At 65.6% G+C, this 57,671-nt stretch carries 50 protein-coding genes (1 of these 50 running past the window's edge); 21 read left to right on the forward strand and 29 right to left on the reverse strand.

All coding sequences use genetic code 11. From position 1 onward, the window contains the following. Window positions 1-472 precede the first annotated feature (472 nt). Window positions 473-934 carry a hypothetical protein gene (locus tag VFA08_05390; GenBank protein HYZ13023.1) on the forward strand — a complete coding sequence of 154 codons (462 nt, stop codon included), beginning with the start codon at window positions 473-475 and terminating at the stop codon, window positions 932-934. Between the two features lie 148 nt (window positions 935-1,082). After that, window positions 1,083-3,554 carry a GDSL-type esterase/lipase family protein gene (locus tag VFA08_05395; GenBank protein ID HYZ13024.1) on the forward strand — a complete coding sequence of 824 codons (2,472 nt, stop codon included), beginning with the start codon at window positions 1,083-1,085 and terminating at the stop codon, window positions 3,552-3,554. 82 nt (window positions 3,555-3,636) lie between these two features. Here the strand turns inward: VFA08_05395 and VFA08_05400 are convergent, their stop codons facing one another. From VFA08_05400 to VFA08_05435, 8 genes are all read right to left on the reverse strand, one after another. After that, window positions 3,637-5,520, reverse strand: a complete 1,884-nt coding sequence (locus VFA08_05400) for a hypothetical protein (protein HYZ13025.1) — start codon at window positions 5,518-5,520, stop codon at window positions 3,637-3,639. Between the two features lie 248 nt (window positions 5,521-5,768). Next, complete coding sequence (locus VFA08_05405; protein HYZ13026.1) at window positions 5,769-8,066, reverse strand: EAL domain-containing protein; 2,298 nt, start codon at window positions 8,064-8,066, stop codon at window positions 5,769-5,771. A gap of 49 nt (window positions 8,067-8,115) precedes the next feature. Continuing rightward, complete coding sequence (locus tag VFA08_05410) at window positions 8,116-8,556, reverse strand: cupredoxin domain-containing protein (GenBank protein HYZ13027.1); 441 nt, start codon at window positions 8,554-8,556, stop codon at window positions 8,116-8,118. Between the two features lie 225 nt (window positions 8,557-8,781). After that, window positions 8,782-9,081 carry an STAS domain-containing protein gene (locus VFA08_05415; GenBank protein HYZ13028.1) on the reverse strand — a complete coding sequence of 100 codons (300 nt, stop codon included), beginning with the start codon at window positions 9,079-9,081 and terminating at the stop codon, window positions 8,782-8,784. Between the two features lie 439 nt (window positions 9,082-9,520). Then, window positions 9,521-10,561 (reverse strand): DMT family transporter, encoded by a 1,041-nt coding sequence (locus tag VFA08_05420; GenBank protein HYZ13029.1) that lies wholly within the window; start codon window positions 10,559-10,561, stop codon window positions 9,521-9,523. Between the two features lie 51 nt (window positions 10,562-10,612). Further along, on the reverse strand, window positions 10,613-11,083 hold the full coding sequence (locus VFA08_05425) for a DinB family protein (GenBank protein HYZ13030.1): 471 nt from the start codon (window positions 11,081-11,083) through the stop codon (window positions 10,613-10,615). A gap of 16 nt (window positions 11,084-11,099) precedes the next feature. Further along, window positions 11,100-11,705 carry a hypothetical protein gene (locus VFA08_05430; GenBank protein ID HYZ13031.1) on the reverse strand — a complete coding sequence of 202 codons (606 nt, stop codon included), beginning with the start codon at window positions 11,703-11,705 and terminating at the stop codon, window positions 11,100-11,102. A gap of 38 nt (window positions 11,706-11,743) precedes the next feature. Continuing rightward, window positions 11,744-12,283: a hypothetical protein gene (locus VFA08_05435; GenBank protein ID HYZ13032.1), complete on the reverse strand. Its 540-nt coding sequence runs from the start codon at window positions 12,281-12,283 to the stop codon at window positions 11,744-11,746. A gap of 426 nt (window positions 12,284-12,709) precedes the next feature. Here VFA08_05435 and VFA08_05440 point away from each other — a divergent pair, with 426 nt between their 5' ends. Beyond that, window positions 12,710-13,399: a DUF4386 domain-containing protein gene (locus VFA08_05440; GenBank protein ID HYZ13033.1), complete on the forward strand. Its 690-nt coding sequence runs from the start codon at window positions 12,710-12,712 to the stop codon at window positions 13,397-13,399. Window positions 13,400-13,554: 155 nt separating this feature from the next. Beyond that, entirely contained in the window at window positions 13,555-13,734 is a 180-nt protein-coding gene (locus tag VFA08_05445; protein ID HYZ13034.1) for a hypothetical protein, read from the forward strand. Between the two features lie 106 nt (window positions 13,735-13,840). Here VFA08_05445 and VFA08_05450 read toward each other — a convergent pair whose 3' ends face one another. Continuing rightward, the gene (locus tag VFA08_05450; GenBank protein HYZ13035.1) at window positions 13,841-14,287 is read right to left on the reverse strand and encodes a hypothetical protein; all 447 of its coding nucleotides are present in this window, start codon (window positions 14,285-14,287) and stop codon (window positions 13,841-13,843) included. Window positions 14,288-14,530: 243 nt separating this feature from the next. On the opposite strand from VFA08_05450, the gene VFA08_05455 reads away from it, so the two are divergent. After that, window positions 14,531-16,453 (forward strand): ATP-dependent DNA helicase UvrD2, encoded by a 1,923-nt coding sequence (locus VFA08_05455; protein ID HYZ13036.1) that lies wholly within the window; start codon window positions 14,531-14,533, stop codon window positions 16,451-16,453. 57 nt (window positions 16,454-16,510) lie between these two features. Here VFA08_05455 and VFA08_05460 read toward each other — a convergent pair whose 3' ends face one another. Next, window positions 16,511-17,728 carry a DUF222 domain-containing protein gene (locus VFA08_05460; GenBank protein ID HYZ13037.1) on the reverse strand — a complete coding sequence of 406 codons (1,218 nt, stop codon included), beginning with the start codon at window positions 17,726-17,728 and terminating at the stop codon, window positions 16,511-16,513. Window positions 17,729-17,922: 194 nt separating this feature from the next. On the opposite strand from VFA08_05460, the gene VFA08_05465 reads away from it, so the two are divergent. The 5 genes from VFA08_05465 to VFA08_05485 all read left to right on the forward strand — a co-directional run bounded on the left by VFA08_05465 (window position 17,923) and on the right by VFA08_05485 (window position 23,080). Further along, window positions 17,923-18,591 carry a polymer-forming cytoskeletal protein gene (locus VFA08_05465; GenBank protein ID HYZ13038.1) on the forward strand — a complete coding sequence of 223 codons (669 nt, stop codon included), beginning with the start codon at window positions 17,923-17,925 and terminating at the stop codon, window positions 18,589-18,591. Between the two features lie 126 nt (window positions 18,592-18,717). Beyond that, complete coding sequence (locus VFA08_05470; protein HYZ13039.1) at window positions 18,718-19,275, forward strand: helix-turn-helix domain-containing protein; 558 nt, start codon at window positions 18,718-18,720, stop codon at window positions 19,273-19,275. Between the two features lie 85 nt (window positions 19,276-19,360). Then, window positions 19,361-20,998: a DHA2 family efflux MFS transporter permease subunit gene (locus VFA08_05475; GenBank protein ID HYZ13040.1), complete on the forward strand. Its 1,638-nt coding sequence runs from the start codon at window positions 19,361-19,363 to the stop codon at window positions 20,996-20,998. A gap of 638 nt (window positions 20,999-21,636) precedes the next feature. Further along, a complete protein-coding gene (locus tag VFA08_05480; GenBank protein HYZ13041.1) occupies window positions 21,637-22,200 on the forward strand; it encodes an SLATT domain-containing protein in 564 nt (187 codons plus the stop codon). Between the two features lie 4 nt (window positions 22,201-22,204). Further along, window positions 22,205-23,080: a hypothetical protein gene (locus tag VFA08_05485; protein ID HYZ13042.1), complete on the forward strand. Its 876-nt coding sequence runs from the start codon at window positions 22,205-22,207 to the stop codon at window positions 23,078-23,080. 194 nt (window positions 23,081-23,274) lie between these two features. Here the strand turns inward: VFA08_05485 and VFA08_05490 are convergent, their stop codons facing one another. Continuing rightward, the gene (locus VFA08_05490; protein ID HYZ13043.1) at window positions 23,275-23,724 is read right to left on the reverse strand and encodes a hypothetical protein; all 450 of its coding nucleotides are present in this window, start codon (window positions 23,722-23,724) and stop codon (window positions 23,275-23,277) included. Between the two features lie 299 nt (window positions 23,725-24,023). Between VFA08_05490 and VFA08_05495 the strand changes: the two genes are divergently transcribed. Continuing rightward, the gene (locus VFA08_05495) at window positions 24,024-25,232 is read left to right on the forward strand and encodes an ABC-three component system protein (protein ID HYZ13044.1); all 1,209 of its coding nucleotides are present in this window, start codon (window positions 24,024-24,026) and stop codon (window positions 25,230-25,232) included. A 475-nt stretch (window positions 25,233-25,707) separates the two neighbouring features. Next, the gene (locus VFA08_05500; protein HYZ13045.1) at window positions 25,708-27,651 is read left to right on the forward strand and encodes a DUF3732 domain-containing protein; all 1,944 of its coding nucleotides are present in this window, start codon (window positions 25,708-25,710) and stop codon (window positions 27,649-27,651) included. Window positions 27,652-27,715: 64 nt separating this feature from the next. On the opposite strand, the gene VFA08_05505 is transcribed toward VFA08_05500, so the two are convergent. The 3 genes from VFA08_05505 to VFA08_05515 all read right to left on the reverse strand — a co-directional run bounded on the left by VFA08_05505 (window position 27,716) and on the right by VFA08_05515 (window position 30,129). Then, window positions 27,716-28,042: a hypothetical protein gene (locus VFA08_05505; GenBank protein ID HYZ13046.1), complete on the reverse strand. Its 327-nt coding sequence runs from the start codon at window positions 28,040-28,042 to the stop codon at window positions 27,716-27,718. A gap of 221 nt (window positions 28,043-28,263) precedes the next feature. Next, window positions 28,264-28,761, reverse strand: coding sequence for a hypothetical protein (locus tag VFA08_05510; GenBank protein HYZ13047.1), 498 nt, complete (start codon window positions 28,759-28,761; stop codon window positions 28,264-28,266). A 759-nt stretch (window positions 28,762-29,520) separates the two neighbouring features. Then, window positions 29,521-30,129, reverse strand: a complete 609-nt coding sequence (locus VFA08_05515; GenBank protein ID HYZ13048.1) for a hypothetical protein — start codon at window positions 30,127-30,129, stop codon at window positions 29,521-29,523. Between the two features lie 348 nt (window positions 30,130-30,477). Here VFA08_05515 and VFA08_05520 point away from each other — a divergent pair, with 348 nt between their 5' ends. Both VFA08_05520 and VFA08_05525 read left to right on the forward strand, forming a co-directional pair. Beyond that, window positions 30,478-30,648 (forward strand): hypothetical protein, encoded by a 171-nt coding sequence (locus VFA08_05520; protein ID HYZ13049.1) that lies wholly within the window; start codon window positions 30,478-30,480, stop codon window positions 30,646-30,648. A gap of 275 nt (window positions 30,649-30,923) precedes the next feature. Then, window positions 30,924-31,211, forward strand: a complete 288-nt coding sequence (locus VFA08_05525) for a hypothetical protein (protein HYZ13050.1) — start codon at window positions 30,924-30,926, stop codon at window positions 31,209-31,211. Window positions 31,212-31,781: 570 nt separating this feature from the next. Here VFA08_05525 and VFA08_05530 read toward each other — a convergent pair. From VFA08_05530 to VFA08_05540, 3 genes are read right to left on the reverse strand one after another with little or no spacing between them, the layout of a single operon-like run. Next, window positions 31,782-34,361, reverse strand: coding sequence for a DEAD/DEAH box helicase family protein (locus VFA08_05530; GenBank protein HYZ13051.1), 2,580 nt, complete (start codon window positions 34,359-34,361; stop codon window positions 31,782-31,784). Continuing rightward, the gene (locus tag VFA08_05535; GenBank protein ID HYZ13052.1) at window positions 34,358-36,016 is read right to left on the reverse strand and encodes an Eco57I restriction-modification methylase domain-containing protein; all 1,659 of its coding nucleotides are present in this window, start codon (window positions 36,014-36,016) and stop codon (window positions 34,358-34,360) included. The genes VFA08_05530 and VFA08_05535 overlap by 4 nt, the downstream gene beginning before the upstream one ends. Continuing rightward, complete coding sequence (locus tag VFA08_05540) at window positions 36,013-36,627, reverse strand: N-6 DNA methylase (protein ID HYZ13053.1); 615 nt, start codon at window positions 36,625-36,627, stop codon at window positions 36,013-36,015. Before VFA08_05540 ends, VFA08_05535 begins: the two co-directional genes overlap by 4 nt. 178 nt (window positions 36,628-36,805) lie before the next feature. Here VFA08_05540 and VFA08_05545 point away from each other — a divergent pair, with 178 nt between their 5' ends. Both VFA08_05545 and VFA08_05550 read left to right on the forward strand, forming a co-directional pair. Next, complete coding sequence (locus tag VFA08_05545; GenBank protein HYZ13054.1) at window positions 36,806-37,954, forward strand: DUF262 domain-containing protein; 1,149 nt, start codon at window positions 36,806-36,808, stop codon at window positions 37,952-37,954. Between the two features lie 93 nt (window positions 37,955-38,047). Continuing rightward, the gene (locus VFA08_05550; GenBank protein HYZ13055.1) at window positions 38,048-38,521 is read left to right on the forward strand and encodes a hypothetical protein; all 474 of its coding nucleotides are present in this window, start codon (window positions 38,048-38,050) and stop codon (window positions 38,519-38,521) included. A 181-nt stretch (window positions 38,522-38,702) separates the two neighbouring features. Here the strand turns inward: VFA08_05550 and VFA08_05555 are convergent, their stop codons facing one another. The 7 genes from VFA08_05555 to VFA08_05585 are packed head-to-tail and all read right to left on the reverse strand — an operon-like array spanning window position 38,703 to window position 46,689. After that, entirely contained in the window at window positions 38,703-39,677 is a 975-nt protein-coding gene (locus tag VFA08_05555) for an oligopeptide/dipeptide ABC transporter ATP-binding protein (GenBank protein HYZ13056.1), read from the reverse strand. Then, window positions 39,674-40,465, reverse strand: coding sequence for an ABC transporter ATP-binding protein (locus VFA08_05560; GenBank protein ID HYZ13057.1), 792 nt, complete (start codon window positions 40,463-40,465; stop codon window positions 39,674-39,676). The genes VFA08_05555 and VFA08_05560 overlap by 4 nt, the downstream gene beginning before the upstream one ends. Beyond that, window positions 40,462-41,373: an ABC transporter permease gene (locus tag VFA08_05565; protein HYZ13058.1), complete on the reverse strand. Its 912-nt coding sequence runs from the start codon at window positions 41,371-41,373 to the stop codon at window positions 40,462-40,464. The genes VFA08_05560 and VFA08_05565 overlap by 4 nt, the downstream gene beginning before the upstream one ends. After that, the gene (locus VFA08_05570; GenBank protein ID HYZ13059.1) at window positions 41,374-42,390 is read right to left on the reverse strand and encodes an ABC transporter permease; all 1,017 of its coding nucleotides are present in this window, start codon (window positions 42,388-42,390) and stop codon (window positions 41,374-41,376) included. It abuts the gene before it with no gap. Next, on the reverse strand, window positions 42,387-43,991 hold the full coding sequence (locus VFA08_05575) for an ABC transporter substrate-binding protein (GenBank protein ID HYZ13060.1): 1,605 nt from the start codon (window positions 43,989-43,991) through the stop codon (window positions 42,387-42,389). The genes VFA08_05570 and VFA08_05575 overlap by 4 nt, the downstream gene beginning before the upstream one ends. Window positions 43,992-44,020: 29 nt before the next feature. Further along, window positions 44,021-45,565 (reverse strand): hydantoinase/oxoprolinase family protein, encoded by a 1,545-nt coding sequence (locus VFA08_05580; GenBank protein ID HYZ13061.1) that lies wholly within the window; start codon window positions 45,563-45,565, stop codon window positions 44,021-44,023. A gap of 20 nt (window positions 45,566-45,585) precedes the next feature. Continuing rightward, window positions 45,586-46,689, reverse strand: a complete 1,104-nt coding sequence (locus VFA08_05585) for a DUF917 domain-containing protein (GenBank protein HYZ13062.1) — start codon at window positions 46,687-46,689, stop codon at window positions 45,586-45,588. A 151-nt stretch (window positions 46,690-46,840) separates the two neighbouring features. On the opposite strand from VFA08_05585, the gene VFA08_05590 reads away from it, so the two are divergent. The 5 genes from VFA08_05590 (at window position 46,841) to VFA08_05610 (ending at window position 51,836) form a co-directional block, all read left to right on the forward strand. Beyond that, window positions 46,841-47,710, forward strand: a complete 870-nt coding sequence (locus tag VFA08_05590) for a methyltransferase domain-containing protein (protein HYZ13063.1) — start codon at window positions 46,841-46,843, stop codon at window positions 47,708-47,710. Between the two features lie 132 nt (window positions 47,711-47,842). Beyond that, window positions 47,843-48,766: an NADP-dependent oxidoreductase gene (locus tag VFA08_05595; GenBank protein HYZ13064.1), complete on the forward strand. Its 924-nt coding sequence runs from the start codon at window positions 47,843-47,845 to the stop codon at window positions 48,764-48,766. An 872-nt stretch (window positions 48,767-49,638) separates the two neighbouring features. After that, window positions 49,639-50,661 (forward strand): zinc-dependent alcohol dehydrogenase family protein, encoded by a 1,023-nt coding sequence (locus VFA08_05600; GenBank protein HYZ13065.1) that lies wholly within the window; start codon window positions 49,639-49,641, stop codon window positions 50,659-50,661. Window positions 50,662-50,920: 259 nt separating this feature from the next. Further along, window positions 50,921-51,580, forward strand: a complete 660-nt coding sequence (locus tag VFA08_05605) for a class I SAM-dependent methyltransferase (protein HYZ13066.1) — start codon at window positions 50,921-50,923, stop codon at window positions 51,578-51,580. A gap of 55 nt (window positions 51,581-51,635) precedes the next feature. Further along, a complete protein-coding gene (locus tag VFA08_05610; GenBank protein HYZ13067.1) occupies window positions 51,636-51,836 on the forward strand; it encodes a hypothetical protein in 201 nt (66 codons plus the stop codon). Window positions 51,837-52,046: 210 nt separating this feature from the next. Here VFA08_05610 and VFA08_05615 read toward each other — a convergent pair whose 3' ends face one another. From VFA08_05615 to VFA08_05635, 5 genes are all read right to left on the reverse strand, one after another. Further along, a complete protein-coding gene (locus VFA08_05615; GenBank protein ID HYZ13068.1) occupies window positions 52,047-52,613 on the reverse strand; it encodes a dihydrofolate reductase family protein in 567 nt (188 codons plus the stop codon). Window positions 52,614-52,681: 68 nt separating this feature from the next. Then, complete coding sequence (locus VFA08_05620) at window positions 52,682-53,161, reverse strand: VOC family protein (protein ID HYZ13069.1); 480 nt, start codon at window positions 53,159-53,161, stop codon at window positions 52,682-52,684. Window positions 53,162-53,641: 480 nt separating this feature from the next. After that, on the reverse strand, window positions 53,642-54,421 hold the full coding sequence (locus tag VFA08_05625; protein HYZ13070.1) for a class I SAM-dependent methyltransferase: 780 nt from the start codon (window positions 54,419-54,421) through the stop codon (window positions 53,642-53,644). Window positions 54,422-55,402: 981 nt separating this feature from the next. Further along, window positions 55,403-57,118, reverse strand: a complete 1,716-nt coding sequence (locus tag VFA08_05630) for a hydantoinase B/oxoprolinase family protein (protein HYZ13071.1) — start codon at window positions 57,116-57,118, stop codon at window positions 55,403-55,405. Further along, window positions 57,115-57,671: the 3' portion of a hydantoinase/oxoprolinase family protein gene (locus VFA08_05635; protein ID HYZ13072.1), read on the reverse strand. 1,483 nt of this gene lie beyond the right edge of the window; 557 of the gene's 2,040 nt are visible here — the last part of the coding sequence; the start codon falls outside the window, past its right edge; its stop codon occupies window positions 57,115-57,117. Before VFA08_05635 ends, VFA08_05630 begins: the two co-directional genes overlap by 4 nt.

Genomic DNA, 57,671 nt, shown 5'->3' on the forward strand with positions numbered 1-57,671 from the left:
GCCGTGACGAGCCACCATCCACGACGCCACCGACAGATGACCGTCGCGCCCGACTACCTCTCGGCGTTCGAGCTCGGCGAGCGCCCGAGCTCGCTCGGCATCCACGAACCGGTCCGTGTGCTCCAGATCGTCGAGGTACGAGGCCAACTCGTCGTCTGAGACAGCACCAAGGTCGCGGATCCGAAGTTCATCGCACATCGAACGCAACGTGCTCATCAAGAACTGACGATAGGCAACGCGCGTTCGCAGCGCTGTGAACTCCGTCACACCGCCAACGAATTGGGCCCGTCAACCCATGACCCGCGACAAAGGGGGATGGATATCGCAACGCGCGGGGGAGCGCACGACAATGCCGTCAGTCCGCGCTCGATGTCGGGCGATCTCATCGGCGAGCTCGCCGCTCACGTGAACGAGCCCATTCTTCGGGATCGCGGCCAATCAGTGGAGTTAGGATGCAGAACGTGATGGCCTCGTGACGTTCTGGAAGTTCCTTCACATCGCCTCGATGTTCGCGGCCGTGTCGATCTTCGTCGGCCAGGGGATGCTTTCCGGATTGGTCGCGCGCTCGGGTGACGTTCGCGCGCTGCGCCGCGTGTTGGCGATCGAGGACCGCTTCGCGCCGGTCGGCGGCGGGATCTTCCTGCTGGGCATCGTGTTCGGGTTCATCACCGCGATCAGCGGCGATCTCGACCTCACCGCGACCTGGTTGGTGATCGGGTATGTGCTAGCAGCGATCATCTTGCTGACCGCGTTCACGTACCACGCCCCCCAAGCAACGAAGCTGAAGGCGGCGGCGGAGGCGAGCCCCGACGACCAGGCATCCAGTGAGCTCCGAGCCCTGGTTGAGGCGCCGAGCGGTCGGTGGGTGAATGCGTTCGACGGCGTGGTGTGGCTTGCGCTCATCTACGTGATGGTCGCAAAGCCATTCAGCTAGTTCGCCATCCGCTGGCCTCGCTTCGTAGCACGATGGGCCGATTGACCCGCTAGGGAACGACGTCCCACGATCGAACGCAAAACCGCACCGCAGATGCGGATGCTAGGTGCGTGCTTGCCGAACGCACGAAGGATACGGTCTGACGCGAATGTCACACAGACGGCACGGGGCAGCGGTCGACACGAAGGTCGACGCGAGGATCGACACAAAGGCCGACGCGACGGTCGACGCAACGGTCGACGTGACAGCCGGCGACGGCATCGCCGAGCCATCGGCGGACACGATCGCCATCGACTCTCTCGCTCCTCGTGGGCTGCCGTTCAGTCGATACCTGGCCGCGCTGATCGCAATTCCGATCGGCGCGGCCCTGATGTGGTTTGCAACGATCGACGCTTCGTATCAGCTATGGCTCGCCGGTGTGGCCATCTGCGCCGTCGGGCTCGCGCTCGCCGGCATCGCCCTGGATGGTTGGTGCATCAACACGAAGCGCCGATGGCTCACGCTTGTCGTGGGGATCGCGCTCGTTTCGAGCGGTTCATTCTTGGCCGCTTGGGCATACGACCGTCAAGCTCTCATCTTGGGAGTAGCGGGCGTTACGACCGCAACGATCGGGTTGCTCAACTTCGGAGTCGCTTTGCTGTCGTGGGCGAAGCGCCACCCGGAGCGATGGGTCTTCTCCGGCCTCACGCTTGTCGCTCTCGGCGCGGTTACGACCGCGTGGGCCGTTCCCCGTCCAATCGGTGTCGATTGGGCGTTGCCCGCGGTGTTCGTAGGTGTGGGCATCGGTCTGTTTCACATAGGGATCGGTCCGTTCGGTGCGAAGGACACGGACACCGCGACGCGGTGCGTGATCTGGGGTCTCATAGCGACCGGTGTCGGCGTTGCCGCTCTCCTCGCCGGCGCGGCGACCTCGACGCTCGCTCCCGTGGTCGTGGGAGTACTTCTCATCGTGCTGGGTCTCGCGCCCCTGAGCGTTGGCGTCCTGCGCCTTCGTCCTCGGTGGCTGCAAGGCCCCGTCCTCGTACCGGCCGGCGTGCTCGTTTTGAGCATGGGACTGCTCGCCTGGCCGGTGCACGAGCCCTCCTATCTCCGATGGATCGCGGCGGGACTCCTCGCAATCATCGCCGGCCTCGTTCCGTGGCGCGGTGGCGTGTTCGTTCTCGCCGTGGTCGGCGCGTTCATCCTCGTCTGGTCCCTGACCGATCGGGTCGACCTTGCGCACCAAGATCCAAATCCTGAGGCGCCCAGCCGAATTCTCGCGCTCGGCGACTCCTACATGTCCGGAGAGGGATCAACCGCGTTCTTTCCCGGCACCAGTGTCAAGGGCGTGAATCAGTGCCGCCGAGCGTCCACCGCGTATCCGTACCTCCTTGCGGAGCGGCTGGGCATGGGCCTCGACTTCTTCGCTTGTTCTGGCGCGAAGACCAGTGAGATCCATGCGAAACCGCAGATGCCCATTTCACCCCCCGACGTGGCCGGTGGGAAGCCACAGCTGGACAACCTGACCTACTACCCGGCCACCGATCTGGTGCTCGTCAGCATCGGGGGAAACGACGCGCTCTTCGGCGAAATCGGCATCGCGTGCGTATCCCCGGGATCGTGCACCGATTTCCGTGATCACTGGCTCACGGAGGCGGCGCACATCGGTCGTGACGTGCGAAAGACCTTCGAGAAGATACGGGCCAGGGTCGGTGAATCGACCCCGATCGTCGCGGTTCCATACCCGCTCGTCCTCACGGAATCCAGCTGTGACTGGTCCGCTCTCGGCCCTAGGGAGCACGCGTTCCTGGTCGAGCTGATCACGGTCCTTGATGACAGGATCCGATGGGCTGCTGAGGCGGCGGGTGTCAACTTCTTCGAGCGAGGGGTCTTCGCATTCAGAGAGCGGGAGATCTGCCGCGGCTCACCAGACGACACGGCGATGAACTTCTTCAACTTCCAGCCGATCCAGGGAAGCTTCGTCGATCGCATCAACCCAGCGAACTGGGTTCACGGCACGTTCCATCCGAATGTAGGTGGGCACGTCGCACTGGCGAACGCGCTCCAACCGTGGCTCGAGTCTCTTCTGGCGAGGGTCGCCTCCGGTGGACGGGCTAACCCAGAACCGGACCCGGACGCCGAGTTCGCTCTGCGCCAAGTCAGGACCGTGGGTACCGTTCTCGACGACACCGCGGATCTCCCGCAGACCCTCGACTGTCCAGTGAACGAGCTGTCGGTGTTCGCGACGATCATTCCGTTGCAGAGCGACGCCACATCGTTCGCGCTGAACACATCGGCGGATGACTTGATCTGCTATACGGACCGCGATGGCGTTTGGCGCACCTGGCCGCATGACGTGGGCGACGATGACGTGGTCAGAGTTACGGACGATGGAATCAGGATCCACCCCGAAGCTCCGATCAACGGATGGACTCAGGAGTTCATCTACGGGCATCCCGGAGGCTCGTGGCAACGACGGATCGTCGAGTTCTGCGACAAGAACCCCACGTGTCCGAAAGATCCCGACTCGTGGATCCGGGACCGGTTGATCGAGGCGGGCAGATCGGCGGCGGTGCCGGCCTTGCTCCTGTTCTTCGGGGGCCTGCTGATCGGCCTCGGCACCCGACGACTTGTAGTTTGAGGAGGGGCTCGTCGCGACGAATCGCCCGTGACGACGAGGGCGGCGGTTTGGCCGCCCTCGGTTCGTCCCCGTTGTCTCCGCGTCAAGCAGCGGCAGGTCCGGTCGGCTCGACGATCCACAGTCCGGTACGCATGTCGCTCGCGTAGACGATCCCGGTGTCCGAGTCGATCGCCACACCCCACACCTCGGCAGGACCGTGGCCCAGCGATCCGGCGAACCGATCGTTCGTCGGCGGCACGAACTGTCCGACCAGGGTGGGTGCCGCCGGGTTGGTCAGGTCCAGCGCCACGATCCCATTGCTGTACCACGACGAGTAGGCGTGATCCCCGTTGACCTCTGTGTTGTGGACCGACCAGGACCCCGGCGGCGTGAAAAGCTCGCCGCTCGTGTGATCGACGTCGTCGAAGGAGCCGACCTGCGCGTACTCGGGGACCCCGTCCCCGTTGAGGTCGCTCGACGATGCTTCGCTGAACACGCGGATGAAGCCCCATGTCGGCGGGCTCGGATCGAGCGTCACCGTGACCGGACCGGTCACCGTCCGGATGGCAGCAGCCATGCCGTCGATGTCCGACACCTGGACGATGGCCATCCCTCCGGCCGCCTGCTGTACGGCTTTCGCGCTCCCCTCGAAGTACGGGTACGCGTCGTCGGGGCTGATCAGGTTGAACAGCACTCCGTCGGCGCCGGCCTCGGCCGCGCGCAGGACCTGGCTGCCGATCGTGCACGGGCGCGTCCATCCCGGGATGATGTCGACGTAGAAGGGATCGACCGTGTTCACCAGCGCGATGTCGCCTGTTGCGCCGGTGAAGTCCGAAGACTCGCACCCGTCGTTCGCGTCGTGGATCGTCCCGCTCACTGCCCCGATCTCGGAGAGCAGCGTCGGAGCCCAGGGCTCCTCGATCCCCGAGTACTCCGTGGCTCCCGTCGCGCTGCTCGTGGCCACCATCGGCGACAAGGAGTCGAAGTCCTCGTCGTTCTGGAGGATGTACCGCGTGCCGCCGACGTCATACGGGGTCATGGAGTGCGCGTCCCCGTCGTCCCTCACGCCGTACTGCGTCCGCGCGAGTAACTCCGGGGTTGTCGGATCGGAGATATCGAACTTCAGGACGCCGCTGTCCCAGTACGACACGTAGGCCGTCATCCCGCCATCGGCGGCCCGGACGCTGTGGGCATAGTGAGCGGCGAAATACCCGAGACCCTGGAACGAGCTCGTGACCTCCTGCCCGCCGCCGAAGTTCCTCAGCGTGCTGTCCGCGATCGCGCCCCAATCGGCGAGCTCGACCGGCGCCGACGGGTTGGTGATGTCGGCAATGCGGAACTCACCCCCCGAGTCCGCGCCGAAGTACGTGTTGTCGAACTCGGTGAACGGTACGGCCAGGAGCGCGAGCGACGTCCCGTCGGTGCGTGTGACCATGTCGAGCTCGTGCACGCCTCCGCCGGGGACCGGGAGGAAGCTGAGGGCCTGTGGATTCGTAGGGTCGGTGACGTCGAACAACTGGAGGCCGCCGCTGCCACCCTGGGGTTTGCAGAGCTGGACGCCGATCCCGAGGACGGCCATGCTCCCGATCCGCCTCACCACCACGTCCTCGTTGGAGATGCCGGTCCGCCCGCCGGCGCGGGCGACCACCTTGGGCCGGGTGGGGTCGTTCACGTCGATGATCTTGATTCCGCCGCCTGGGCACGGAGAGCTCCACGTGCCCACGTAGGCGAACTTCCCGACGTCGCCGCCGTGGTCGAAGAAGAAGACGTCGCCGTTGGGTGATCCACCCCCGAGGTTCACGTGTCCAAGGACGTCGAAGTTGTCGGCCACGAGCTGCGACGGAGGACCGGCGGCGAACTGCTTCGACTCGTGCGCCCTGAAGCCCTTCGGTTCGTCCGGGCCGCCGCCCGCAGCCGGGGCGGCGACGCTCGCGACCACGATGAGGGCGAAGACGGCCGCCGGAAGGGAGGACCGGACAACGCGCATACCACCACCTCCTGGGTCAGGCGGGTACGAGTTCGGTTGTCTCTCCTCGACCATATGCTCCCGGCAGCGGCCGCCACAAATCCGTCGCGTGTCCACAGGACCCCGACTCGTGGATCCGGGACCGGTTGATCGAGGCGGGCAGATCGGCGACGGTGCCGGCGTTGCTCCTGTTCTTCGGCGGCCTGCTGATCGGCCTCGGCACCCGACGACTTGTAGTTTGAGGAGGGCTCGGGCCGCTCGGCGCTACCTCACCGGAGCGATCGAATCGCTTGATCGCTACGTCTGATCGCCTCGTCACGCAGCATCGCCTCGAGCTTGTCGGGTGGGATCGGCCGCCCGAACAGGTAGCCCTGGGCCCGTTCGCAGTTCGCCCGTCGAAGCGCCGTGACCTGCTCTGGTGCCTCGACGCCCTCGGCCACCGTGCCCAGGCGCAGCGTCCGCGCGAGCTCGACGATTGCCCGAACGAGCGCGGCCGCGTCGCTGTCCTCCGTCGCAACGCCGTCGACGAACGACTTGTCGATCTTCAGCACGTCGATCGGAAACTGACGAAGATGCGCAAGCGAGGACGATCCGGTGCCGAAGTCGTCCAGGGCGATCTCGATTCCGAGTTGCTTCAGCGCTCGTAGCTTCTCCGCGGTCGATCCGGGATCCTGCATCAACGCCCCCTCCGTCATCTCCAGGGTGAGGGCTGCCGTGTCGAGCCCCGATTCGCGCAGGACCTCGGCGACACGAACGACGAGATCGGCCTCGAGCAGCTGGCGCGTCGAGAGGTTGACGTTCACCGTGAGCCCCGAGGCCCCGGGGACGGATTCGCGCCACGCCGCCGCCTGGCGACACGCCTCGCCCAGAACCCACACGCCGAGCTGCCCGATGATCCCGGTCTCCTCGGCGACGGAGATGAACGTTCCGGGCATGACGAGCCCCCGCTTCGGGTGGTCCCACCGGACGAGCGCCTCGACGCCGCAGATCTGTTCGGTTTGGAGGTCCACGATCGGCTGGTAGTCAAGTGCGAACTCCCTTCGATCGATCGCTCGCTTCAGGTCCGCCTGAATCTCGAAGAACTCCACGGTGCGCTCGTGCATCTCCGGCTGGAACACCGCGTAGCGGCCCTTGCCCGCGGTCTTCGCCGCGTACATCGCGGTGTCCGCGTTCCGGACGAGATCCTCGGGACCGACGGAGGCGTCGTCTACGAGCGCGACCCCGATGCTCGCCCCGACGAAGACCTCCCTGCTCCGGATGTCGAACGCAGCGGCGAGGCGCTCCTGAAGCCGCCCCGCGAGCTGGACCGCCGAGACCTCGGAGACCGCGTCCTCGAGAAGGATGGCGAACTCATCGCCGCCCAGTCGGGAGACGGTGTCACTCACGCGGCAGGTTGCCGAGATCCGGCGCCCCACCGCGACGAGGAGCTCGTCGCCCGCGTCGTGCCCCATGCTGTCGTTCACGACCTTGAACCCGTCCAGGTCGAGCAGCAGGACGGCGATCTGGCTTCTGTCGCGTCCCGCGCGCGCCAACGCGTGCTCGAGGCGGTCGCGGAACACTGCGCGGTTCGGCATGCCGGTCAGGGAGTCGTAGAACGCCCGCTGCTCGAGCTCCTTCTCCAGCCGGTACCGGTCGGTGACGTCGCGCGTGTTGAAGACCAGACCGGCGACCGCCGGATCGGTGGTGAGATTGCTGATGATCGCGTCCACATGCCTTATCGAGCCGTCGGCATGACGAAGCCGGAACTGACCTTCCACGACCGCGTCCGGTTGGGCGGTCGCGTTCGCCACGAGGCTGTCGAAGAACGCGCGGTCGTCTCGATGCACGAGGTCTCGAAACGTCGACCCCAGAAGCGCCTCACCGCCGGTGCCGACGATCGGCTTGGACGACGGACTCTGGTACGCGATCGCTCCGCGCTCGTCGACGAGCGTGATCATGTCGGAGGCGTTGTGAACGAGCGACTGGAACGTGGATGCATGCCGGATCCCCGCTCGGCGCATCGATAGGCCCATCCACACCGCGGAGATGGCGCCGAGGGCCCCGAGCGCGAGCGCGACCAAGACCAGACGCCGGAACCTCGCCTCGGTGTCGCCGGTCATCCTTCCGACCGCGTCGTTGGAGACCGTCGTTACGAGCGCGCCGGCCACTCGGAGCTCGAGCAGGGTCTCGTCGAACGCGGGGTCGCCGGGGTCGTGCGCCATCAGGTCCTCGCCGACGGTGATCAGCCGCTCGATCAGGCGCCTGTCTTGCTTGAGCTTGGCCACAACGCTCGGATTGCTCACGGGCCTGATGCTGATCTCCGCGTTGGCGCCGTGGACGGAGATGCCGGTGCCGCCCGTCAGGAGCAGCGTCGCGTTCTCGCGAAGCTCCTCGGCGGCCTCGGCCGGATCGGCTTTCATGCCACTCGTCACCAACAGCACGTCGCTGACGTAGCGGTTGGCGAGCGCGCGCTGACGCGCGGCGATGTTCACGACGAGCGCCGAGCCTTGCTCGTTCGCGATCGAGATCGTCGTGTACGTGACGATCGCCGTGACGATGGCGAGGTATGCGGCCAGGGTCCTGCGCACCCGCCGATCGGTCCGCAGGTCGCCCGGCATCCTTGTTTTAGGGCGGGCGTCAGGCATCGCCGACCGCCCGTACCGCGGCGTGCATCCCCGCGAGGTAGTGCCCCTCGAAGTTGCAGAAGAAGACGTAGCGTCCGGGATCTAGCCGAATCGTGACCTGCTCCGTTGAGCCGTCCTCGACGACCTCGATCTCGTCGACATCGTCGAGTCGGTCCTCGTCGACGCTCAGCCCGTCCGCACCGATGGGCAGCTCGCCGTCCGGGAGGCCGGTTCGGACCACGACGAACTCGTGCGTGGTGGGACCGATGTTCGAGACGCTCAGCGTCACCGTCCCGGCCGGCGCCGTCGGTCTCGAGGGCCGGACCTTGAAGTCCTTGATGGTGACGTCGAAGACCGAACCAGACGCTCCAGGCTCAGTCGGGCCGCACGCGGCGAGCGAGAGCGCCAGACCCGCGCACAGGCACGCGTTCCTGGCGATCGTGTTCCAGCGCACGCGAGCCCCTCCGGCCTCTGATCCGTTCGTAGGGAAATCGGTGGGTCTTGTCGTCCGCTTGAGAACCGGGGCGTGGGAGCTCAGGAACCCCTACCTCATTTGGGGGTTGGTCTCTCCTCGGCGACCCAGGACGATCACCTTTTTTGGATCGCCCGATGGGGGAGCGCGACCAATGAGAGCTCGGGGAACGCTGGGTGTGACCGTCCTACCGTGGGTCTGAACGGTCTAGTCGTCCACCCGCACGCCCGCCGAGTCCTCCAGGCGCGTGAGATCGATCACCTTCCGAACAGCGCGCCGCGGAGATCGAAGGACGAGACCGCGAGGCGACGCCTCCTTCGCAATCGTCACGAACGCCCGGATTCCCGTGCTGTCGATGAACTGCAGCTCCGACAGATCGAGGATCACATCCGACGCGCCGTTGGACGCGCTCCGGAAGGCGGTAAGGAGACTCGCGTCGGTGGCGAGATCGAGCTCGCCGGAGAGGCGAAGGACTCCGTCTTGCCAGGTAGCGGTGAAGCCCTCCATGTCCCCTCCCTTTCCTACGATGTCGATCGTGCGGCCGGTGGGCTCTGTTGACAAGGGCCGAACGAACTAATCGCGTTCGGGTTTCGTGCCTCCGACGACGGGAAGGGTCTGCGTGTCGGCCGCCGAAAGGTACGTGTCTGCATCGTGTCTGAGCACCGATTGCCGCACGACAGAGACTCGGTGCCACTGGCGCGGTCCATCGCAAGCGACGCTGTCACGGACAGCCTACAGCCGATCGAGCGCGACAACTTCGTCTTGATGGTCTCCGAGCTGGTCTCGAACTCGATCAGACACGCGCCGCCTGAGCCGAACGGTGGGATCGTGCTCCAACTCGATGTGGGCGATGCCAAGGCGAGAGCTGTCGTGATCGACGGCGGCCGGCGCTTCGACTTCGAGCGGGCGACCTTCGACCCTAAGACTCCCCACTTCGGACTCATGCTCATCGATCAACTCGCGAACAGATGGGGGCTCTCGCTGGACGGCGAGAAGGCCGTCTGGTTCGAGATCGGAACGGAGATCGATGAGGCACCGTGAACAGCAATCCCCGCGTTATCAATAGCTGCCCGTAACGCCCGCCTCCGGGGGCATACTGTCCCTGACCTGCCCGCGTGGCTCGCCAAACGATCATGCCCAGGCTCCCGAGCGCGATGGCACCCCCCACGACCATCAACCACGTCACCGGCTCACCGAGGAAGACGAACGCGGACGCGGCGGTGATCGGCGTCTCGCCCAACAGGATCAGCGAGGACACGGTCGCGTCCACCTGTCGGTGGGCCCACGCGACCAACAGGTGGCTGCCCTGCGCGGCGGCCAGGAACAACACCAGCCACAGCCAATCCTGAACTCGGAGACCGCCCAGCTCAGTTCCGGACACGAACACCGCCGGAGTCACGACGATCGCGCCGACCACCGTGACCGTCGTCATGTACTCCACGGCCTGGATCCGCTCCCGAACCCGCTTCGACAGAAGGAAGTAGCCGGTGAACACCACGAGTGCGCCGACCGCAAGGAGATCTCCCTCCAAGCTCCACGACGGTGTCTCGCTAGACCCGAGAACGAACATGACGATGCCGACGATCGAACCGGCGAAGAAGAGAAGTTCATCGCGCGCGACGCGCTCGCCGAACAAGCGTCCGGCCACGAGCACGACGAGGGCGGGCTGGAGCGCTCCGATGACCAGCACGTCGGCCACGTTCGTCCGCTTCAACGCGGCGAAGAACAGCACGATGGTGATGCCGAAAAGGACGCCGGCCGGGGCGGAGGACCGGATCGCCGACCACGGCAAGCGACGACGGGCCAGGGCGGAGATCGCGAGCATCACGACCGACCCCATCCACAATCGCCAGAACGCGAGCTCCAGCGCGGGTACCTGCGCGATCTTGACGATGACGTTCGACAGGGCCCAGGCCACGACGGCGACGCCGACCGCGCCGACCCCGAGGCGCGTCGCGCGGAGGCCTCGTGGCTTGGTGGTGTCGATCGCTCGACTACCTCAGCCGCGCGGTTGTCGGGTACGTGCCGTCAACGAAGGTCAACCGACCCCCCGGGCTCGGCGGATCTGATCCGCGTGGTCGTGGGCATGGTCGGCATAGATCTCCAGCCACGTCTCCACGCCATACGCGCCGCTCTCCGTGTGCGTCCCACGCCGCGCCCACTGGTCTTCGTCGAGTCTGTCGAGGATGTCGGCCGTCGTCTGCCGCGCCGCGGCGACCGCCTCGACCGACGCATCGATCGGGCGCTCACTGTAGAAGAGGCGTTGCGCGTACTCCTCTTGTTCGTAGCCCTGAATCGTCGGCGCGTCTTCGGCGATCAGGCGACGCAGCCGGATCGCCGCCGTCATCTCGCTGTCCGCCATGTGATGGACTACCTCCCGAGCCGACCACTCATCGGGCCCCGGGCGCGTGTCGAGCTCTCTGTCGGTGATCCCCTCAATCGCCTCCGAAAAGACGCGAGTCCCTTCCTTGTAGCGCTCGACCAACTTGACGCGCATGCCCTGTTCCATCGCGATCCTCCCCCCACTATCCGGCCGCCGCTGATGGTGTGGTCTGACGATTCTCCAGTCGGCTGCGAACGACGAACCAGAACGGCACCAGGATCGCCGAGGTCACCACGGCGTTGTACGCGAAGTGCAGCACGGTGTCCGTTACGCCGAGAGCGGCGTCGCCGATCCCGGGGCAGGGACACCCGTCGTTGATCAACACTCTGGAGATGATCACGACATGCTCGATCTCGTGCCATGTCTCCAGGCCAACCGCCCCAACGACGTATACGAGGTACGCCCATCTCGGGACGATGGATGGGCTCGCCGCTCGGATCGGTCCCAGCAGGATCCACAGTGAGATGAGGAGGGCGACGTTGAAGAACAGGTGCAGCCACTCCTCGGTGCCCTGGAGCTGGAAGACATAGCCGAGGAGGCCGAGGGCCTCGTCGTCGGGGACGTTCCAAACCGTGACCTGAATCAGTTGCAGGACGTGCTCGAACATGTGAACGCTCTGGACCGTCACCACGCCGACGAAGAACCAGAACGGCCAACCTTCCAGGATCCGATTCGGTTGCGACGCGCTCCGATCGGCGGGCCTCGCCGAACGGCGTGCGGCTATCGGAAGCTCAGCCCTCGGTTCCACCTCCCTCGTCGGCGCGGCCTCCTCCGCTCACATCGTGGTTACAGGGGATCGCAGTGAGGGGCTCCATCGGGGAAGCTGAGCGGATCACCGAACGAATGAACCGGTACGGCCACAAAGGTAGGGATGAGTTGGATATTGGCGACGAATCCGTTGTTCAGTTTCGCGGGGCCGCTCCCGGAGTTCGAGAAGTGGTCGGTCATCATCCCAGTGAAGACGCCGGGATTGGCAATCGTGTTCGAGACTCGGAACGAGTTGCTGTAGTTGAACACATAGACGTTCCCAGCTTGGTCCGTGGAAGTGCCGTGTATGTGCGTCGCGTTCATGATCGTCACGACGCCGCTCGGGCTGATTCTCTCGGCCGTAACCGATATTGCCGTGCCCTCCCCGACGAGAGTCGTCCCGCTCGCCAGATTCGAGCACGTCGCCGACGAGAGCGTGAAGCTGACGGGGAACGTTTCGATCAGCGGGCTCGCCTGCGCGGGTATCGCGACAACGAAAGTGCCGACGAGGATCGCCGAAACCACGGCTAGCCGTCTCATTGAGAAACCTCCTCTCCCTTCCTGGGGCGAGTCATACACCCCCGTCCTGGGCGTTTGTCAAACGCGGTTGGGCTCGCGCACATCTGCGTGTCAAGGGCCGTAGTCTGGCGGGGACAGCTAGCTTCAGGAGGCGCCGCATGCCAGCCAAGAAGACCCCTTCGAACAAGGCGACGGCGAAGAACGCCAAAGTCCCGAAGGCGCCGGGGAAGGCGTCGGCAAGGGTATCTGGGCATTCCGCGACGCCGTCCAGGGACCCAGCGTCAAGGGCGACGCGAGCGCGGCCGGGCGACCTCATCGTCATCGACTCGCCTCACGTGGGCTCCCCGGCCCGCGAGGGCGAAATCCTGAACGTCACGGTGGGCGAGTTCAGCGTCAGGTACCAGGTGAGGTGGGGAGACGGGAGTGAAACCATCATCTCGCCCGGTCCAGGCGCGGCCCGCATCGTCCACACATAACGGCAAGTAGGTGAACGTAGAGCGCGCGGCGGGCGTCGTGCTCATCGTCGCGCCGCTCTGGTTCAACGCCACCTTCGCCCTGCTCGGCAGGCGGTTCGACTACCCGGACATCCTGCGCCGACCGACGGCCGAGATCCTCGAACGGTTCCGGGCCGGCGGCTCGTCGCTGATCCTTCTTTGGTGGTTGTTCATGCTGTCGGGATTGCTGCTGATCACCGGGGCCGTGCTGCTCGGGCAGGTCCTCGGATTCGGGTGGATCGTTCCGGTGGCAACGGTCGCCGGCGTCCTCGCCGGTCTCGTCCAGATGCTCGGGCTGTTGCGGTGGGTCTACGTCGTCCCCGCCCTCGCCCGCGCCTACACAGACCCGACCCTCAGTGCCCAAGAGCGCGAAATGCAGGCGGCGGTCTTCCGTGCCCTGCACCGGTACCTCGGGGTCGGGGTCGGAGAACATCTCGGCTACCTCTTCACGGGCCTCTGGTCTGTGTTGATAGGCGTCGCCGTCATCGGCGATGGAACGGCGCTGCCAAGCTGGCTAGCGTGGCCCGGGATCGTTATCGGCGCCGGACTGTTGGTCGGCTCGGCAGAGTTCCTCGGCCCCAACGAGGAGCGGGGATGGGGTCTGGCGGGAGCCGCGATCCCGATCCTCTACATCGCGTGGTCCGTCTGGCTGCTCGCGATGGGTATCGCCTTGGTGGCCTGATCCTCGGAGAGTCATCACGTGAGCCTCACCGTTACCGAGATCGGTGCAGCCTTCTCCCACCATGAGTTCCAAGACATCTATGAGTACATGCTCGATGACATCGAGGGATGTTGTTTGGCGAGAGACACATTCGCGGAAAGGTCTAGGCTTGAGGCATGACCGCGCTGCGAACGTTCCGATCCTTCGTTGCCATCGGCATGGTCGTGGCGTTCAACCTCCTGATGATCGCTCTCGCGGCGATGGCTGGAGGTTCGATCGACGCGTCGCTCCTGGCGGTGTGGATCGGTGGCGATTTCGCCCTATCCCTCCTGGCGCTCGGGCTAACTGAACGCTGATAAACCTGGGCCAGACCTTCGCCATCCGGCTCAGCTCTCCGTATGGCCGCACCTGTCGATCCGCGGACGACGTTCCGTATCCTTGTGCCGGACGCGAGGACAGGATCTACTTCCCGTCTGTTGGACAGGGGTCGGCCCCCAGAGAGATCCAGCCCGATGCCGACGACGTCCTGTTTTCGACGTCGAGCCTCACGCAGCCAGGCTTGGTTGCGATGAAGCCGCCGTTGTATTGAGGCTCCCCTCCAGGACACGTCTTGAAGGTCGCTCGCGGATCCCCGGCCGAGAACAGGAACCCGTTCCGTGTCGCCCGTGCGGTCGGGTCGTAGAGGAGGGAGACCCAATCACGCTGTCCCGCGGGCACGGTCACCGAGACGTCGCTGGAACCCGTCACCACGGCAAGCACCTTGATCGCTGAGTAGCGACCTTCGTGTGGCTTGAACGCACGCGAAGGCAGTTTGGCCGCCTGAGGAATCCCCACGAGCATCAGCGGGCCTATCAAGACGGCGTTCTCGATGTTGGGCTCGCCGAAGACGGCCGAGGCGCAGTTCCGCACGAACGGGGCAACCTCCGTGGCATCTGTTGGTCCCTCTGGTCGTGGATCAGACGCAGAGGTACACGTAGCCAGCAGGGCGGCTGAAATGAGCGCGATAATCCCTCTCATCACTCCAACGACCACCTCGACGCCCTAGAGGTTCCTCGCTCGCGTTCCGGAGGCCTCGGGCTAAGCGAGGTCAGGCGTGAGAAATCGAGCCGATATCTATCTGGCCCGTCCGTGGACAGTGTTAGCGTCGGCCCGGTGCCCGATCTCGAGTTCGTCCTCGCCGGACTGAACGAGGCGCAGCGCGAGGCGTGTCTGGAACTCCGCGGGCCGGTGGCGATCCTGGCCGGTGCCGGGACCGGAAAGACCACCACGATCACGCATCGCATCGCGTGCCAGGTTCGCGGCGGCGCGTTCGAGCCGTCGCAGATCCTCGCGGTGACGTTCACGGACAAGGCGGCGGGCGAGCTTCGGTCGCGCCTCGCAGCTCTCGGCGTCGAGGGAGTCGAGGCACGCACGTTCCACTCGGCCGCGCTCTCGCAGCTTTCGCGGCTGTGGTCTTCGCACACCGGCGATCCGCTGCCCGAGGTGCTCGATCACAAGGCCCCGCTCATCGCCTCGCTGGCGAACGCGCTCCCGCCGCCGCACAGGTTTCTGCCGCGGCGCGAGCTCGCCGGCGAGATGGAGTGGGCGAAGAACCGGATGATCCCGCCGGCGCGATACCTCGATGAGCTCGGCGAGCACGAGCCGCCGATCCCTGCGGACCTCATGCACCGCGTCTACGACGGGTACGAGCGGCGCAAGCGAGCGATGGGCCGGCTGGACTTCGAGGACATGCTCGCGCTCGCGTTGCGTCTGTTCGACGAGCACCCCGAGGCCATCGAGCAGGTCCGCTCGCGCTTCGCGGCGTTCACCGTCGACGAGTTCCAGGACGTGAACCCGCTGCAGGCCGGGCTGCTCGAGCGCTGGCTCGGCGATCGCGACGACCTCTGCGTTGTCGGCGACGACTACCAGACGATCTACGCGTTCACCGGCGCGTCGCCGTCGCACCTCCTCGGGTTCACGACCCGGTTCCCGCACGCCAAGGTCGTCCGGCTCGAGGAGAACTACCGCTCCACGCCGGAGGTGCTCGACCTGGCGAACCGGCTCGCCACCCGCCTCGGCGGGTTCCGCAAGACGCTCCGGCCGAATCGGCCCTCCGGACCCCCGCCGATCGCGCGCGCCGCGCCCGATGACGACGCCGAGGTCGGCGCCATCGTCGAGGCCGTACGGGGACTCCATAAAGAGGAGTCGGTGCCGCTCGAGGAGATCGCGGTGCTGTACCGAATCAACGCTCGCTCGGAGCCCTTCGAGGAGGCGTTCGCCGCAGCGGGGATCCCGTACCAGGTGCGCGACGGCGCGTTCCTGCGACGGCCCGGACCGCGTTCGGTGCTGCAGCGGCTGAAACGCGCAAGCGCGGGCTCGGTGGCCGAGTGGGTCGAGGCGATCACGGACGCACTCGGCTACGACCCGTCAGGGTCACCCGATTCGGACGAGGAGGTGACGCGCCAGTCCGACCTCGGCCGGATGCGCTCGCTTGCCCTCGAGTTCGAGCGCGCACATCCCGACGGCGACGTCGCGGCGTTCGGCGCCGAGCTCGCGCGGCGGTTCTCCACCGAGCACACCGGGCGAGGCGTGAACCTGCTCACGTACCACCGCGCGAAGGGCCTCGAGTTCGACGCCGTGTTCCTCCCGCGTCTGGTCGACGGCGAGCTCCCGTTCCGCTCCGGGCGGGCGAAGGCCGATCCGGAGGAGGAGCGACGGCTGCTCTACGTCGGCATCACTCGCGCACGCCGGTACCTGTTCCTCACCTGGCCGAGCGACGGCCGGACCCGCCCGAGCCCGTTCCTCGACGAGATGGAGCTCGCGCCGTCGGGCACGCCGAGGACTCGCGCCGCGCCCGGACCGGCTGTCACGGTCCGTTCGGGCGGCGCGGTGTTCGACCGGCTGAAGGAGTGGCGTCGCAAGCGTGCGAATGCCGACGGCGTTCCAGCCTATGTGGTGTTCCACGACCGCACGCTGGCCGAGATCGCCGAGCGCGAATGCAAGGACTGGGCCGACCTCGCGGCGATCTCGGGCGTCGGACCGGCGAAGCTCGAGCGCTACGCGGACGAGGTCCTCGCTATCGTCGCGGCCGGATAGCGCACGCCGGAGAGCGGCCCGTTGAGACTCGTCGCCGGCCTGACGTCTTGCTCTTCGTCAGCCTCCGCGGTCGAGGCCCGTCCCATCGGCTCGGAAGAACCGTGGTCGCTGGCTCGTCATCTCGACGGTGAACCGTCGGTGGTGCACGAGCCGGTGGTGCCGCCGGCAGAGAAGGACGAGGTTGTCAAGGCTCGTCGGACCGCCGTCCGCCCAATGATGAACGTGATGTGCGTCGCACCAGCTCGAAGGTCGATCACAGCTCGGGAAGGCGCACCCGCCGTCACGAACCGCGACCGCCCGTCGAAGCGCGGGCGGCACCACCTTGGACTTCCTTCCCACGTCCAGCGGCTGCGAGCTGCCGACGGTGATCACCCGGCTCACGGTGGCGTCACACGCGAGCTGCCTCGCGGCCTCGCCGTCGATCCGTCCGACGTCTTCCAGGTCGACCCGATGGCCGGCACGCCGTTCGAGCGAGGCGAGGTCCATCGTCACCACTACGTGTGGGCGCTCACCGGAAACCACAGGACGCTCAGGGAGGTCGAGCCACTGCCGGCAGATCTCACCGAGCGCGTCGGCTCGGCGCTGGCCGGGCGTGCGCGGATCGAGCTCGGCACTCCGATCGCGCTGTTCGCCGGATCGGTGTCCCTCTCGTGACCGCACGTTCGCATCCTCTACCGCACGAAGCGCGGTGATCACGGTCTGGCCTGTGAGGGGATCGAGCTCGCCGTCCAAGCGCACCATGCCGTCCAGCGTCGCCGAGACATGGAGGCGCCGTCGCTCGAACCGGCGCTCCTCGTCCTCCGCGGCCCGTTCGGAGTCGGCGTTCTCGCGCCACCGGGCCACCGTGCTCCGAAGCTGCGTCACGGGAAGCGTTCGCGCCGCGTCCACGAGCGCGTCTTCGGCCCGCGCGAAGTGCTCCGGCGCCGCCTCCTGCGCCGACGCCAACAACGAGACCGCAGCCGAGGAGACTTCGCCGCCTGCGAGCGCGTCAGCCGTTACCGGCATCTGCTCGAGCGCTCGGGCCATCCGAACGTGACCGGCCGCGGTCGACGGCGCCACACCGTGACGTGCCACCATCCACGACCCCAACGACAGATGACCGTCGCGCCCAACGACTTCTCGGCGCTCGAGCTCGGCGAGTGCCCGAGCTCGCTCGGCATCCACGAATCGGTCCGTGTGCTCGAGATCGTCGAGGTACGAAGCCAGCTCGTCGTCGGAGACTGTGCGAAGGTCTCGGATCCGAAGTTCGTCGCAAACGGAACGCAACGTGCTCATGGCAATCCCGACGATAGGCAACGCGCGTTCGCGACGCTGTGAACTCAGCCACACCGCCAACGAATTGGGCCGTCGAACCGCACTCGCGCCGTCCAGGGGATGAAGGCCGCAGCGCTCGGGGGAGCGCACGACCTCACGCCGTCCACACCGATAGGGTGCTGATCGACAAGCGACGCGATCATCACGAGGTGTCCATGGGTCGCTGGCGCCACCCGCGAAACCGTCGCGGTCAAGAGGAGCCCGAGCAAGACGAGCGCTTCGAGCGCGCTCACGCTGCGCCGGAGGATCTCGGCGCTCCCGAGGTCAACTCAGGCGTCGCCGAAGCACCCGGAACGCGAACGGTCGAAGATAGGCCGGCTGTCGTCGAGGAGGTTCGTATGAACGAGGGACGAGATCGCGCGGATGTCTCCGTCGTCGGTTCGGGGACGAGGATCGAGGGGACGGTCGTCGCGACCGGCTCGCTCAGGGTGGATGGCGAGGTCAAGGGGAAGATCACCGCTGAGAAGGAAGTATCCCTCTCTCCACGCGGGCGGGTCGAAGCCGACATCCAGGCGGACAGCATCACGCTCGCCGGCCAGGTCAAGGGCGATCTCAATGCCAAGGCCGATGTCTCCCTCCCCGCCGAGAGCCGGCTGCTGGGAGACATCCGAGCTCACAACGTCGAAGTCGGCGGAGCCGTCAAGGGCATGATCATGGCGAGAGGAACGGTGAGACTCGGCCCCCGCGCCCGCGTGGAGGGCGATATCACCTCATCGACTCTGGCGATCGCCGAGGGCGCCGTCTTCGTGGGGACTTCGTTCATGGGCCAAGAGGGCACACATCAAGACCAACAGAAGCGCGAGATGGAGGCCAGGCCCGCCTAGCGCGCACGGATCGTTCCGGCCGTCGCCCGGCGTCGTGACGAATCGGGACAACGAGGCCTAGACGCGAAAAGCGATCGACCGACAACGGCTTGACAGTGAAGTAAGTGACTGCTAACTTCCTACGTCATGACGACGAGCGCCTCGAGGACGCGGCTCACCGCCGAGGAGCGACGGGAAGAGATCCTGCGCGCGGCGACGGTGGAGTTCGCGCGCGGCGGGATGGACGGCACGCCCACCGAGGCCATCGCCCGGCGCGTGGGGATCTCCCAGCCCTACCTGTTCCGCCTGTTCAGCACCAAGAAGGAACTGTTCCTGGCGGTCGTCGACCGCTGCTTCGACACCACCCTCGACGCGTTCCGGCGGGCGGCTGATGGCCGCTCTGGCACCGACGCCCTGCACGCGATGGGGAAGGCCTACGCGGTGCTCCTCAAGGACCGAACGGCCCTCCTCCTGCAGCTCCAGGCCTACGTCGCGTGCGACGACCCCGACGTTCGCACGCTCGTTCGCGACGGCTTCAAGCGGCTGGCGACTTTCGTAGCCGATGCCTCGGGCCTGCCGGCCGAGGACATCCGTCGCTTCTTCGAAACGGGGATGTTGATGAACGTCGTCGCGGCGATGGAGCTCGACCGCGTCCGCCAGCCGTGGGCGCGCGATCTGATGGTTCCGATGGAGGAGAAGCGATGAGCCGCACCACGCTACAAAGCGCTCTCTCTTTTTCAATCAGGAAGGTAGTGACCGTTCACTAGGCCCCAAGGAGGGAGGAACGACGATGGCAACAACAGAAGCGGCCTCGATCCGACCGATGGAAACCGCACCCCAGACCGCCGGCCTGAATCCGCGCCGCTGGCAGATCCTGGCCGTGCTGTGCATCTCGCTGTTCGTGATCGTCACGGACAACACGATCGTGAACGTGGCTCTGCCCACGCTCGCGCGCGAGCTGAACGCCGGGACCAGCAGCCTGCAGTGGATCGTCGACGCGTACACGCTCGTCTTCGCCGGCCTGCTGCTCGCCGCCGGCGGCCTCGGCGACCGGTTCGGCCGCAGGGGAGGGCTGCTCGTGGGCCTGCTCGTGTTCGGCGCCTTCTCAGCGGCAGGCGCCTTCGCGTCGAGCACCGGACAACTGATCACCGCGCGCGCGCTCATGGGCGTCGGGGCCGCGTTCATCTTCCCCTCGACGCTGGCGCTCATCGTCAACGTGTTCACGGACGCGCGCGAGCGCGCGGCCGCCATCGGGATCTGGACCGCCATCGCCGGTGTCGGCGTGGCGCTCGGCCCGATCTCGGGTGGGTGGCTGCTCGAGCACTTCTCGTGGGGCTCGGTGTTCCTGGTGAACGTGCCGATCGTCCTCGTCGGGATCGTCGGCACGCTCTTCCTGGTTCCGACGTCGCGCGATCCGCGCGCGGCGAGACTCGACCTCACTGGCCTCGGCCTGTCGATCGCCGGCGTGACGCTGCTGGTGTGGTCGCTCATCGAGGCGCCCCAGAACGGGTGGGTCTCGACCGAGACGATCGTGGGGCTCGTCGCTGCGGCCGCGCTTCTCGCATCGTTCGTGTGGTGGGAGCGCCGTGTCCCGGCTCCTCTGCTCGACGTCCGCCTGTTCCGCAACATGCGGTTCACCGCGGCGAGCCTCGCCATCACGCTGGGGTTCTTCGCTCTGTTCGGATTCATCTTCCTGGTGACGCAGTACCTGCAGCTGGTGAAGGGGTACTCGGCCCTACAGGCGGGGGTGCGGACGTTGCCGTTCGCGTTCGCCATGGTGGCCGCGGCCGTCACGTCGCCGAAGGTCGTGCAGCGCGTCGGGACCAAGCTCGTTGTCGCCACGGGGCTCGTCCTCATGGCGGGCGGGTTCGCCATCGCCGCGACCAACGACGCTGCGACGTCGTACTCCGTGATCGCGACGGCGATGGTCCTGATGGGGTTCGGCCTCGGCTCCGCCGCCGCGCCGGCCACCGAGTCGATCCTCGATTCCCTGCCGAAGGAGAAGGCGGGCGTGGGATCGGCGGTGAACGACACAACGCGCGAGGTCGGTGGAACGCTCGGCGTCGCGGTGCTCGGAAGCATCATGGCCTCGGTCTACGGCGGCCGGATCGTCGACGCGCTGTCGAGGACGCCGGTTCCCGCCGGCCTCCGCGCCGAGGCGGGCGACTCGCTGGCCGCGGCCCTCCAGATCGCAGGACGGGTCGGCGGTGCGGCGGGGCAGGGGATCGTGCTCACGGCCCAAGACGCGTTCGTCCACGCGTTCCAGATCGGATCCGTGGTGACCGGCGCGGTCGCGCTCGCCGGCGCCTTGCTCGCCCTGCTGTTCCTCCCTGCGCGCTCACGCGACGAGGAACGGGTCTCGATCACGCTCGAGCGCGACCCCGTCGTGGCCGAGTTGGAACCGGTCCTCGAACGAAGCGAGCGCTGAGCGCGATGAGGCTCGTCGACCGCAGTGTGCTGATCACGGGAGGAGGCTCGGGCATCGGTCTCCCCTTGCCCGAGCCCTCGCCCGTGAGAACCGGGTGGTGATCGCGGGCAGAGACGAAGGGAAGCTTGAGGAGGGGCTGGCCGGGGTCGGCGCCTCGAGTCGGTGAACCTCCTAAATATCCCTTCTCGTCTCCGGTCTGCTCCCTACCGAGTCGGGAGGGGTGTTAGGGCTGGTCGTACGGTCGGACTATCCTCGGAAAATGCTGACCGCCACCCCCTCCGTCAGCGTCTTGGTGAACGGACCTCGATAACACCCTGTGGGACTGGTTTGACATCTGGTAAGCGGGGGTTCTCGGCGTTCATCGATGCCCTGGAAGCCGACAGCGGAATAGACCGCGAGACGCTCGAACGCGAGATTCGGCCTATCCATCAAGCGAACGTACGAGCGAGTATTCACCCGACCTTCTCATCCCCCAGTTGCCATCCGTCGCGAGGCACCTGGACCGGGTAGGCGACCGCCCGCGAGCCGCGCACCGCCAAGAAGTAGCCCAGCTCGATCGAGGCCCCGCAGATCCCGGCGGGTCCTCGGGTGTGAGTCGTGTTCCGGTGGCGTCGGTACTGGGCAATACCCTCAGCAGCATGGTCGAGACGCCCGAGCCCCTGCAGGGTGGTGACGAACTTCGTCGCGCGCTCTGGCACGAGGCCAACCGCGTCATCATCGACTCCACCTATTCGGGTCGGGAGCATCAGGCCGTAGGGAACCGCTGGGAGGTCATCAACCGGTGGCTCGGTGTCCCCGCTGCCGTCGCAGGTGCGTTGGTGGCCGGAGGGGCGGCCGTTTCCGCGCTCGCGGGGGGAGACAAGGGACTCACGGCCACGCTCGCACTCATCGCGGCGGGTCTGAGTGCGGCGCGCACCTTCCTTCGGCCGGATGAAATCGCAGAGGGACACGGCCTAAACGGGGATCGGTTCATCTCTCTGGCGAACGATGCCCGGACATTCCAGCAGCTTGACCTTCGATCCCCCCTTAGCGACGACGCTCTCCGGGACCGTTGTACCCACCTCAGCAAGCGCCGCAACGAGCTGCGGGAGTCGCCCCCTCGTCACCTTCCGGCGTGGGCGTACAAGAAGGCGAAGGACGGGATCGCCGCCGGGGAGTCTGACTACGAGAACGACCCCCTCTGGCTGGAGTATCCGAGCTGAGCTCATGGCCACTACCCTCGTGGGGGCGTTTGACGAGTTTCGCTCCAGGCTCGCTCTCACCAACAAACAGAAGGCGACGGCCTTGGCTCACATCAAGAGCATCGAGTCGTTCTTCGAGACGAACTTCGTGTTGGACTCCTCGACAGGTGTGTTCTACACGGGGTCCTTCCGGCGAGGGACGATGGTGAGATGGACTAGGGACGTCGACATCATGGCGTCGCTGTCGGTCAACAAGTACGACCCTGTCTACGGCAACGACTCGTCCAAGTTCTTGTACATGGTGCGGGACGCGCTCAACGAGCGGTTCACTTCAACCAAGGTGAGCACGAAGCGCATGGCGATCAGGCTCGACTTCGCGGACATCACCGCCGATGTAGTGCCTTGCTTCCGTCGAAAGGGGGGAGGCTTCCTCATGCCCGATGGCAGTGGGAACTGGCGAGCCACCTATCCCGGCTTCCACTCGACGTTGATGCGCAAGGCGGACGAGGCCAAGGCGAACCAGCTCAAACCCTTGGTGAAGCTCCTCAAGGCTTGGAACATCGCGAACGGCCACCATCTCAGCTCGATCCACGTCGAGTTGATGGTCGAGCGTATGTGGCGGGATGACTCGGTCATCTCCTCGCCCTACCCCGCCGCCGTCGCGGAGACCCTCCGAGTGATGCCCGGGTGGGCGGCGAATCCCTTCCCCGACCCTTGGCCCGACGGTCGCCGCATCGACGCCGATCTCTCGGCCGCGGATCGAAATACGGCGGTGAACATGCTTCGACAAGATGCCAAGAACTCTGCCGAAGCGGAACAGTACCGAGCCAGCGGGCAGACTCAGAAGGCGTTCGAGAAGTGGGACGCGGTGTTCAGGCACCAGTTCCCCGCTTACGGCTAAGCGCGGGGCCGTCAGGTAACACGCCAGATGGGTAACACGCCAGCCAGTCGGGCTCTTTGAGACGTCGCTAGATCGCGCATTGCCCGATCGGCGGACAACGTTCCTTGTCCGTAGACTGGGAGGACTGGGTCAGGGACCTACTTGGGCGTCGCGCGCCGGGACGCGGGGCCATGTCCCCCGATAGGCCCGGCCGCCTAATCGCCGTTTCGCCAGGAGCTCGCCTTGGTCTGCCAATTCGGTGGAAGGGCAGACTCATCGAACGGCTTGCCTTCGATACGGAGAGCGTGGAGCGCACCGATCATCGCGTCCCACTGGTCCTCTGTGAGGTCCGCCTTCATGCGATTAACGAGAGCGGCGACCAACACAACGCTCGACTCGTCCCTGGGGACGACATGCTCCCACTCGGCGTTGCGCGCACCGCCGGTGTGGGTCAAGGCGATGGACGTGTACTTGCAGATGAACGCCTGCAGGTCCTCGTTCCACTGATCGTGTAGCGCCTCCCGCCGAGCGCGCATATTCGGCTTTTGCCCCTTTCGTTTGCGCGTGAGCAGGCCCTCGCAGATCGGGCAGTAGCGCTTGAGACCAGACGGCCGCAGACACACGAAACACTCTCGACCGCCTAACAGTTCAGCGTCGGCGCTCATGGCATCGCAGGATACGACGCCGCTCGGACCGCAGAGATCCCGGAACAGGAGAGGGACGCTGCCCTCCACGTTGGGTGTGTGAGCCTCCGTCACGGACAAGTTGGACAGCCGCGGAGCGCAATCCCAGCGACGTCCCCTCATGCCTACTCTTCCACCCCTCCCCGTCCGCGGACACCTAGTGCGTACACCGGGCCTCCCAAGTAGCGGGGGCTCGGGCACCGCCGCTGGCGCTCAGTTGCTCTCTCTTCTTCTTCCCCTCCCGTGGGAACGAGGTCTCGCCTGGGCGCTACGCTCGCCCTATGGAGCGACGAGGTACGGAACACAGTGCGGCTGAATCCGCCATCGGCTACCTCTATCAGTGCTATCTGCCCCTTCTCCTACTTGCCGAACGGGCCAGCCGTGAGCCCGAGCTGACCTTGACCCTCGAGCTCCTTGACGACGTGCAGTTTGACGAGCATGGATCGGCGAAGGAACTGATCCAGACCAAGCATCGCCTGCAATCCCGTGGCGACCTCAGCGATACAAGCGTGGATCTCTGGCGAACCATCAACGTATGGATCTCTGTTCTTGAGGAACTTGGCGCCGAAGAGACGCCAGCCCTCACCCTCATCACAACGGGGGTCGCCCCTGAGGCAAGTGCAGCCTCATACTTGCGAGAGGACGAGGGCCGAGACCCAGAGCGTGCTCAGCGGGCCCTGCTTAGAGCTTCCACATCATCCACTAACCGGACTACTGCACCTTGGCGGACACGCTTCTCTAGGTTGTCCTCGAACCGGCGGCGGCAACTCGTGGATGCGATCAAGGTAGCCGACGGATCCTTGACTATTGGCGAGATCGATGAACGGCTAAAGATGGCTCTCTATTGGGCTCTGCCAAGCACAGAGCGCGCGGACGCATTCATGGAGCACGTAAAGGGTTGGTGGTTCGGCATCGCAGTTCGACTTCTGCGACGCGAGTTTCGTGCGCTTGCGGCCACCGACATGTTGCATGCTATCCAGGACGTCCGCGACCAGTTCGGTCCCGAGAATTTGCCACGGGACCCGGACCTGCCTGATCCGGACGAGTTTGCTGTTGCCGGCTTCCAGAGCCGTGTGTTCGTGCGCCAGCTTGAACTGATTGCAGCGACCCAGGAGCAACTTGCCCTTGCCATCCGCGACTACTACCGCGCGTTCACGCAGCGATCACGGTGGCTCCGCCGAGACCTCCTCGGGGTCGACGAGATCGACCGCTTCGAGGCCAGACTCGTCGATGAGTGGCGGTTCGTCTTCACCAACCTGACCGCTGAACTAGCAGGCGATGCCGAGGAACCAGAGAAACAACGCCATGGGCGAGAGATCTTTGCACGGGCGGCCGAAACAGCGAGGGCGAGGATTCGGGAGCGTTACGACGAGTCGTTTATGACTCGGGGAAGCTTCCACGGCTTGGCCGATGACCGTCGAGTCGGCTGGCACCCGGACTTCGAGGCCCGCCTTGAGGCACTCCTTAGCCCAGTCGTGGAGAGCACATGACGAAGTGGATTGACCGTCCGGTAGAGGAGGCGCGCCTTCTGAACCCCGCCTTTCTCGCCGCCCTATTGACGGCCGCAGTTGCAGACTTCGAGCGGACCGCTGGCGAGCCCATGCCCTGGACGTTGAGCTTCCTCGTACCCGTCTTCTCTCTCCACGAGAGAACGCGCGAAGCTTTACCGGCAAGCATCCAGGCCCACTTCTCAAACTGGCTTCAGGGACAGGCGGAGGTGCGCGTCGGGTTCGGCCGTCGCGCACGACCGCTTGTACCACTGGTCCGAGAAGCGCTTCGGCTCGCCTTGCGCAGCGGTGCGTTGGAGGTTGACGGCGGAAGGCTGCGGGCAACGACCCAGCTTCGCACTCCACGCGATCAAACCGAAGAGGTGGCTGAGTGCTTCCGAGCCGCCCGATTCGTCGGTCGATGGTTCGCTCGAAGGCAGGACGCCGCAACGATCTTCGGGCTGCTTGGAGTGCGGCCATGATTCAGCTCAAGGCCGTAGCCATTTGGAACCGAGAAGGGCAGAGACGAACGATCGAATTGCGCCCCGGTGAGCTCAATATCATCACCGGCGAAGCCAAGACCGGCAAATCTGCTCTCCTTGAGATTGTTGAGTTCTGTCTCGGCCGGAGCACGGTCAGTCTGCCCGAGGGGGCCGTAACGCGCTCAGTGGAGTGGTACGGCCTCATCGTCGGCGTCTCTGATCATTCTGTCTTCGTCGGACGGCCCGGTCCTCGCGCAGGACAGGCCACAGTATCGGGAGCCCAATTGGTCCTTGGCGGGCCTGATCTGACATTTCCCGAGCACAGCGAACTCGAGGTCAACTCAAATGCCGACGCCGTTACCGAGTACCTGACCAGAGTTAGCGGGATCGGAGAGTACGAAAACGTCCCGCCCTCCGGTGCAACTCGGCCTCCGCTGCGCCCGATGGTGCGCCACGCCTCTCTCTTCTGCTTCCAGCGACAGAACGAAATCGCCAATCCCAGACAGCTCTTTCATCGCCAGGAAGAAGACTTCATGCCGCAGGCGATCAAAGACACTCTTCCGTACTTCCTCGGCGCTGTGAACCGCGAGGCACCCACGCTGAGGAGTCGCCTCTATCACTTGCGCCGCGAGCTTCGTCAAGCCGAGAGGCGACTCGAGGACACTCGACGGGCACAGCTCCGAGCCCCCTCACGAGGCATCGCTCTTCTTGCTGAAGCAGTGGACTCAGGGCTGGTTCCGAGTCAAGTGGACGAAGTTGCTGATCCAATTTCACTTCTACGCGAGGCGCTCGACGCGCCGACAGAGCCAGCCCTCGCTGAACCCGCCTCTGAATCAGAGTACCCACGCCTCGCCCAGCAGAGCCAGGACCTCACTGCGGAACTCAGGGCGATCGCGGAGCGAACCCAGGTCTTGCGCACAGCGAGCTCCGACCAAGCCGACTACCAGGGAGAGTTGAGCGAACAGGCGGCGCGTCTTGAGAGCCTCAATGTCCTTCCGGCGGGAGACGGCCAGTCTGATCATTGCCCCATATGTGGCTCCTTGATCGAGGAGGCGGACGCGACAGTCAGTCAACTCATTGAGGCGGCGGCCGAGACGCGCGCAGAACTCGACGGGGCGGCAGCGGCGGAACCAGCACGGAGCGACGCGCTTTCTGATCTCGAGACTCGGGCCGGTGAGCTACGACAGCGCCTTCGCGATGTGCACGAGTCGCTGGCCGCTCTATCCAGGGATCGGGAGCGCATCCGATCCTTCCGCGAAGAAGCTATGGCACGAGCATACGTCAAGGGCCGAATCGTGCAACACTTGGAACAACTGGAGCAGGCTGAGGAGGTCTCTCTAAGCGACCTTGAAGCCACCGTCGATAACTTGCGTCGACAGGTCGAGGACCTTGAGGACGAGCTCGACCCCGAGAACGAACGGCAACAGGTTGTTTCCCGGCTGAATGTCATTGGTGATGACATGACCGAGTGGGCGGAACGCTTGCGTCTGGAGCACATCGGCGGAAGAGCACGAATTGACCCTGCCCAGCTGACCGTGGTCGTTGACACAACGGACGGTCCGATCCCGCTGGAGAGGATGGGGAGTGCAAGCAACTGGGTCGGGTACCATCTCGTCGCACATCTCGCTCTTCACAAGTGGTTTGCTCAGCACGATCGGCCCGTGCCGCGATTTCTGATGCTCGACCAGCCTACCCAGGCTTTCTACCCGCCCGATGTGACTGATGTAGCCACAGAAGACTTAAGCGATGATGACCGCAGGTCTGTAGAGGCGATGTTCGCTCTGATGAACGACCTGGTTGGCGAACTATCCCCTGCACTACAGATTGTCGTGACGGATCACGCCAACCTACCGGCCGCCTGGTTCCAGGATTCGCTCGTTGAGGTCTGGCGGGGGGGAAGCAAGCTCGTGCCTACTCAATGGCTCGACGCCAATCCCTGAAACTCCTCCTTGGGGCGGTGGCCAAACGTCCGCTTGGACGTAGCCGGTCCCTCCCGAGCCGATCTCAGGCGGCGAGATCCGAGCCGTAGCACGTCAAGACGACGATGTCGGTGTCGCGGGCGGGCGCGCCGTGGTCGACGAGGCGACGGAAGATCCCACTGGGCTTGAACCTGCCCACGAACAGGCACGCCGTCCCTTTGATGTCGACTCCCGGTGGCAGCGTCCCGCGCCGGACTTCCCGGTTCTCGGCAAGAGTCAGCTTCCGACCCAGCCGCTCCTCCTCGAGGGGGTGGCGCCCGGGCGAACGCACGTAGGCTGCATTCCCCGAAAGGTTCACTTCGACGATGTCGCCTCTGCGCCGCTGGCCGAGATCCAAATAGTTGAACCGCAACCCAGGCTCCTTCTTCTCGCGCTATCTTACACGCTTGTCATTTCGCGCTCTGCGATTCAACCCGAGGTCGACGGAACGCGGCCAGGCGAACACCGCTGACACCTATCGACACAACCACGGAGGCTGAAGCTCGTCCTCTCGAAGTGGGCTTCCAGGTCGCTTCATTCTCGGGACGACTCAGATTCGCTGGTAGCCACCGGCCGATGTTGGGACCCCAATCCTCACCTACTCGCAGTCTGAAGAGCGCGTGCGAGTGATTCCTGAAACCGCCTCTGCTGTCCGCTTCCCGGGAAGGGGATCCGCTCGTCGACAACCGGCAGGCCAGCCCGCTTCATGGGCGAGTACACGGCGTCGTAGACCGTTGCCTTGACGAGGACGATAGCCCGGGGCGCGAGGGCGCGGCACCGCTCGATCAGCCCGGGCACGCTGTCTGCGAGCGGAGTTCCATCCACCGGCTCCGGCTTGAGGTCAACCAAGAAGACTCCCCGTTCTTTGAGCTGCGCCAGCAGCTCGGCCTTGTTCGCACGTGTCGGCTCGGCTCCGAGGACGCCGCGCGCGACATAGCGAAACAGCGAGTCCTGCTGCGTAACATCCTCGAAGTAGAAGTAGCGGTCCAAGGCGCCCGGGGGAGCCTCCGCCACAATCAGCAGGTCAACCGGCTCGGGCTTATACCGCTCCGCCGCCTCATGCCGGGCCTGCCTCGCCTCAGTCGTATGCACGCGCGCGACTCTAGCTGAGTACTCCGACATCAAGACGGCTCGGGTCAAGTCGGCCGATCGGAACATGAGGCAGCAGCGTAGGTACAACGTGGTCTCGGGGGATACCGCCAGCTGGGACGCGGTCGGGCTCCACATGACTTGGCAATGACGGACAACCGGCTGAATCCTGCAATCGCTGCCCTGTGAGAGGTCAGCTTCCTTTGTTGGGGGCGGACGTTGAGCGGCAGTTCTTGCTCCTGAGATCACCTTCAGGACACAGCTGTGGCCACTTCTCCTGAAGCCACCGATCGGTCGCCCACTTCTCAGCGCTCGGCACGAGTGGGCCGGAGTTGTGACGAAGTCCTCGAGCCTGTTCGCACAACGCTAGAACGGTCGTGACGCCACCTTCATTGATGGCCTCGCGCAATTGCGACATTACTCCGGCGATATGCGCCCACGGATGTCCTCCGTAGCCGGGCTGCCATGTCGAGAGTACGAACAGCTCAGGAAGCTCTTCGGGGGCGAGGCCTGACACGGACATGTACGGAGCGAGAACCTCAACCGTGGACTTCGCCCTTTCGGTGCTCCTCCACAGATCCAGGCTCTTGAGTCTCTTGCGGTTGCGAGAGCACAAAGCTGCCGCCTCCGAGAATCCACCCGTCACATGGCACTTGGCGTCGAAGTCACCCGGGGGCCCAATATGTCGCGCCTCCCGGTAGCTGGCCTGGACAAGGCAGCGGAAGTAGCACCAGGACGTCCCGTCGACCGGATGCATGCCGCCTACACAGCCCTCATGCCCGTCGCCGGATGCTGCACGCCGATACGCCAGGCGAAGAACATCCACGGTCCCCCCGATGCCCGCCAGATGAGCTCGACTGAGATCGGGATCCACGGGCCGGAGTACGACAGAAACCCGACTGCGGTGGTGGGCAGCTTCTCGACCTCCATGGTCCCGACAAGACACGGCTCGCCACCGGTCGAACTCGGCAACTGGCCCTTGTTGGCCAAGTGAGTGGCGCCCGCCCTGTCCGTCACCAATACGACCAATCGATCTGCCGCGTCGGCTGACGCGAGCTTTTGGCAGTCGGCCAGGAGCGCACCGTATTGCTGCGTCAATGGTCGGCTGTGCCCACTGCGGATCGGACGATGGAACTTAACCTCGATTGCCTGGCGCGATGGAGCAACCCAAAGGTCGATGCGAGAGGCGCCAAAGGGGTGCTCGTAGTGTATGGAGTCAGTTGGCTGTCCCAAGGCCGAACGCAAGGCGACGGCCAGATCCTCGCGGACGCCTTCTTCGGAGGGGTGCCAGTCTGGGTCTGCGGCGCGGGTCTCAAAGGCACGCTTGAAGCGGGCAAGCGTCTCGATCAGGTCGGCGTCACCTTGCACCACGCCGCAAGCCTTGCGCTTGCGCCTTGTGATGTCTAGGGCGATCGAGTGGAACCCGGCGCTAGGTCTTCGTGGGCCTGCAGGTCAGTGCCCTACTCCCGTCGTTGTTATGTCTCTCGTCCACACCGCCAAGGCCAGATACCGCGAGCCACGCGAGTGTTGCATACGCAGTGGGCGTACGAGGTTTGCAGCGCCGGCCATGCCTCTCGGCGGCTAACGCCAGTTGACCTCAACTCGCGCCGGATCAATCGGCCCGTGGCTCCGCGCTCGCTCGATGGGCACGCCCTTGAGCACCGCTTGGATAGTTCGACGGCGACCTTCGATAGACAGCTCCGGCCATCGTTCCGATAGATGCAATGCAGGCTCCCGCGGAAGATCGATGTCTTCGTGGGCCTCGGCTGCGCGCGCCGCCTCAAGCCGACGGAGGATGCCCTCACGCCGGCGAAGGTACGAATCGCGTGCCATCCCGCCGAGTTCATAGAAGTCGCGCTCGAGGAGCTCGAGCCGTGCCTCGAGCTCTGACGCGGTGCGGGTCTGCGCTGGTCGGCGCTTGCGCGCGAGGCGTCGCGCGAGCTTCCGCGTGTCGATCGCTGCGAGCACCTGCTCTGAGACGAAGGCGTCGAGCCAGGGCGCAGAGATGCTGACGTGTCCACGCTCGCGGCACGAGTAGGCGGCCCAGTCTTACGTCCGTTGCCGCCGCTCCTCGTTCCAACAATCGTCATGGCTCCCTCGCACTCACCGCATCGCGCGATCCCACCAAGTAGCGATCGGACGGCCCGACTACCCGTGCGCCCGCGATGAGCGAGCTCTTGCACGAGGCGTGCGCCGAGCTCCGGCGGCAAGGCCTCAACTACACGATCGGAGCGCAGCATCCGCGCCAGGTTCGGATGGTGGATACCGATATCGAGCGCGATCCGACGGAGGCTCTCGCCGGCGACGTGCCGGCTCGCCGCCTCCTCGATCTCACCAAACTGCTCCGGGTCTGGCTCGATTGTCTTGCCGGAGCGGCGGACCCCTCGCGGCACCTGCCCGACCCAATCTCCTCGCTCGTGCTTGTACGCGTGCATCTGGCGCGCCCGCTCTGAGGTGGTTCCCGCCTCGAGCTCGGCGAAGACCGCCGTCATCTGAACCATCGCGCGGCCGGCTGCGGAGCTCATATCTACCTGCCCGTCGGTCGTAGCGAGCTTGACGCCGGCCTCCTCGAGTCGATCGATGAGCTTCGAGAAGCCCGAGACGGAGCGCGCCAGTCGATCCAGCCGCCACGAGACGACCCACTTCACGTCGCCGAGGCGACCAAGCATCCGCTCGAGGCCGGGCCGGCGCCGGCCGTTGAACGCCGATAGGTCGAAGTCCTCGAACGTCTCTACGAGCTCAATCCCGCGCTCGGCACACCAACGCTCGATTGTCCGCCGCTGCCGCTGTGGCGAGGTCGTGCCCTCGTCCATCTTCGAGATGCGAACGTAGCCGAAGGCTCTGACGCGACGAAAACTAGCAGGTCTTCGGAATGGAGCGCAAGAAGCCCTCCCGCTCCACGAACACGTCGTCGGGTCCGTTCACCATCACCTTCGGTGACATTCGCTAAGGATCCTTCTCGCTACGAGCGAGTCGTTCATGGTCTCGGCGCGGGCGGCGTTGTGCGAGCCGCACGGCCGCGACTACACGTCCGAGCCAACGGTGTCACGAGCGACCACAGTGTCGTAAAGGCCATAGTGCGTGAGGCCAGGGTGCGAGTCGATGCCGGTGTAGGCGAGGCTGGAGTCCTCATAGCGCCGAAACGCGAACACCGCCTGGTTCATCTGCTCGGTGTTGAAGACCTTGAGGCGGACAAGTAGGTGGAAGTCCTCGACGGCGAGACCGGCGACGGCGTTGAACAGATCCGGCTCCAGCTTGGTAATCACGTCCTGGAGTGTGTTCTCGCGGAAGTCGGTGAGATACATGAACGCCGGAATGCGGGTCGCGAACTTGATCAGCTTCTCCTGGACGAGCTTTCGCTTCGACTTGTATTTCTTCTCCTCGTCCGTGAGCTCCTTCCTCTCAGTCGCCGTGAGGTCGCCGTCCTTGGCCTTGTTCTTGAGCTCCTTGAGCTTCTCGCTCTTGTTGATGATGGTCTCGATGATGTGGTCGCCCAGCGAACGCCAACCTTCGATCCGTTCGACGGCCGCCATGGCGTCTGGGTTGTTGAGGATGCGACGCAATGTGTCGTTGTCCACGTTCACGAGCAGTGCGCTCTCCCACTTGCGAGCGAGCAACGTCGCGGAGGTCCCAGCCATCGCGATGTCCAGGATTCCGCCTGCGTCGATCTGCATCATGTGCGACCCGTCGTAGGCGAGCACGGGCAGGAACGAGACGAGGTCCTCGACGGCCTTCTCGGGGCTGGGTTCATTCGGCGACAGTCCGATGCCGTACTCGGAGAGCTGGCGTAACGCGCGAGTCGGTGCGAAGTCGAACACGAAACAGACCGGCTTCAAGATCTCTTCCTCGTTCGGGTTGTCTCCGTTCGGGTTCTTGATCGACCACGGCGACTGAACGCGGAACGCAGCCTGGAAGTAGGTCTCGGGCGACTTTAGGTTGCGGAGCATCAGGATCGAGGACCACTGCGGGACGGTAACCCCCGTCGCGAGCTTCCCGCACGACAACGTGATCGTCTTCGTCTCGAACCCGCTCCCTATCGCCTTGCGGACCGGCGGCAGTGCATCGAGCCCAATCCCCGCAGATGGCCCGGCGACGGTGAGCACCGTGTAGGCGTGCCAGAAGGTGTTGTGCTTCTCCGCCAACAGATTCGCCATCGCGTGGCACGAAGCGACCTTCGGCAGGAACCAGAACGAATGTTGCAGATAGGGCAGCAGTCGATCGTCGGAGTAGGGCAACGGGGGGCGTTGACTCCCGAGCTTGAGATTAGCGACCTGTGCCGGCGTATAGGAACCCCGGATGATCTCGAGCCACTTCTGGACGTCGCCCTTGTGCTTGAACTCCGCGCTCGCCCCCGTCCCGGTTGCAGCGAAGAACTCGTTCAGGTCGAACTCGTCGAACTCGCCGCCGCTCGCGATCGCCAACAACTCGTCGGGCATCTGATAGGTGAGCAGTCGCATCTGTGGCAGCGCGTCGTAAGGGTTCCATGTGTCGGAGTGTTCCGCAGCGAACTCTTCCTTGGCGCGTTGTTCATCGGTGTAAGTCCAGTTGAAGATTTGCTCCTCGATGAACTCACCCGTCCCCAACGCCCGGAACGGCGTGCCGGACAGGTAGAGGTACGCCCTGGTGGTGATCGGGAGGAACTCGGTTTCCTGCTCGGAGAGTTCCGTCAGGTCCTCATTGACCGTCGCGAGTTCGGTCGCGTATTCAAGCTTTGTCTCCTTCTTGGCGACCGCGTCGTCCTCGCCCTCGAACAACTCCTTCGCGGTGTCACGCCAGGCGCCGAAGTGGTACTCGTCAAAGACAACGAGGTCCCAGTTCACCGTATGGAGCCACTCGTTCTTGGCCTTAATGTTCCCGTTCGTGTCACGACCAAGCAGGTCCTGGAACGAACCGAAGTAGACGACGGGCTTGTCCGAGTCGACTCGGGTCGGATCGCTGCCAGACGAACGCGACAGGTACTGCCATCCGTTGAAGTCAATATGGGACTCGAGGTCGGTCTGCCAGGCATCTTCCACAGCCGGCTTGAACGTGACGACAAGAACCCGCTTGGCGCCGAGCTTCTTCGCCAGTTGATACGCCGCGAAGGTCTTCCCGAAACGCATCTTGGCGTTCCACAGGAAGCGCGGAACAGCTTTGGCATCCTCCGCCCAGATCGAGCTGAAGTACCCGAGCGCCTTGTCGACCGCATCGGCCTGCTCGGGGCGCATCCGGAACTTCAAGTGATGTGTGCCCGTAAGCCGGAGGCCCTTCTGCAGTTCTGTCAACGCCGTGCTGACATCGTCGGGCGTGCAGCGCATCCATTCCCGCGACGCGCCAATCATGGGGTTCTCAAAGCCCTTGGTGATCAGACGCTGCCGCACATCGCTATCCCGGAAAATGCTTCCATCCTCACGTTCGGCCAGGACGTCGGCGTGAAGGGTGTAGGCCTGTTGCATCTGGCCCTGGGACTGCCTGACGCGGACGTTGACGTCTTCCTGAGTGGTCTGCCCCACCTTGATTAGACCAACGTACGAAGCCGGCGGGTCATTCGGCGACCATGCGTAGATACGAAGTCGCGCCTCCGGCTTCGGCGCGAGGATCTCCTCGACTGACTTGACGCTCACTCTGGAGCCACGCCGGTGAAGTCCATCGTCCGGATCATCTCGTCAATGAAGACTTGCTCGTCGCTGGCGATTTCGTAGCGCTCGTACAGCTCGGCGTCAGTCCATTTCTCCGCCATTGGGAGGTCCGGCACGAAAGCGAAATTCTCTGACTTGTTATGTTGAGCCGGCTTGCGAAGGGATACGAGGAAGCGGAAGAACTTGGTGCGCATGTATGTGACCACGTTCTTGGCCTCTTCCTCGCTCGTGGCGACATATGCGACGAGATATGACTCGGAGCATGCTTCGCCGGGGCCAGAGATGAACGGACCTCGTTGGTCCCAAATCGGCAACGGGTAGTTCTCGTTCCCGTCGGTTGCGGCTGTCAAGAGCACCTTCCACTTGTCGACCCAACCAACGTTCAGTCGCAGAGCGCTCTTATTCACCCAAGTCACTCGGCCAGAGCCGTAGAACTTGATCGGATTCGCTTGACTCTTCCCTTCAGAACCGTGAAACGGCGTTCGCATCCCGAACGGCTGCACCGTCGACACCCGGGGAGTGAAGACTGCTTCATTCCTCGCTCGAACCCTCCGAAGAATTGGAACGGCTTCATTCCAACGAACAAAAATGTCGAACTCGTCGAGGGGGCGGCGCACGGCTGGACTACGCGCCCCACTTGCAGTCACTGTCTCAACGTCGCAGTCGCCATCATGGTCCCGCTCCCACACGAAGTAACTAGCGCCGCCGTTTATGTTGACTCCCGGGAAGACGTCGGCAGCGTTTGGAAAGTCCACGAGCACCCGAAGACGGTGGCTCGCCAACATCTCATTTCGGAAATCATTGAGTCCGCGTCCCCCAGTAAACCAACGTGAAGGTGTGACCATTACGACGTACCTGGGATCCAGAGATTGTGCAGCCTGCACAAACTTCTGGTACACGGGCATGGCGAAACTGCCGACCGATTCACCTCCACTTTGGCCGAGTTGGTAAGGCGGATTCCCGACTACCACGTCAAACAACATATCCCCTCCAAACAGGTCGCCCATCCGAGCCTTGATGTCGTCAGTGTGGATGAACGCGTATGCGTGTGATTCGAGAGCTTCCCCGCGGTCATAGTCCCTCTGCTTTGCACCACAGAACATGCACTTGCCGTTCCTGGACTTCTTGATCTGGTTGCCGTTCTCGTCGGCAGTGAGCACCCACTCGGTGCCGCCGACCCAGCTGTGCTCCACCCGCTCGAACCAGATGTTGCCTTCTTCGGTCGCGAACGACTTGGCAATCGAGTGGGGGCCGTTTGCCCACTTCGAGCAGTAGACGCTCCGACGAGCGAGCAGGCTGGTGAGGTATGTGGTGGCGATGCCAAAGACCTGCTTCATCAGGATGTGATTGACCCGCTCTTGCAGATCGGGGATCTCATCCCCGAGCCCTTCAGTCAGGCGACTCGTTATCTCACGGAGGAACACGCCAGACTTGGTGAACGGGTCTAAAAAGCTCACGGTCGGATCTGCCCAGATGTGGGCCCCTTCATGATCAGCTGCCCACACTTCGGCGAGGGTGTCGAGCATCTTGTTGACGAACTCCGGCGGCGTAAAGACCTCGTCATTGGAGAGGTTCGCGATGCAAGTCAGGACGTCGGGGTTCCGCCCCCGCAGCGCAAAGCCCGCCTGCGCCTCACTCACCAAGCCAGATCCCTCACCGTCATGGGCGGGTAGGCCCTCGTCGGGAGGAAGATGTCGTGCTTGCCACGCTCGTCAAAGAGGGAGCCCTCCCGGCTGAACGCGGCGGACTGGGTGAGGACGTCGAGTCGGAAATCTCTACGCTGGAACTTGCCCTTGCCTAGGTATCCCCATTCGGCGAACGCGATCGGCTCACCGACATTGGTCCGCATGGTGAGTGCATCACCGTGGACGAGGTTCTGCGACAGCACATGGGAAGCCGCCCTGTAGAGGTCATCGGACTCTTCAAGGTTGAGGTACGCGGCGAAGATCTCCAGAAGGTTGTTGCGGCATTCGGCGATGTTGTCGTCCAACAGCTCGATGCCGTAGACGCACATCAGCCCGAGCAAGGCGTAGTGGCGCTTTTCGAAATCAGACGCGCCGAACCTCAGCTCGACCGATGCGAGCTTGCGCCGCAGCACCTCGACCAGGAAGTTGCCGCTCCCGCATGCGGGCTCTAGGAAGCGGGAGTCAATTCGTTCGGTCTCTTCCCTGACCAGATCAAGCATCGTCTCGACCACCCATGCGGGGGTGAACACCTCCCCGTGGTCTGCGACCCGCTGCTTAGACCGCACAAGGCACCATAATTCAGCCTAATGCCCCGCGGACCGGCAGGGCGGGTGCACACTTCAACCCGGAGACCCCCCGGATACGATGCACCCGTAAGGCCAGACTCGATGCACGCCTGACCAGCCCTATTGGAGGAAAGGGAGCACGATTTCGTTCCAGCCAGCGGTTCCAGTCGAGAAGGTCCTGAAGGAGATTCACAAGCGGGCATACGTGCTTCCCGCGATTCAGCGGGAGTTCATTTGGAACACGTCCCAGGTTCGGATGCTCTTCGACAGCCTCCTCCGTGGCTACCCGATCGGCTCCTTCTTGTTCTGGGCCGTTGATGCGAACCGGGCGTGTGATTTCACGTTCTACGACTTCATCTGCAACTACCACGAGAAGGACTCACCTTACGCACCGGTAGTCACGGTCCCGCCGGGACAGGGCGTCATGGCGATCCTCGATGGTCAGCAGAGGCTGACTGCGTTGAACATCGGGCTGCACGGGAGTCATGCGGAGCGTCAACCCAGGAAGTGGGCTAACAACCCGGACGCTTACCCGAAGCGGCGCTTGTACCTGGACCTGCTCGGAGACGGCCCTGACCAGGAGCTTGGGATGCGCTACGACTTCCGCTTCCTGACAGAGGCCGAGGGCAACGCGGAGACAGATGGCGCCCGCCGTTGGTTCCGTGTTGGCGATGTGCTCGATCTCAGAGACTCGGGCCACGCAATCATGGCGGAACTCGAAGGCCGCGGCCTCCAGGGGGCGCAGCCATTCCAGACCTTGTACGACCTCTACCGCGGAATCCGCGAAGTACCTGCGCTGAACTACTACCTTGAGGAGTCCCAGGATCCGGACAAGGTCCTTGACATCTTCGTGCGAGTGAACAGCCAGGGGACGACGCTGTCGTACTCGGACCTGCTTCTGTCGATGGCGACGAACCAATGGCAAGAACTGGACGCGCGCGAGGAGACGCGCTCACTCCTGTCCACGTTGAACAACGGTTCCACTCCGTTCAGCTTCAGCAAGGACGTGGTCCTCAAGAGCGGACTCACTCTGATCGACGCTCCTGACATCCGCTTCAACGTGTCGAACTTCACGCAACAGAACATGGCGCTACTCGAGAAGAAGTGGGGCGAGGTTCGGTCGGCCCTGATCGTCGCGCGAGACCTACTTGAGAGCTTCGGTCTCTCGGAGCGGACACTGTCGGCTGACAGCGTGATCGTGCCCCTCGCATACTACGCGTACTCACGAGGGCTGGGCTCGAGCTATGTCACCTCATCGGCGCAGGCGGCCGACCGACAGATGATGCGTTCGTGGGTGATGCGATCACAGATGAAGCGGGGTGTGTAGGGCTCCGGCCTTGACACGCTATTGGTCCGTCTCCGCGAAGTGCTCCGGGACCAAAGTGGCAACGGGTTCCCGAGAGATGGCTTGGAAACAGCCATGGCTGGCCTGGCCAAGAGCCTCCAGTTCAGCGATGCGGAGATCGAGGAGTTATGCGAGTTGTCGTACGGTCGTCCAAGGACATTCGCCACACTCGCGATGCTGTATCCGGGGCTCGACCTCACAAAGCAGTTCCACGAGGACCACATCTTCGCCCGGTCTCGCTTCACTCGCGCGCGTCTCGTCAAAGCTGGGATCCCAGCGGAGGCGATCGACGACTACCTCGAGCGAGTCAACCGCTTGCCTAACCTCCAGCTCCTTGCCGGGGTGCCAAACACTGAGAAGCAGGCTCGCCTCCCGGACGAGTGGCTCCACGGACCACACTTCACGTCCGACGAAGCGCGAGAGACGTATATGCGCGAGAACGACCTTGAGAGCGTACCCCTGGCACTCGACGAGTTCCTTACCTTCTACGACGGTCGGCGGAGCAAGATCGAGGCACGCCTCCGCGCCCAACTTGGACCTGAAGGATAGCGGCTGGCGGATAGGTCAGACCAAACAGACGAACCGCGGATCGGCTTTGGCTTCAGCAGCCTGACTTCGGCGCCGATGCCTACGCACCTCTTGCAGCGTAGCCGCCGTCAGGCTGTAGACGCGACCTACCGTAGTCCGCCAGCGCCCTCGTCAAGGTCTAATTTGACGACCTGGCTCTCGCTTACGTAACTGCGGCTGGCTTGGCGTCGCCGGCGAGGATCTCCTCGGCTCGGTGACAGGCGACGGTTCGTCCGGAGTCGAGGGAACGGAGTTCCGGCACCTCCGTTCGCGTCAGGTCGTTCGCATACGGGCATCGAGGATGAAACGGGCATCCGGGCGGCGGGTTCGCCGGGTCGGGCACCGAGCCGGGGAGGACGATCCTCGAGCGACGCGCCGCGAGGTCGATCTCGGGCACCGCGGAACGCAGCGCGAGCGTGTACGGATGCGCCGGGTTGGCGAGGATCTCTTCGGTCGGGCCGTGCTCGACGATGCGCCCGAGGTACAGCACCGCCGTCTCCTCGCATAGCTGCTCGACCACTGCGAGGTTGTGCGAGATCAGCACGTACGCGAGCCCGCGTTCCCGGCGGAGCGTGGCGATCAGCTCGAGGATGCGCGCCTGGACCGTGACGTCGAGCGCGCTCGTCGGCTCGTCCAGCACCAGCACCTTGGGCTCGACGGACAGCGCTCGTGCGATCGCGACACGCTGCCGCTGCCCGCCCGACAGCTGGTGCGGATACCGCTCGGCCATCTCGGATTCGAGGCCGACCTCCGTGAGGAGCTCGCCGACGCGGCGCCGAACCTCCGCGCGAGGGACGATCTCGTGCGCGAGGAGAGGCTCGGCGATCGCGGACCGGATCCGCGTGCGGGGGTCGAGCGTCGTCGTCGGGTCCTGGAACACGATCTGCACGGCGCGTCGGTACTGGCGGAGCGCGCGACCGCGGATGCCCAGGACGCCACTGCCATCGAGCCGGATCGCGCCGGACGTCGGGGCGACCAACCGCAGCAGCGCGCGAGCGATCGTGGTCTTTCCCGATCCGCTCTCGCCGACCAGGCCGAGACCGTAGGGCCCCGCCGGCAGGCGGAACGACACGCCGTCGACGGCGCGCACGCGGCCGAAGTCGACGACGAGGTCCTCGACCTCGAGCAGCGGCGTCACCGGGACGCGGTCGCGGCGCCGATCTTGGGGACGGCGGCGACGAGACGCTTCGTGTACCCGGCGGCGGGCTCGCCGAGGACGCGCGCCGTCGGCCCTTCCTCGACGATGCGCCCGAGCTGCATCACCGCCACGCGGTCGCACAGCTCCGCGATCACGGCCAGGTCGTGACTGATGAACAGGACGCTCATCCCGCGCTCGTCCCGCAGCCGGCGGAGGAGGTCGAGGATCTCCGCCTGAACGGTGACGTCGAGCGCGCTCGTCGGCTCGTCCGCGATGAGCACCTCGGAGCGCAGCGCGAGCGCCATCGCGATGGCGATGCGCTGCGCCTGTCCTCCGGAGAGTTCATGCGGATGTCGTGACAGGAGGTCGGGGGACAGGAATACCTCGCGGAGCGCAGCCGCAGCGCCGTCGCGCGCCTCGCGCGCGCTCGCCCCGTGCAGCCGCAGGGTCCGCTCGAACAGCTCGCCGACGCGAAGGAGTGGATCGAGCGACGACACCGGGCTCTGGAAGATCATCGCGATCCGGCGGCCCCGGATCTCGCGCAGTCGGCTCTCCGGAGCGCCGACGAGCTCCTGGTCGACCAGGCGGATACTCCCGTCGACGCGGGCGCCGAGCGTCGACGCGAGGCCCAGCACCGCGAGGGCGGTCATCGACTTGCCCGAACCGCTCTCGCCGGCGAGGCCGAGGATTTCGCCGGTGCCGAGGTCGAGACGCTCCAGATCGACGACGCGCCGATCGCCGAACGCGATGCGCAGGTCGCGCACCTCGAGCTTCGTCGTTCGCATCATCGCGTCAGCACTCGTCTGGGATCGAGCACGTCTCGCAGGCCGTCACCCAGCAGGTTGAACGCGGCCGCGGTGAGGAGGATCGCCGCGCCCGGAAACGTGACCAGCCACCACTGCGTGGTGAAGAACTGCTGGCCCTGACTGACCATCAGGCCCCAGTCGGGCGTGGGGTCCTGCGCGCCGAGACCGAGGAACGACAGCGCCGACGCGGTGAGGATCACGCCGCCGACGTCGAGGGAGACCTGCACGATGACGGGCGTGATGGAGTTCGGCAGGACGTGGCGGAGGAGGATCCGGCGATGGGAGATGCCCATGGCCCGGGCGCTCTCGACGAACGGTCGGCCGGCGACCGACGCGGCCTGACCGCGGACGATCCGCGTGTACCACGGCCACCACGTGACGGCGATGGCGATCACGGTGTTGGTGATCGAGGGCTGCATCACCGCGGCGAACGCCAGCGCGAGCAGCAACGCGGGGAACGCCAGGAACACGTCGGTGATGCGCATGATGACCTCGTCGATGGCGCCTCCGAAGTAGCCGGCGGCGATTCCCAGCGGGATGCCGATCGCGCAGGAGATGGCCAGGACGAGCAGCGCGATCACCGGCGAGATGCGGGCGCCGTACAGCACGCGCGAGAGCACGTCGCGCCCGACCTGGTCGGTGCCGAAGAGGTGTGCTGACGACGGCGCCTCGAGCGTCTCCAGCGGGTGGGTGGCGTCTCCGGCGTCGGCGGGGAACGGCGCGATGAGCGGCGCGAGCACCGCGGCCACGGCGATCGCCAGGCAGAGCACGGCCCCGGCCACGAGCAGCGGGTTCCGTCGAGCGGCGGCGCGCACGCCGCGTTCGCGACCGGGCGGAACGAGCCTGCTCTCGAGCGCCGCGGCCGCGGGAGGAGCGGGCAGCGACGCCATCTACGCCACCCGGATCCGCGGATCGATCGCGGCCTGAAGGACGTCGACGACGAGGTTGCCGATCACGTAGACGATGGCGACGAACAGCGTGACGCCGACGATGGCCGGCGTATCGAGCGCCGCGATCGCATCGGCCGCATAGCTGCCGAGTCCGGGCCGGTTGAAGATCGCCTCGACCAGGAACGTGTTCACGAGCGCGTACGCGAACACCAGCGCGAGGAGCGCGACCACGGGACTCCACGCGTGCCGGAGGGCGAACCGGGCGAACACGCTTCGCTCGGTGAAGCCAAGGGCGCGCACCATACGGACGTGGTCCTCGCCGATCGTGTCCAGGACTGACGCCCGAACCATCCTGGTGATGACGCCGGCGGGATAGGCCGCGATCACCACGGCGGGCAACACGACGTGGGTCAGCGCGCTCCCAAGAACGGGCCAGTTCCCCGTGAGGAGCGCGTCGACGATCGGCATGTTCGTGACGTTGCGAAGCGGACTCGTGTAGTCGAGATCGGGGTCGTAGCTCCCGGCCACCGGGAGCACGTTCAGCCACTGAAAGAAGATCAGCTGGAGCACGATGGCCAGCCAGAACGAGGGCATCGACACGCCGATCACCGCGGCGATTCGCGACAGCAGGTCGGGCGCCCGGCCCCTCCACCGCGCCGCGACGAGGCCGAGCGGGATCCCCACGGCGAGCGCGAGCACCATGGCCACGGTGACGAGCTCGATCGACGCCGGCGCGCGACGAGCGATGTCGTCGATCACCGGGCGCCGCGTTCTCAGCGAGAGTCCCCAATCGCCGGTTGCCACGCCGCCGAGGTAGCGGGCGATCTGAACCGGGACCGGGCGGTCGAGCCCGAGCTGTCTCCGCGCCGCCTCGATCTGTTCGGGACGTGCGCGCGGACCCGCCCATGTGACCGCCGGGTCACCCGGCACCACCCGCGCCACGACGAACGTGAGGATGACGACGCCCAGGACGACGAACGCGGCGAGCGCGAGCCGCCGGACGAGGAACCGGGTCACGCCTGGGGCGTCAGGTCATACGCGAAGACGACGTTCGGGTACGCCGGGTTGTCCTCGAAGCCCTCCACCTCGTCGAGCATTGCCCGCTGGTACGTCTGCGTGTACAGCGGGATGGCCGGCGCGTCCTCCACGACGATCTGCTGCATCTGCTCGTACATCTGCGCGGCCTCGTCGCGATCGGTCGCCGAGACGACCGACGCCTCGTCGATCATCGAGTCGAGGTCACGGTTCGAGTAGTACGCGAGGTTGAAGAATGGCTCCTCCTCCGTCCGGAACAGGCTGAAGAACCATGACACCGGGTCCGGATAGTCCGGCCACCAGTAGAAGACAAGGATGTCCTGTCGCGTCGTTTCGTTCCCCGACTTGGCCTTGTCCCACTGCGCCTGCCACTGCATCCCGCGGACCTGCAGGTCGACGTTCAGCTCCGCGAGGTTCGAGCGCATGATCGTGGAGACGAGCTCCTCGTCCGCGTCTCCCCTGAGGTAGGTGAGCTCGAGCGTGAGCGGGTCGCCGTTCGGGCCGTAGCCGGCCTCTTCCAGCAACGTTCGCGCCTGATCGAGGTCCTGCTGGAACTGCAGTCCTTCCGTATGTCCCCAAAGTCCCGGCGGGACGACGCCGGAGAGCGGCTGCGCAGCACCTTCGAGCGCGGCGATGATGCCCTCGTAGTCGATGGCCAGCGCGATGGCGTCGCGAACCCGCTCGTCGGCGAGCGGACCGTCGGCGGTGTTGAGCAGGGCGAGCAGCGTCTGCCACGAGGGCGCGCTGGTCGTCTCGAACCCATCCTGCCCCTCGAACGACTCCCACAGCTGCGGGCTCATCCGCTGGACCATCGTGACCTCGCCGGCGCGGAGCAGCTGGGCCGCGGTGTTCGCCTCGGGCGTCACGCGGAACACGTAGTTCTCGTAGCGATCGCCGTCCCAGCCGCCCCAGTAGTCCGGGTACGCCTCGAGACGGAGCTCGATCTCGTCGCCGGGGTTGTACTCCGAGACGGTGTACGGACCGGTGCCGGCGTCGTTGCCCTCGGCGAACCACTCCGCGAGGTCCTGACCGCCGGACGCTTCGGTGTCGTAGATGTAGGCCGAGTACGTGCCCGACGAGACCAGGTCGAGCGGCGAGGCGTACGACAGGTGGAAGACGAGCGTGCGGTCGTCCGGCGTCTCGATCTTCTTCACCGCGCCCCAGATGTACGCGGCCGCCTCACCGAGCTCCGTCGTGCGCTCGATGGCCGCCTTCGCTGCCTCCGCCGTGAGCTCTCGACCGGTGTGGAACGTCACGCCTTCGCGGAGCGTGAACGTCCACGTCAGCCCGTCCTCCGAGGACTCCCAGCTCTCGGCGAGGAGCGGCTCGACCTCCTGCGTCTCGTCGTTGTAGCGCGTAAGCGTCTCGTAGATGTTGTGCAGGGCGATGACCTCGTTCGAGTAGCCGCTCGCCGGGTCCCATCCGATCATCACCTCGGAGTTGACCGAGTACGTGAACGCGCTCGGGCCCTGCGTCGCGCCGTCGTCGGTGGCGCCGAGGCCGTCGTCATCCCCGGTACACGCCGCCGCGACGACGGCGAACGCCGCGGCGATCACCAACACGGGCAAGCGAAGAGATCTCATGGCGCCCTCCCTAGGGGTTCCTCGGTCGGTCAACTCCAGGCGAGTGGTCCGGCCGCCTTCACTCGTATACGTACCGCAGGATTGGTGAGGTACGCCAGGGGCACCTCGTCGATCTCGACAACCCTCACTCCTTCTTTGGAGGCGCCCGCCGCAACGGCGCGGTCGATGGCCTCGCGAGACGCCTCGGCCACCGCCGCGTCACGGCCCCCCGCGCCGAGGTGGAAGATCCGGTCGACCTCGCCGCTCACCGAAGCGATGGCGGCGCCGATCGCGTTCGCCACGTCGGAGTGCTCCGGGCGCAACACCTCGCTCGCGCCGGGGAGGTGCTCGGGCACGAGTGGAGCGCCGCCCCCCACGGCAACGACGGGGACGGGTTCGCGCGACGTCTTCACCCGGTCGATCGCGTCGGCCAGCATCTGGTCGGAACGGGCGATCGCCTGTGTAAGAAGCGGGCGGTGTACGGCGACCGCGGCGGCGTCGCCCAGCGCGTCGAACCTGTTTGCCGCAACGCCGGCGTCGGTCAGCGTCGGCGTCGAGCCGCCGAAGACGAGGGCCTCCTCGCCGATGCGGTAGCCGACGCTCGCGGGTCCGACGCTCTCTGCCGAGACGATCGTCCCGCCGCCCAGGGCGATCGTGACGAGGTCGGGCATCCGGAAGTTCGTTCGGATCCCTCCGATCTCGACACCGAGCGAGGACTCACGGGGGAAGCCATGAACGAGAACACCGACGTCCGTCGATGTTCCGCCGACGTCGACGACGATCGCGTCGGTTCGTCCGGTGAGATACGCGGCGCCGCGGATGCTGTTCGCCGGGCCGCTGCCGATCGTGAGGACGGGGAAGCGGATCGCGAAGTCGAGATCCATCAGCGTTCCGTCGTTTTGGGCGAAGAACGCCGTTGGTTTGAGTCCGTGCTTCCGGAGCGCCTCGCCGACCGCTTGAGTGACCGCGGTCGCGACGTCGACGAGGGCCGCGTTCAGGACGGTAGCGTTCTCGCGTTCGAGCAGGCCGACCGATCCGATCTCGGAACTGAGCGATACGGGGAGGTCACCGAGCTCCTTTTGAACGATCTCCTCCGCCGCGCGCTCGTGTTCGTCCGAGGCCGGCGCGAAGACGCTGGTGATGGCGATGGCCTCGGCGCGGCCGGCGACGTCCGCGGCGAACTGGGCGACAGCGTCACGGTCGAGCGGCGACAGCTCGCGCCCGTCGAACTCGATCCCGCCGTCGACGATCAGCTCACCGGCCGAGACCACGTCGCGAAGGTCCGCCGGCCAACCGAACAGCGGGCGGATCGCGCGGGTCGCCGGACCCGCGAGGCGGAGGACACCGACGCGACGCAGACCTCGTCGTTCGAGGACAGCGTTCGTCGCGTGCGTCGTTCCGAACATCGCGTGCGTGATCCGTTCTCTGTCGACACGCTGCGCCACCGCGGCGATCGCTGCCTCGATCCCCGACGTCACGTCTGGCGTGGTCGGCACCTTGGCCTTGGCCACGAGTTGGTCGTCGATGTCGAGTACGACGGCGTCGGTGTTGGTCCCGCCGACGTCGACGCCGAGGCGGAGGTCAGGCGACGGCATCGCTTGGCGCGCGGCAGGAGTCAGGCAACGGCATGGAGCTCCTCGACCGGCACGTAGTCGAGGTCGTAGCCGAAGTGGCGCGGACCGGCGAGCTCGAGTCCCCGCGCCGTGCGCCAGATCGGGTCGCACGGGAATGCGATGGCGGTGACGCGTTGCCCGTACCGAAGGCGCTCGGTCGAGATCGCCTCCGCGGACTCAGAGTCGAGCACGGAGATGATGTCGGGGACCATGGCGAGCGTACGTTCGCCTTCGAGGGCGACGAGGTTCTCGTTCTGGATCTCCAGACGGAGCGTTCGCCCGGCGTCCTCATCGAGTCCCTCGATCGTCGCCGATCCGCGGACGAACCCCGCCGTAGTGCGACGCTCGACGTCGACGACCTTTCCCGCGATGAGGCGGGCGGCGCGGATCTCGCGTGCGAGCGCGGCAACGGGATCGTGCTCCGCCTCGGCGACGACGGTGCCGAGCTGAATCGCGAGGGACACAGCGTGGTTCACAACGGCGCCGTCCTTGGCCTGTTCGACGGTGAGCTGATACTCGGACGACCACGCCATGCCGCCGAACTCCACCGCTGCGGCGCGTTCGATCCGCTCCATCCAATCGCCGTCGGTCGCGCGGAAGACGATGACGTTGCCCCGCTCGTCTGTCATCACTGCCGGGTTCGGCGAGATGCCCGCCACTTCCATCGTCACCTGCGGGATCTCCGGGAACGCGCGTCCCATGCCGTCGGCGTCGACGACGGGAAGCCCGAGATGCGCCGCCCATAGAGCCGGGATGATCCCGTTCGAGCCGCCGATCTCGCCAGCCATGAGCGCGACGACCGGACGGTCCCAGAGCGTTTCGACCATCTCTCGGAGGCGGCCGCCCTCATCGCCGCTCTCGATCTTCTCGATCGAGACCGTCGGCGCGCCGACGCCGCCGCACGGCATGATCAGACCGTCGTCGGGAAGGTCTTCCAGGTCGACGAGCGGGACCGGACCGTGGTCCTCGACTGCTTGCAGCGCTGCCAACAATCCGACCTGCGTGTCGCCGCCGCCACCAGCGCCGAGGATCGCGCACCCGCGCGCGAGTGCCGGCAGTGTCGAAGCGTCGAGCAGCATCGCGCCGGATGCTACGGGAACCGTCATGTGTCGATGCCCACGTTGGGAACCAGCCTCCTAACCTAGAGGGAGAGCACGCTCGCGCACGCGAGCGTGCACGCGATGTCGCGTTGCGGGACGGCGCGGACAAACAACACACCAGTCACCTTCGATCGGTCAGGCATTACCGTCATCAGCAATGAGCGGCACCCCGGAACCGTGGACGGGCCTAGGCCCTGGTCAACGGCCGTTTCGTGACGCAGCCTGGTTCTACGCCGAGTACCGCTATCGGCCGACGGAGGCGTTCCTGCGACTGCTCGCGACACACTTCGGCTGGTCGGCTTCTGATCGCGTTCTCGACTTGGGCGCGGGACCAGCACACGTTTCTCTGCGGCTCGCACCGTTCGTCGGTGAGGTCGTGGTCATGGACCCGGAAGTGGCAATGATCGACGAGGGGCGCCGACGGGCGGCCTCGGCTGCGGCCGACAACCTCTCGTTCGTCGTCGGCGGTTCGGATGACCTGCCGAGGCTGGCGGGCGATCTCGGACAGTTTGCTGCGGTCGTTATTTCGCAGGCGTTCCACTGGATGGCCGATCAGGACGCCGTCTTGCATGCCCTGGACCCGTTGCTCGATCGGGAGCGAGGCTCGGTGGCGCTCGTGGGTTACGTGAAGAGTCCCGACTACAATCGCGCCTGGCTGGACCGGCCGCCGTGGAACACGGTCGAGACGATCTTGCGTCGCCATCTTATTGATGCTCCCGAGGGGCCGAATCCGGCCGGTCTACACGACCCGTTCCCAGACATCCTTGCGAGGTCGGCGTTCTCGCGCGTCGAGCAACTCACCTATGAGTACGAGGCGGTGATTCACCCTTCCCTTGAGGCGGCTGTGGGATTCGAGTACTCACTAGGCAACCTGCTCGACCGGCTTGGCGACCGCCGGGCCGCGTTCGAGTCGGACGTGCGAGCCGCACTCGTCGACGCCGACACCTCACCCCTCACGATCCGCCTTACCGACAGCGCGCTGATTGGCCGGAGACCGGATAGTCCAGGCCAGCTACCGCTCGGGTGACATTCCTGAACGCTGGCGCCATGAGCTCTCGGGCAGGCAAGTCATCTGTCACCTGATCGCGCACTCCCTCTGGGCGAGAAGCCAAAGCGGCCTGCACCGCATCATCGACGCCAGTAACGTGCACCGAACAGGATGCGTGCGGCCGGAATCACAGCACTCGGCGAGCCCGTCGAGATCTTCGAGGTGGACGAGCCGGCGACGCCTGCCGCAGGCGAGGTCCTCATCGACGTCGTCGCCGCCGGCATCGGCAACTGGGACGACCTTGTCAGGATCGGCAGCTGGCAGATCGGCGGCCCGGCTCCGATGGCGCTCGGGACGGAGGCGGCCGGGACGGTCGCAGCGGCAGGCTCCGGCGTGGCGGAGCTGCGCGAGGGCAACGAGGTGATGACACATCCGCTGCCGCTTCGGCGTCACGGGACGTGGGCGGCGAGGGTGCTCGCGCCGGCGGCGACCGTCGCGGCCCGGCCGCCCGCGGCGTCATGGGAAGCCTGCGGAGCGTTTCCCATTCCGGCGCTCACTGCGGCTCAGGCACTCGACGAGGCTCTCGGGATCGAGAGCGGCGGCTGGGTCGTCGTCAACGGAGCCGGGGGAGTCACGGGTGGCCTGCTCGTCCAGCTCGCCGCGGCTCGGGGCGCCCGCGTGATCGCCACAGCGAGCGCGAAGAAGACCGAGCGCATCCGCGACTACGGCGCGTCGGACGTGCTCGACTACCACGGCGACTGGCCTGCGCTCGTTCGCGAGATCACCGGCGGCGGCGCACCCAAGGCCGTCAACGCTGCCCCCGGGCAGGCAGCCACCACGTTGAAGGCGGTTGCTGACGGCGGCCGCCTTGCCACGATCACGGGCGATCCGCCACGGGAGGAACGGGGCGTCGCCGTATCCGATGTCTACGTCCGGCCCGATGGTCGGCAGCTTTCGGCCCTCGCGGAGCTGCTGGCCCGCGGCACCCTCAGCGTGCCGATCGCGTCCGTCCGTCCGCTCGAACAGGCGGCACAAGCGCTGCGCGAGGTAGTCACGGGAGCGGACGGCGCGATCGTCCTGTCACTCCGAACCTAGCCTGGCCTCCTGATGGTCGCGCCCGAGTGCGCAGTCCAAAGCCTGCTAGTAGCTACCGCTTCAGATCCCGGACATTCTGGCCGAGGCCGACGTCGTGACTCCGGCGGGCGAGTCCGCACCCCCTCAAAGGAGATTCCCGAACCCTCGGGCATCACTGCGTCCTGACCCTACGGGTAGTGCTGTAGCTCGCTTGACCGAACGTCGCCTCCGTTGTTAGCGTTCGCGTTCCCAGCGGCGTTCAGAGGTGGGAGGGTGAGATATGTGGATAAGAGCGTTCGTTGCGACCGCCATTTGCGCGCTCGCCATCATTGGTGTGAGTGCAAGTGCTGCGTTCGCAGGTGAGGTAACCGGAACCGGCGAGGAGACCGCCGGGCCGGCGCACGCGAACTCGATCTGCGTCTTCTCCGGCCAGAATGACGACCCGGACGCCCCGCTAAGCCTCGACTTTGCCGTCGCACCGAATGGCCCCGGCGGCATTGCGCAGTCGTACGGGCAGAACGTGAAGCTAGGCGCCGACCCACACGTGTTCAATCCTGGAGACGCGTGCCGAGGGGGTAGCAACCCCCGTAACCCACCGGACTAGTAAGACAAGGTCGCGTGTTAGCCCCAAGCTGATTGGGGCACCTGGCGGGTTGGCCCGCACTCCGAGGGTCCCGGCTAAGGGACATTTGCGCACGCTGTGGCATGCCGACGTCCTCCTCCTGGCAACCAACGTGGTTTGTTCTCGACGCGGACTAGGAGCCCATTCCCCGGATACATCCACCAACACTGGCGCAGCTCGCCGTCCTCCTCCTCGACCGCGGTAGGTTGCTCAGAACGAACGCAACTCATCCACCACGGTTCATGCCGGCAGGATCGGGAAGGAGGAGACGATGCGCGGTGCAGTGATGCACGGACCCGGCGATGTTCGCGTCGAGGACCGTGCCGACCCCAACATCGTCGAGCCGACCGATGCGATCGTCCGGCTGGCCGCCAGTTGCATCTGCGGTTCGGACCTTTGGCCCTACAGAGGCATTGAAGTCTTTAAGTGGCCCGCGCCGATGGGTCACGAATACGCCGGGACCGTTCAACAGATCGGTCGAGACGTGAGAACGATCGAGCCGGGCCAATTCGTGATCGGCTCGTTCTTCGCCTCGGACAACACGTGCGAGATCTGCAAATCCGGCTACCAGAGCTCATGCCTCCACCGCGAGCCTGTCGGCGCCGAGGGTGCGCAGGCAGAGCTGCTCCGGGTCCCGCTCGCCGACGGAACCCTTGTGGCGACCCCCGATATTCCTGCCGAAGACCTCATCCCGAGCTTGCTCGCCGCCTCCGATGTCCTCGGCACGGGCTGGTTCGGTGCCGTTGCCGCCGACGCAGGACCCGGCCGGACCGTTGCTGTGGTCGGTGACGGTGCGGTCGGTCTGCTCGCCGTGCTGGCCGCTAAGCAGCTCGGTGCGGAGCCGATCATCATCATGAGCCGTCACGAGGACCGGCAGAAACTTGCGCTGGAGTTCGGTGCGACCGAGATCGTGGAGGAGCGCGGTGACGACGGCGTCGAGAGGGTCAAGGAGCTCACGAACGGCCTCGGCGCTCACTCGGTCGTCGAGGCGGTCGGCACGCAGGAGTCGATGATGCAGGCCATCCGCTCCACCCGGCCGGGAGGGCACGTCGGCTACGTCGGGGTTCTTCATGACGTCGACCTCCCCGGCGACGAGATGTTCTTCTCACACGTCCACCTGCACGGCGGTCCCGCGCCGGTGCGCCGCTTCCTGCCCCATCTGGTCGACCTCATCTGGAAGCGGGAGATCGATCCCGGCAAGGTCTTCGATCTCGAACTGCCGCTCGAGCAAGCAGCCGACGGTTACAAGGCCATGGGCGAACGCCGGGCCATCAAAGTGCTGCTGAGCGTCTAGGACATTCTCGAACGCTGGCGCAGGCGGCGATGCTGTTCCGGCGACTGGTCAACACCTTGACAGCAGAGCTGTCAGATCCGTCAAGGTGTTGACACGTCTGACCGACAGTGCGGCCGAGATTGAGGTCCGGATGGGCGCGTCACCAATGAGGCCCTATGAAGTGGTGAGGCCGACACGGGTGCGAACACCCCTTGCGTATGCAAGCTGACACACGTGACCCTGAATGTAGCGTGGACCTCCACACCATCGAGGAGGTCGCATGGAACGGAGCGATCCGTCATACAAGGGTCAGGCCGGGTACAGCCCCCTGCTCCTCGCAATCTACGACGTGTGGGTCCTCAAATTCATGGCCCGCGCTGTTTGGAAGACGCCGATTCCACCGGGGGTTGAGCGTTACCGCCGCCATATGGGCTCTCGGCACCTCGACGTGGGGCCTGGCACCGGATACTTCATCGAAAAGGCTGGGCCGCCCGCGGGGACCGAGATCACCCTCCTCGACCCGAATCCCCATGTCCTGAAGCACGCGTCGCGACGGCTCGCGTCAATGGCACCTGCCACCGTCGAGGCCGACGTGATGAAGCCTCTGCCGGTCGACGGCCCGTTCGACTCGGCGGCGCTCAGTTTCGTCCTGCACTGCCTGCGCGGCCCCATGACGAACAAGGCGACCGCGGTCCGCAACATCGCCGACGTCCTCACGCCCGACGGCGTGCTCTTCGGGGGGACGGTTCTCGGCCTCAAGGAGTCGCACACGCGTCCGGCCCGCGCCTTCCTGTGGGCAGTCAACAAGAAAGGCGACTTCGACAACCTCGAAGACACGGTCGACGGCCTTCGCGGGATTCTCGATGAATCGTTCCGAGACGTAGAGATCGAGGTCGCCGGCTCAGCCGCCTTGTTCTCCGCGACCGCCCCTCGGGCCTGAGGGGCCACCGTTCCGAAGCCCGCCTCATGCGCCGTAGCGCACGACCTTCGCCCTGATCCACGGCGCCGGCGACAGCGGCTGGTACTGGCATCTGGTCGAGTCGGCCCTGCGCGAGCGCGCGTACGACGTGGTGGCCCCGGATCTCCCGGCAGACGAGTCGGCGAACCTGCAGACCTACGCCGACACCGTGATCGAGGCGATCGGTTCGTCGAACGAGCGCCGTGGCGATTGCGTGTCGGACCTGACGGTTCGGTGAGTGACGAATCGGGCGAGCCGCCTACGATCGCGCCGTGACGACGGCGGTCCGTTCCGGGCAACGACCGACGTCCGTCGACGCAGTGTCCCGTGGAGTGGTGGGCTTTGAGGTTGGTCTTCGGTGTCTGCTCGCCGCTGTCGATCGCGGCGATGCCGCCAGTATCGCTGGTCGGTTTGAGATGGTCCTTTTGCGGACTCGCGGGCCGCTGGATTAGCGGTGCCGGCGGTACTGCAGGTCGATGATCCCGTTGCTGGAGGCGGTGCTGGAGACCAGGTCGAGTCGGTAGGACTTGGGGACGCCGTCGAACAGCCGGGTGCCCTCGCCCGCAACGTAGGGGAACAAGCTCAGCTGGAGCTCGTCGATCAGGTCGAGCCGCATGAGCGACCGCCAGAGGGTGACGCCGCCCCAGACCACGATGTGGCCGTCGCCGCCTCGCCTGAGCTTGTCGATCTCTTCTGCCGTGTCACCAGCGGCAATGGTGGTGTTAGCCCACTCGGCCGTCTTCAGGGTCCGGGAGAAGACGACCTTGCGCCCGGCGTTCAGGATGTCGGCGAACGGATGGTCGGTGGCCGTTATCGTCATGGACCTGCCGATGGCCTCGTAGGCGTTGCGGCCCATGATGTGCGCATACGCGCTCTGGAGAAAGTCGAGTTGCGCCGGGTCGTCGGGCTCACGGTTTTCGGGCAGGTCGAAGCAGAACTTCCAAAACTCGGTGCCCTCGTCGGCGAGAAGGCCGTCGAGCGAGTAGTTGAACACCGTCGCTATCAGCTTCCGCATTGATCAGAACTCCATGGTCTGGATCGGACCTCCGTCGGCCGCCCGCTGATCCGCGGCCGCTCGCGATGCTAGGTCGCGTCGGCCGCCCGCTGGAGCTCGGCGACATCGATCTTGCCCATCTTGAGCATCGCCTCCATGGCGCGGCGCGCACGCTCCGGATCGGGATCTCCGACCAGCTCGTTCAGCTGGCGCGGCACGATCTGCCACGACAGCCCGAATCGATCTTTGAGCCATCCGCACGGGCCCGGCTCGCCTCCATCCGCCGTCAGCGCATCCCACAGCCGGTCGACCTCGGCCTGGTCCTCGCACTCGATGACGAACGAAACCGCCTCGTTGAAGCTGAAATCCGGCCCGCCGTTGAGGCCCTGGAAGTGCTGGCCATTGAGCGTGAAGTCGACCGTCAGGACCATCCCGGCGGGCCCGCTGGGCGTGTCGGCGGGGGAGCGCCAGACCTTGTCGACGCCGCTGTCGGGCAGCAGGCTCGTGTAGAACTCGGCGGCCTCCTCGGCCTTACCGTCGAACCAGAGGCAGGGAAATGGGGTGCGCATCTTGTCCTCCGTGAGAGAGCCGTTCGGATTACCTCATCACAGGGTCAGACGGCAAACGGCCCTCACACTCATCGGTGACAGACAGCTCCTCGGATTGGCGGGGTCGCTACCCCCGGATCGGTGGCGGTCGAAGGCCAGGGATCGATACGGCTGGTCGGAGGTCGGCAAGCTGAGTCGACCGCTTCGACGCGAGACCTGGGGCGGGGCCCGTTGACACCTCAACTCGCGGCTCCAAGGGTCTAGTCCGTCGTGGCTTCGAACCTCGACAGGCTGAAAATGATCCGGGAAAAAGGTTGCTGAGATCCTTGCCCGTGTGTAGCTACCACCCGACGTGAATCGTGCTCGAGACCAGTGACGGTCGCGGAACCAGCCCAGCGCTCCTCGCAGGGCTGTCCTATCAATCCGCGGAAATCGAAGCTTGTTGTAGACGCGCCCGCCCAGTTCACCCCGGGGACTATGCCTAAGCTCGCGGCGACGCTGTCAGTCCATTGGGACAGCCTCGGCCCAGAAGAACGGCCCCGCGGTGTGGATCTCAGCGTCCCATCCCATGGCGGTGAGCGTGGACCAGAGCTGCTCCGGGTTCCAGTAGACCTTGACCACCCGAAACGCCCGGCCGTCGCTCACAGTCCGGTACACGACCGGCACCGACGGATCGCCGGCGAAGGTCTCGCGAAACGGATCCCCGTATTTCCAGGCATCCTCGAGCTCATCGACGAAGAAAACGCGTCCCGCCGGGGCGAGGGCCGCTCGCACCGTCGCCCAGAACCGGTCGAAGCCCCCCGGCGGGACGTGCGAGAGCCAGTCGGCGAAGAACACGACGTCGTAGCGTCCGTTGGGTTGCCACGAGAACACATCGGCCAGAACGTAGTGAACTCGAGGATCCCCGCCGGTCTTGATTCGTGATAGCTCGTGCATCTCGGATGAGGAGTCCAGGGCCGTGATGCTCGGGGCGTGACGGAGCAGGTGGATGGTCCAGAGTCCAGTTCCACTGGCGATCTCCAGGACGTTCCCCGTTGGCCGGAACCGATCGAGCGCCATCTCGATCCGTCTCGCATACGCGCCAAGCCGGTCGATCGGGGGCGCTGACGTCACGTCATACTCGGGTGCGCGGACTCGGTAGTACTCCATCTGTTCCCTTATGAGGGCGTCCTCGTCCATGTAGGCCATTGTTGACGCCTCCGCGGGAAGTGTCTCCAGCGGGCCGACAGTGTCTGGATAGCCCTTCATCATCACGATCCGCCCAAAACGCTCCTTGTGCATAGACCAGCGGATGACCGACGGACTCGCGCCGCGCGGGACATGGGCTGGATCGCCTGCTTCAATATTCGCCGTGGCCGCGCCGGCCTTCGTTCTTGGTTCAAGGGCGTCCTGAGGCAAAGGCCGGTATTGACAACCCACGTCGCGCTCGAGGCGACAGGACGGGGAGCCACATTCCATCTGTACAACGAGTCGGATCAATGGCTCTGGGAATGGTCGGTGGACGCCGACGTCTCACCACCAGATTCGCCTGTCCGGGACAGGCTCGAGGCCGAATGCCATTGGGCCGTGGCAGCGATGGAATCTCGGCTGACACTTCCTCGGACATTCCCTCACCTCGCTGAGATTCCAGACGGCATGAAGCGGCTGCCCGGGTGGCCGTGGGACGTCACGGCTCCCAACCCGGATCTCGCGGTGTGAGGCGCTTAGGACGGCCATCTCCATCCGCGTGGAAGAGGTTCCAGAAACGTAGACCCCCGCATACCGGCGATCTCACCAGAATGCAGCTTCAGCCAATACTTCCTCTATGAGGAAAACCGCCGCACGGTTCGAACGGGCGCTCGTTGGAGGGATCGCGGGTTTCATGATCGGGTCGTCGAGCGCATTCACTCTCGCTCTGCTTGTCGCAGCGGTGACCCACCTGTTCGGACGTGAGGTTTTCCTATTCGGTCGGGACGGAGTAGTGGCCGGAGCCATCATCGGCGCGATCGCAGGTACAGCGTTCCGATGGCGCGCTTCAACTGAGCAGTCGTAGTTGCCGAGGCACGCCGCTCGGTTCGGGGAACACCTCGGTACCTTCTCGATCCGCCGACAACGCTCCACGTAGACCTTTCGCATTCAACCCGGCGCCTTTCGCGCCTTAGCGCCCGTAGGCAACCGCCGCCTGGCTCCTGAAGACGGCCGGGCGTGGGTTCGTTCCGGATCCGTCGGCCACGGCGGTTAGGATGCGAGACCCGTTTCACCGTTTGCTCGTCGCGAGGGTTCTTACATGTCTACGACCCGATCGTCGTCGTCCAATCCGTAAACCTCTTTCGCTTCACGTGCGGTCACGATGTCGTCCTCGACGTCGGCGCGGATGAGGTCGGCTTCGCGTTGTCGCGGACTCCCGACGCCGCCGCCGGTGCCCGTGACGAGTCGTACGAGGTCGCCCTTGCGGAGAGGAAGGCGCGCGGCCTTGCCGAACCGCTCGCTCGTGCCGTCGGTGCGGACGACCTCGACGTAGTTGGGCGAGCCATCGTGTCCGCCGTCGACGCCCCACGGTGGATATCGATGGCGCCCGAAACCGACCGTGAGGCTGCCGTCCGACAACATCCGATACTCGCGCACGAGTCCACGCCCGCCCCGGCGGCGACCGGCTCCCGCTTCGACGACGTCGAGGCCGAACCGTTCGACGCGTATCCCGTAGCGCTGCTCGCACACCTCAGCCGCGATGACGTAGGTCTCACCGTCTCCGACGGAGACGAGCCCGCTCTGTCCGTCGGCGACGGCGCTCGCGCCCCAGCCGCCGGCCTGAGGCTCGACGAGAAGCGTGGGCTCGCCGGTGTCGGGGTGCGTGCACGAAATCGCCGTCGCGCACACCGAAACGAAGCTCCCCGCGGTGAGGCGTTCGGGCATGGCCGGCGCCAGTGCTTTCCACACCAGGTCGGTTGCGGCCTCCGTCGCCTCGAAGTACAGGGCAACGGGCGCCGGCCGCTCGGCGGTGAAGATCGTGCCGGGCGGGCAGATCACTTCGAACGGGCTGAACCACGCGTCCGAGCCCGGTTCGTCCGGATCGGTGATCGCTTTGAACACGGTTCGGATGCCCGAGACGAGACCGCTTCGCGTGCAGTTGACCGGGCCGGGCACCTGCGGGTGCGTCCCGGTGAAATCCGCGACGACGCGTTCGCCGTCGATCTCCACGCGGACGCGGATCGGAAACGGGCCGTTGCCGAGGCCGTCGTCGTCGATGAAGTCCTCCGCCTCGTAGATCCCGCGAGGCAGGCGCGCCACGGCCGCTCGGGCGAGCGCCTCGCTTCGCTCGTGCGCGGCACGCATTGCTGCAGTCACGACGTTCACGCTGTAGCGACGGCAGAGCTCGAGCATCCGCCGTTCGGCGACCTCGAGGCAAGCCGCGAACGCCGTCAGGTCGCCGAACGTCATGTCGGGGAGACGGCTGTTCGCTCGGATCACAGCAGCGAGGTCGGGATCGAGTTCACCACCACGCACGACGCGGACGAACGGTAACTGCAGTCCTTCCTGGAAGATTTCCACCGAGTCCGCGGTCCACGAGCCCGGATCCTTGCCACCGACCTCGGTCCAGTGACCCTTCGCCCCGGCGAACGCGACGAGCTCGCCGTCGACAAAGATCGGCCGCACCATCGCGACGTCGGAGAGGTGGCTGCCGCCGCCGGAGTACGGGTCGTTCGTGGCGACGACATCGCCGGGGGCAACGTCCGGGATCCGCTCGAGCGTGTCGCGGACGGCCTCGCCGAGAGGACCGAGGAACCCGGCGATGCCGTTGCCCTGCGACACGAGATCGCCTCGCGCGTCGGTCAGGCCGACGGCGAAGTCGAGCACCTCGTAGATGACGGGACTCTGCGACGTGCGCTGAAGGGAGACGAACATCTCGTCGGTCACAGCAAGGAACGCCTCGCGTAACACGTCCATCGTGAACCGGTCACGCGCCGCGTCGTCGGTTCTCGCGACATCCGTCCGGGTCACGACGTCTCCTCGATGACGAGGTTCGACAGGTCGTCCACCGAGACCACCTGCCCCGGCAGCACCAGCACCGTCGTGGCCGGTTCCTCGACGATGCACGGACCGGTGAGTCGTTCTCCGCGTGCGAGCGATCGTCGCTCCACGACGTTCGCGAGTTGCACGCCTCCGTGCTGGTCGAGGTCGACCTCACGCGGCCGGAGCTCCGGTAGGGAGGCGGCGGGGGTCGTCCACTCCAGACTCTCGTCGCGGGCGGCGGAGACGCTGACGCGCGCCTCCACGATCTCGACGGCGGTGGGAAGGCTGAACGCGTACGTCTCCGTGGACGCGGCGTCGAAATCCGAACGCAGCCGCGCCAACAGGTCGTCGTCGATCGGACCCTCGCCGAGCGGAACCTCGAGCGTGTGCTCTTGGCCGACGTAGCGAAGGCGGGCGAACCGATTGATGCGGCGTTCGCCCGCCTCTTCTTCGAGCTCGGCGGCGGCCTCGCGCTCGAGGGCGTCGAACAGTCGTCCAAGCGGTGCGTGGTCGAGCGGCCCGACGTGTGTTCGGACGGCGT

This window comes from Actinomycetota bacterium (assembly GCA_035640355.1).
In the GTDB taxonomy this organism is placed as follows: domain Bacteria; phylum Actinomycetota; class UBA4738; order UBA4738; family HRBIN12; genus CALGFI01.

Bases quoted from the DNA above. Each gene is read 5' to 3' on its own strand.
- VFA08_05560 (HYZ13057.1), bottom strand. From the start codon at position 40,465: ATGATGCGAACGACGAAGCTCGAGGTGCGCGACCTGCGCATCGCGTTC.
- VFA08_05425 (HYZ13030.1), bottom strand. From the start codon at position 11,083: ATGGAACAGGGCATGCGCGTCAAGTTGGTCGAGCGCTACAAGGAAGGG.
- VFA08_05495 (HYZ13044.1), top strand. From the start codon at position 24,024: ATGGAGCGACGAGGTACGGAACACAGTGCGGCTGAATCCGCCATCGGC.
- VFA08_05625 (HYZ13070.1), bottom strand. From the start codon at position 54,421: ATGCACAAGGAGCGTTTTGGGCGGATCGTGATGATGAAGGGCTATCCA.
- VFA08_05580 (HYZ13061.1), bottom strand. From the start codon at position 45,565: ATGCCGTCGCCTGACCTCCGCCTCGGCGTCGACGTCGGCGGGACCAAC.
- VFA08_05525 (HYZ13050.1), top strand. From the start codon at position 30,924: ATGAGCGAGCTCTTGCACGAGGCGTGCGCCGAGCTCCGGCGGCAAGGC.
- VFA08_05415 (HYZ13028.1), bottom strand. From the start codon at position 9,081: ATGGAGGGCTTCACCGCTACCTGGCAAGACGGAGTCCTTCGCCTCTCC.
- VFA08_05585 (HYZ13062.1), bottom strand. From the start codon at position 46,689: ATGACGGTTCCCGTAGCATCCGGCGCGATGCTGCTCGACGCTTCGACA.
- VFA08_05395 (HYZ13024.1), top strand. From the start codon at position 1,083: ATGTCACACAGACGGCACGGGGCAGCGGTCGACACGAAGGTCGACGCG.
- VFA08_05595 (HYZ13064.1), top strand. From the start codon at position 47,843: ATGCGTGCGGCCGGAATCACAGCACTCGGCGAGCCCGTCGAGATCTTC.
- VFA08_05480 (HYZ13041.1), top strand. From the start codon at position 21,637: ATGGTCGAGACGCCCGAGCCCCTGCAGGGTGGTGACGAACTTCGTCGC.
- VFA08_05470 (HYZ13039.1), top strand. From the start codon at position 18,718: ATGACGACGAGCGCCTCGAGGACGCGGCTCACCGCCGAGGAGCGACGG.
- VFA08_05575 (HYZ13060.1), bottom strand. From the start codon at position 43,991: ATGAGATCTCTTCGCTTGCCCGTGTTGGTGATCGCCGCGGCGTTCGCC.
- VFA08_05460 (HYZ13037.1), bottom strand. From the start codon at position 17,728: ATGAGCACGTTGCGTTCCGTTTGCGACGAACTTCGGATCCGAGACCTT.
- VFA08_05620 (HYZ13069.1), bottom strand. From the start codon at position 53,161: ATGCGCACCCCATTTCCCTGCCTCTGGTTCGACGGTAAGGCCGAGGAG.
- VFA08_05400 (HYZ13025.1), bottom strand. From the start codon at position 5,520: ATGCGCGTTGTCCGGTCCTCCCTTCCGGCGGCCGTCTTCGCCCTCATC.
- VFA08_05520 (HYZ13049.1), top strand. From the start codon at position 30,478: ATGCAATGCAGGCTCCCGCGGAAGATCGATGTCTTCGTGGGCCTCGGC.
- VFA08_05600 (HYZ13065.1), top strand. From the start codon at position 49,639: ATGCGCGGTGCAGTGATGCACGGACCCGGCGATGTTCGCGTCGAGGAC.
- VFA08_05500 (HYZ13045.1), top strand. From the start codon at position 25,708: ATGATTCAGCTCAAGGCCGTAGCCATTTGGAACCGAGAAGGGCAGAGA.
- VFA08_05475 (HYZ13040.1), top strand. From the start codon at position 19,361: ATGGCAACAACAGAAGCGGCCTCGATCCGACCGATGGAAACCGCACCC.
- VFA08_05490 (HYZ13043.1), bottom strand. From the start codon at position 23,724: ATGAGCGCCGACGCTGAACTGTTAGGCGGTCGAGAGTGTTTCGTGTGT.
- VFA08_05615 (HYZ13068.1), bottom strand. From the start codon at position 52,613: ATGCGGAAGCTGATAGCGACGGTGTTCAACTACTCGCTCGACGGCCTT.
- VFA08_05465 (HYZ13038.1), top strand. From the start codon at position 17,923: ATGGGTCGCTGGCGCCACCCGCGAAACCGTCGCGGTCAAGAGGAGCCC.
- VFA08_05445 (HYZ13034.1), top strand. From the start codon at position 13,555: ATGACCGCGCTGCGAACGTTCCGATCCTTCGTTGCCATCGGCATGGTC.
- VFA08_05550 (HYZ13055.1), top strand. From the start codon at position 38,048: ATGGCTGGCCTGGCCAAGAGCCTCCAGTTCAGCGATGCGGAGATCGAG.
- VFA08_05565 (HYZ13058.1), bottom strand. From the start codon at position 41,373: ATGGCGTCGCTGCCCGCTCCTCCCGCGGCCGCGGCGCTCGAGAGCAGG.
- VFA08_05590 (HYZ13063.1), top strand. From the start codon at position 46,841: ATGAGCGGCACCCCGGAACCGTGGACGGGCCTAGGCCCTGGTCAACGG.
- VFA08_05485 (HYZ13042.1), top strand. From the start codon at position 22,205: ATGGCCACTACCCTCGTGGGGGCGTTTGACGAGTTTCGCTCCAGGCTC.
- VFA08_05605 (HYZ13066.1), top strand. From the start codon at position 50,921: ATGGAACGGAGCGATCCGTCATACAAGGGTCAGGCCGGGTACAGCCCC.